General features: G+C 42.0%; 49 protein-coding genes and 2 pseudogenes (1 of these 51 running past the window's edge). 25 read left to right on the top strand and 26 right to left on the bottom strand.

From position 1 onward, the window contains the following. From ICL16_RS28275 to ICL16_RS28265, 4 genes and pseudogenes are all read right to left on the bottom strand, one after another. Positions 1-1,434, bottom strand: the 5' portion of a protein-coding gene (locus ICL16_RS28275; RefSeq protein WP_238361010.1) for a WD40 repeat domain-containing protein. The gene continues 585 nt to the left of window position 1, outside the view; 1,434 of the gene's 2,019 nt are visible here — the first part of the coding sequence; the start codon lies at positions 1,432-1,434; its stop codon lies beyond the left edge, outside the window. A 288-nt stretch (positions 1,435-1,722) separates the two neighbouring features. Beyond that, a pseudogene (locus tag ICL16_RS46090) lies at positions 1,723-1,941 on the bottom strand (DUF4277 domain-containing protein); the annotation flags it as partial. 194 nt (positions 1,942-2,135) lie between these two features. Beyond that, positions 2,136-2,297, bottom strand: a complete 162-nt coding sequence (locus ICL16_RS28270) for a hypothetical protein (RefSeq protein WP_190834825.1) — start codon at positions 2,295-2,297, stop codon at positions 2,136-2,138. Between the two features lie 236 nt (positions 2,298-2,533). After that, positions 2,534-3,166, bottom strand: a complete 633-nt coding sequence (locus ICL16_RS28265) for a type I restriction endonuclease (RefSeq protein ID WP_190834823.1) — start codon at positions 3,164-3,166, stop codon at positions 2,534-2,536. Positions 3,167-3,380: 214 nt separating this feature from the next. On the opposite strand from ICL16_RS28265, the gene ICL16_RS28260 reads away from it, so the two are divergent. Then, positions 3,381-4,505, top strand: coding sequence for an alpha/beta fold hydrolase (locus tag ICL16_RS28260; protein WP_202895760.1), 1,125 nt, complete (start codon positions 3,381-3,383; stop codon positions 4,503-4,505). A 2-nt stretch (positions 4,506-4,507) separates the two neighbouring features. Here the strand turns inward: ICL16_RS28260 and ICL16_RS28255 are convergent, their stop codons facing one another. The 13 genes from ICL16_RS28255 to ICL16_RS28195 form a co-directional block, all read right to left on the bottom strand. Further along, positions 4,508-4,765, bottom strand: coding sequence for a hypothetical protein (locus ICL16_RS28255; RefSeq protein ID WP_190834821.1), 258 nt, complete (start codon positions 4,763-4,765; stop codon positions 4,508-4,510). A gap of 159 nt (positions 4,766-4,924) precedes the next feature. After that, positions 4,925-6,532: a phosphodiester glycosidase family protein gene (locus tag ICL16_RS28250; RefSeq protein WP_190834818.1), complete on the bottom strand. Its 1,608-nt coding sequence runs from the start codon at positions 6,530-6,532 to the stop codon at positions 4,925-4,927. 277 nt (positions 6,533-6,809) lie between these two features. Then, positions 6,810-7,505, bottom strand: a complete 696-nt coding sequence (locus ICL16_RS28245; protein ID WP_190834816.1) for a pentapeptide repeat-containing protein — start codon at positions 7,503-7,505, stop codon at positions 6,810-6,812. 13 nt (positions 7,506-7,518) lie between these two features. Continuing rightward, complete coding sequence (locus tag ICL16_RS28240) at positions 7,519-8,160, bottom strand: beta-carboxysome protein CcmP (RefSeq protein ID WP_190834814.1); 642 nt, start codon at positions 8,158-8,160, stop codon at positions 7,519-7,521. A gap of 78 nt (positions 8,161-8,238) precedes the next feature. Further along, a complete protein-coding gene (locus tag ICL16_RS28235) occupies positions 8,239-8,538 on the bottom strand; it encodes a PIN domain-containing protein (RefSeq protein ID WP_238360988.1) in 300 nt (99 codons plus the stop codon). An 8-nt stretch (positions 8,539-8,546) separates the two neighbouring features. Next, positions 8,547-8,807: a hypothetical protein gene (locus ICL16_RS28230; protein ID WP_190834812.1), complete on the bottom strand. Its 261-nt coding sequence runs from the start codon at positions 8,805-8,807 to the stop codon at positions 8,547-8,549. A gap of 46 nt (positions 8,808-8,853) precedes the next feature. Further along, positions 8,854-9,621 carry a hypothetical protein gene (locus tag ICL16_RS28225; protein WP_190834810.1) on the bottom strand — a complete coding sequence of 256 codons (768 nt, stop codon included), beginning with the start codon at positions 9,619-9,621 and terminating at the stop codon, positions 8,854-8,856. A gap of 113 nt (positions 9,622-9,734) precedes the next feature. Then, positions 9,735-10,151, bottom strand: coding sequence for a response regulator (locus tag ICL16_RS28220; RefSeq protein ID WP_238360987.1), 417 nt, complete (start codon positions 10,149-10,151; stop codon positions 9,735-9,737). Between the two features lie 155 nt (positions 10,152-10,306). Continuing rightward, a complete protein-coding gene (locus ICL16_RS28215) occupies positions 10,307-10,942 on the bottom strand; it encodes a response regulator (RefSeq protein WP_190834806.1) in 636 nt (211 codons plus the stop codon). Further along, positions 10,939-12,576: a sensor histidine kinase gene (locus ICL16_RS28210; protein ID WP_190834804.1), complete on the bottom strand. Its 1,638-nt coding sequence runs from the start codon at positions 12,574-12,576 to the stop codon at positions 10,939-10,941. Before ICL16_RS28210 ends, ICL16_RS28215 begins: the two co-directional genes overlap by 4 nt. An 800-nt stretch (positions 12,577-13,376) precedes the next feature. Beyond that, positions 13,377-13,613 carry a hypothetical protein gene (locus ICL16_RS28205; RefSeq protein WP_190834803.1) on the bottom strand — a complete coding sequence of 79 codons (237 nt, stop codon included), beginning with the start codon at positions 13,611-13,613 and terminating at the stop codon, positions 13,377-13,379. Between the two features lie 247 nt (positions 13,614-13,860). Continuing rightward, the gene (locus tag ICL16_RS28200; RefSeq protein ID WP_190834801.1) at positions 13,861-14,055 is read right to left on the bottom strand and encodes a DUF2795 domain-containing protein; all 195 of its coding nucleotides are present in this window, start codon (positions 14,053-14,055) and stop codon (positions 13,861-13,863) included. Between the two features lie 190 nt (positions 14,056-14,245). Further along, positions 14,246-14,854, bottom strand: a complete 609-nt coding sequence (locus ICL16_RS28195) for a hypothetical protein (protein WP_190834799.1) — start codon at positions 14,852-14,854, stop codon at positions 14,246-14,248. Positions 14,855-15,008: 154 nt separating this feature from the next. Between ICL16_RS28195 and ICL16_RS28190 the strand changes: the two genes are divergently transcribed. After that, the gene (locus ICL16_RS28190) at positions 15,009-16,595 is read left to right on the top strand and encodes an alkaline phosphatase D family protein (RefSeq protein ID WP_190834797.1); all 1,587 of its coding nucleotides are present in this window, start codon (positions 15,009-15,011) and stop codon (positions 16,593-16,595) included. A gap of 78 nt (positions 16,596-16,673) precedes the next feature. Beyond that, on the top strand, positions 16,674-17,459 hold the full coding sequence (locus ICL16_RS28185; protein ID WP_190834795.1) for a PhnD/SsuA/transferrin family substrate-binding protein: 786 nt from the start codon (positions 16,674-16,676) through the stop codon (positions 17,457-17,459). 25 nt (positions 17,460-17,484) lie between these two features. On the opposite strand, the gene ICL16_RS28180 is transcribed toward ICL16_RS28185, so the two are convergent. The 4 genes from ICL16_RS28180 to ICL16_RS46080 form a co-directional block, all read right to left on the bottom strand. Then, positions 17,485-19,029 carry a sensor histidine kinase gene (locus tag ICL16_RS28180; protein ID WP_190834792.1) on the bottom strand — a complete coding sequence of 515 codons (1,545 nt, stop codon included), beginning with the start codon at positions 19,027-19,029 and terminating at the stop codon, positions 17,485-17,487. 108 nt (positions 19,030-19,137) lie between these two features. Further along, positions 19,138-21,132, bottom strand: a complete 1,995-nt coding sequence (locus tag ICL16_RS28175; RefSeq protein WP_190834790.1) for an ATP-binding protein — start codon at positions 21,130-21,132, stop codon at positions 19,138-19,140. A gap of 41 nt (positions 21,133-21,173) precedes the next feature. After that, positions 21,174-21,983: a sensor histidine kinase gene (locus ICL16_RS46085; RefSeq protein ID WP_337907136.1), complete on the bottom strand. Its 810-nt coding sequence runs from the start codon at positions 21,981-21,983 to the stop codon at positions 21,174-21,176. Between the two features lie 81 nt (positions 21,984-22,064). Further along, positions 22,065-23,150 carry a PAS domain-containing protein gene (locus ICL16_RS46080; protein ID WP_337907135.1) on the bottom strand — a complete coding sequence of 362 codons (1,086 nt, stop codon included), beginning with the start codon at positions 23,148-23,150 and terminating at the stop codon, positions 22,065-22,067. Positions 23,151-23,546: 396 nt separating this feature from the next. On the opposite strand from ICL16_RS46080, the gene ICL16_RS28165 reads away from it, so the two are divergent. Further along, on the top strand, positions 23,547-23,774 hold the full coding sequence (locus ICL16_RS28165; protein ID WP_190834788.1) for a hypothetical protein: 228 nt from the start codon (positions 23,547-23,549) through the stop codon (positions 23,772-23,774). Here ICL16_RS28165 and ICL16_RS28160 read toward each other — a convergent pair. Further along, a complete protein-coding gene (locus ICL16_RS28160; RefSeq protein WP_190834786.1) occupies positions 23,771-24,016 on the bottom strand; it encodes a DUF7219 family protein in 246 nt (81 codons plus the stop codon). The genes ICL16_RS28165 and ICL16_RS28160 overlap by 4 nt on opposite strands. Positions 24,017-24,240: 224 nt before the next feature. On the opposite strand from ICL16_RS28160, the gene ICL16_RS28155 reads away from it, so the two are divergent. After that, on the top strand, positions 24,241-25,653 hold the full coding sequence (locus ICL16_RS28155; protein WP_190834784.1) for a glycoside hydrolase 100 family protein: 1,413 nt from the start codon (positions 24,241-24,243) through the stop codon (positions 25,651-25,653). Here ICL16_RS28155 and ICL16_RS28150 read toward each other — a convergent pair. Both ICL16_RS28150 and ICL16_RS28145 read right to left on the bottom strand, forming a co-directional pair. Further along, entirely contained in the window at positions 25,638-26,882 is a 1,245-nt protein-coding gene (locus ICL16_RS28150; protein WP_190834782.1) for a tetratricopeptide repeat protein, read from the bottom strand. The genes ICL16_RS28155 and ICL16_RS28150 overlap by 16 nt on opposite strands. A gap of 165 nt (positions 26,883-27,047) precedes the next feature. After that, the gene (locus ICL16_RS28145; protein WP_202895759.1) at positions 27,048-28,757 is read right to left on the bottom strand and encodes a hypothetical protein; all 1,710 of its coding nucleotides are present in this window, start codon (positions 28,755-28,757) and stop codon (positions 27,048-27,050) included. A gap of 292 nt (positions 28,758-29,049) precedes the next feature. Between ICL16_RS28145 and ICL16_RS28140 the strand changes: the two genes are divergently transcribed. The 14 genes from ICL16_RS28140 (at position 29,050) to ICL16_RS28075 (ending at position 45,036) form a co-directional block, all read left to right on the top strand. Beyond that, entirely contained in the window at positions 29,050-30,582 is a 1,533-nt protein-coding gene (locus ICL16_RS28140; RefSeq protein ID WP_190834780.1) for a flavin monoamine oxidase family protein, read from the top strand. 147 nt (positions 30,583-30,729) lie between these two features. Then, positions 30,730-32,265, top strand: coding sequence for a flavin monoamine oxidase family protein (locus tag ICL16_RS28135; protein ID WP_190834777.1), 1,536 nt, complete (start codon positions 30,730-30,732; stop codon positions 32,263-32,265). Positions 32,266-32,711: 446 nt separating this feature from the next. After that, entirely contained in the window at positions 32,712-36,035 is a 3,324-nt protein-coding gene (locus ICL16_RS28130) for a ferritin-like domain-containing protein (protein ID WP_190834775.1), read from the top strand. Positions 36,036-36,134: 99 nt separating this feature from the next. After that, positions 36,135-36,803, top strand: a complete 669-nt coding sequence (locus ICL16_RS28125) for a glutathione S-transferase family protein (RefSeq protein WP_190834773.1) — start codon at positions 36,135-36,137, stop codon at positions 36,801-36,803. A gap of 52 nt (positions 36,804-36,855) precedes the next feature. Continuing rightward, positions 36,856-38,103, top strand: coding sequence for a cytochrome P450 (locus tag ICL16_RS28120; protein WP_190834771.1), 1,248 nt, complete (start codon positions 36,856-36,858; stop codon positions 38,101-38,103). Between the two features lie 100 nt (positions 38,104-38,203). Beyond that, complete coding sequence (locus ICL16_RS28115; RefSeq protein WP_190834769.1) at positions 38,204-38,578, top strand: VOC family protein; 375 nt, start codon at positions 38,204-38,206, stop codon at positions 38,576-38,578. Between the two features lie 33 nt (positions 38,579-38,611). After that, positions 38,612-39,856, top strand: a complete 1,245-nt coding sequence (locus tag ICL16_RS28110; RefSeq protein WP_190834767.1) for a cytochrome P450 — start codon at positions 38,612-38,614, stop codon at positions 39,854-39,856. 140 nt (positions 39,857-39,996) lie between these two features. Beyond that, positions 39,997-40,215, top strand: coding sequence for a peptidoglycan-binding domain-containing protein (locus tag ICL16_RS28105; RefSeq protein ID WP_190834765.1), 219 nt, complete (start codon positions 39,997-39,999; stop codon positions 40,213-40,215). 140 nt (positions 40,216-40,355) lie between these two features. Continuing rightward, positions 40,356-40,580, top strand: coding sequence for a peptidoglycan-binding domain-containing protein (locus ICL16_RS28100; RefSeq protein ID WP_190834763.1), 225 nt, complete (start codon positions 40,356-40,358; stop codon positions 40,578-40,580). Positions 40,581-40,724: 144 nt separating this feature from the next. Continuing rightward, a complete protein-coding gene (locus tag ICL16_RS28095; RefSeq protein ID WP_190834761.1) occupies positions 40,725-40,955 on the top strand; it encodes a peptidoglycan-binding domain-containing protein in 231 nt (76 codons plus the stop codon). Between the two features lie 287 nt (positions 40,956-41,242). Beyond that, positions 41,243-41,764, top strand: a complete 522-nt coding sequence (locus tag ICL16_RS28090; RefSeq protein WP_190834758.1) for a hypothetical protein — start codon at positions 41,243-41,245, stop codon at positions 41,762-41,764. A gap of 210 nt (positions 41,765-41,974) precedes the next feature. Continuing rightward, on the top strand, positions 41,975-42,373 hold the full coding sequence (locus ICL16_RS28085; protein ID WP_190834756.1) for a RidA family protein: 399 nt from the start codon (positions 41,975-41,977) through the stop codon (positions 42,371-42,373). A 53-nt stretch (positions 42,374-42,426) separates the two neighbouring features. After that, the gene (locus tag ICL16_RS28080) at positions 42,427-44,103 is read left to right on the top strand and encodes an MFS transporter (RefSeq protein ID WP_190834753.1); all 1,677 of its coding nucleotides are present in this window, start codon (positions 42,427-42,429) and stop codon (positions 44,101-44,103) included. A 42-nt stretch (positions 44,104-44,145) separates the two neighbouring features. Next, entirely contained in the window at positions 44,146-45,036 is an 891-nt protein-coding gene (locus ICL16_RS28075) for a c-type heme family protein (protein ID WP_190834751.1), read from the top strand. 22 nt (positions 45,037-45,058) lie between these two features. On the opposite strand, the gene ICL16_RS28070 is transcribed toward ICL16_RS28075, so the two are convergent. After that, positions 45,059-45,877 (bottom strand): phosphate/phosphite/phosphonate ABC transporter substrate-binding protein, encoded by an 819-nt coding sequence (locus ICL16_RS28070; protein ID WP_238360986.1) that lies wholly within the window; start codon positions 45,875-45,877, stop codon positions 45,059-45,061. 222 nt (positions 45,878-46,099) lie between these two features. Here ICL16_RS28070 and ICL16_RS28065 point away from each other — a divergent pair, with 222 nt between their 5' ends. Continuing rightward, complete coding sequence (locus tag ICL16_RS28065; protein ID WP_190834747.1) at positions 46,100-46,990, top strand: c-type heme family protein; 891 nt, start codon at positions 46,100-46,102, stop codon at positions 46,988-46,990. A gap of 76 nt (positions 46,991-47,066) precedes the next feature. Here the strand turns inward: ICL16_RS28065 and ICL16_RS28060 are convergent, their stop codons facing one another. After that, positions 47,067-49,286 (bottom strand): caspase family protein, encoded by a 2,220-nt coding sequence (locus ICL16_RS28060; protein ID WP_190834744.1) that lies wholly within the window; start codon positions 49,284-49,286, stop codon positions 47,067-47,069. 345 nt (positions 49,287-49,631) lie between these two features. On the opposite strand from ICL16_RS28060, the gene ICL16_RS28055 reads away from it, so the two are divergent. From ICL16_RS28055 to ICL16_RS28035, 5 genes and pseudogenes are all read left to right on the top strand, one after another. Further along, positions 49,632-50,813: a sigma-70 family RNA polymerase sigma factor gene (locus tag ICL16_RS28055; protein WP_190834735.1), complete on the top strand. Its 1,182-nt coding sequence runs from the start codon at positions 49,632-49,634 to the stop codon at positions 50,811-50,813. A gap of 155 nt (positions 50,814-50,968) precedes the next feature. After that, positions 50,969-52,138, top strand: coding sequence for a DUF1822 family protein (locus tag ICL16_RS28050; RefSeq protein WP_190834733.1), 1,170 nt, complete (start codon positions 50,969-50,971; stop codon positions 52,136-52,138). 165 nt (positions 52,139-52,303) lie between these two features. After that, entirely contained in the window at positions 52,304-53,815 is a 1,512-nt protein-coding gene (locus ICL16_RS28045; protein WP_190834731.1) for a serine/threonine-protein kinase, read from the top strand. 138 nt (positions 53,816-53,953) lie between these two features. Next, on the top strand, positions 53,954-56,875 hold the full coding sequence (locus tag ICL16_RS28040) for a two-partner secretion domain-containing protein (protein WP_190834729.1): 2,922 nt from the start codon (positions 53,954-53,956) through the stop codon (positions 56,873-56,875). A gap of 254 nt (positions 56,876-57,129) precedes the next feature. Continuing rightward, positions 57,130-57,671: pseudogene (locus ICL16_RS28035) on the top strand (3-deoxy-7-phosphoheptulonate synthase); the annotation flags it as partial.

Below are 57,671 nucleotides of genomic sequence, written 5' to 3'. Positions count from 1 at the left end.
AGCGTTGTGTCCAATCAGAGTCCTAATCAACTTACCATCACTAACGCGCCAAATTTTAACTGTTTTGTCCTTACTTGCAGAAGCGATAATTTTTCCACCATTGGGATTGAAAATCACACCATTTACCCCACCAGTATGCTCTTCAAAAGTTCTGATGAGTTTTCGATCGCCATAATTCCAAAGTTTGATGGTTTTGTCTTCACTGGCAGAAATGAAGGTGTTTCCATCAGGACTAAAATCAACATCAGTAACACCAGCAGTATGCCCCTTGATGGTATCAATCAAGCTACCATCACGTTTCCAAACCTTAATAGTTTTATCTTCACTAGCAGAAACAATATTCTGTCCTTCCTTGCTAAAACTAAGATCCCAAACAGGAGCTTTATGCCCTATGCTGTATTTCAGCATCCAAAGTTTAACAGTTTTGTCGGCACTGACAGAAGCAAGCAACCCCCCTTGTCTCCCCTTATTAAGGGAGGTTGGGGGGTTAGGACTAAAACTAACTTGCAAAACTTCATTGCCATGTCCAGTAAGAGTACTCATCAAACTACCATCCCGTCGCCAGAGTTTAATAGTATTGTCACCACTAGCTGTGGCGATTGTTTGTCTATCGGGGCTGAAACTAACGCTATGAACTTTATACCTGTGTCCGATTAGGTTGGCGATTAATTTGCCGTTTCGATCCCAAAGTTTAACAGTATTATCTTCGCTAGCAGAAGCGATCGCTTGTCCATCGCCGCTGAAACTAACAGCATACACCCGATCTCCATGCCCCGTAAGGGTAGTAATCAAACTACCATTACGCCGCCAAAGTTTAACAGTTTTGTCAGCACTTGCCGAAGCGATTGTTTGTCCATCTGGACTAAAGCTGACAGATTGAACCTCATCACCATGTCCAGAAAAAGTAGCAATTAATCTACCATCTAACTGCCAAAGTTTAACAGTTTTGTCGGCACTGGCAGAAGCAATTATTTGTCCATCAGGGCTAAAACTGATACTATTTACTTTATCTTGATGTCCGGTGATTGTAGTAATTAAACTGCCATCTAAGCGCCAGAGTTTGATAGTTTTGTCAGCACCTGCAGAAGCGATTAACCCCCCAGGCGAAGGGGGGTTTGGGCTAAAGCTGACAGCTTGAACTTCATCAGTATGACCCTTAATGGTGGTAATTAAGCTACCGTTGAGATGCCAAAGTTTGACAGTTTTATCAGCACTGGCAGTCGCAATTTTCTGCCCATCTGGACTAAAACTAACGCTATTAACTTTATCGCCATGCCCATGCAAGCGATTTTTCTCTTTTTCTCTGTCAACCACCTGTTGTAATGCTTTTAACACCTGTATGCTAGTGTCACCTTCTGCTTTGCCTGAGTGTTGCAATTTTTCTAGTTCTTTACCTACCCCCAAGCTTTTTATCAACCCATCAAGTTCCAACATCTCGCTAGCAGTCTTACTATCTGCAATCAGTTTGAAATTTTCTGACTGCTGTTGGGCTTTATTCCACTGAATAAAAGCAAAAATAGCTGCAGCACTTACAAGTGCGATCGCAACATAGCCGAACAAATTCATAATTTGGGCTATTTTGCGTGCTTTGGCTTGTTCTTCAGCACGATATTCGGCAAGTTGACGTGCCTTTTCTTCAGCTCTACGTCTTGCTTCTGACTCTTGTGCAAGTTGGCGTGCGGCTTCTAGTTCTCGCTTTCGGCGGTTTTCCTCTTCAAGGCGCAGATGCTCCGTTGCTTTACCTCTAAAGAACTGATGAAATAAATACAATGGCGCTGTTAAAAATCCCATACAATTGAGAATCATCGCTTTGACAACCTGACCCGCACTCACGTGTTCTAGCGGATGGATGCCGATTAAGTTATCAATTTTTTCCACAATGCCAATTTCATCCACTATCCCCGCAACAATGCCTAGATGGTCAATATCTTGGGTTTGAATTTCTGGTAGTTCCACAGCGAGTTAGTCCATAATGGTGCGGCGTTGTGTTACAAGAACACAGATTCTAGACGGAATGGCTCACTACCAACGAAGGGTGAAAGCCTCTCATCGTTAACGATCGCTCTTTGAAAAAATCGCCCGTGTTCTTTACATCCATCAGGGGTGTTCGCCCGTGAACAGCTTTCAAAGAGTCGTCAATTTATTATCCCGCACGGTGCAGAATCTGAAAATACCATTACTCGACCTGCCAACCTGCGGAATGTCGGTTCAATCGAATACTGCTGAACTTCCAGAACAATCTCTAACAGTTGTTGATCGATCGCATCCATATGGTGTTCGTTTTTTCGTAACGTCATCGCTAATCGCGCATGTAGTTGCGTACAAGAGCGCAACTACAAACCCACCTGACGAATCAAACCCAACAATTATCTACCCATAATTTAACCCCCTGTGTTTCTAGCCTTCTAAAAGGAAGATCTCTACACAAGGGGGCATCTTATGCAAAACTTTATAATTATTTACATTTCTGTAGAGACGCGAAATTTCGCGTCTCTACAAAGTTCATATGTATCGCTATTAACATGAAATTGTATTACTTGCTAATTATCAATTGCCCTAAACGCTTTAACACACTTAAAACCCCATATAAATCATTCCCAGGATTGAAAATATCGAACATTTTCGACATTGCGTATTGGGGAAACTGATTTTTTACTAATTTGAAAAATCGGAAATTTGCGCCATTCGTTAGTAGCCCAAAAGCAGGTTTATCTGGGTGAGGATTTGCCAGCATATAAGCTAGTAACTGCGCTCTTCCTGCATCTAAAGAGAAAGATGCCTGCTTGCATTCAATCACTGCTACCCAGAGTTGTTCAGATACAACCAAAACATCTATATCTCCTTTGACTATGACTCCTTCATCTTCAGCAGAAATTTCCACCGACTTTTCTGATTTGATATGAAAGGGAGGTAGATAAAAGTTGGCTAACTCTAATAACTGAGATAGTACCACCATTTTGACAGTATTTTCGAGCAAGGGAGGGTACTCAAGTAAATTAGAATAACTTGCCTTAGCTCGGTCAAGTCGCTGCTTTTCTAAATCATTAATTTCTGGCAAGTTATCCTGCCACTCTCGGAAAAATTGCTTATCTTCAACTAGCTGGAGTCCAAATTTTGTTTTTAAGTCATGCAGGGTGACGTTTCTCGCTTGGATTGTTTGAACCATGATGTACTTTCCAGTTAACGTAAATCAAAGTAGGATGCGCTATTGCACAAGTATATGTATTAATTATAACAAAAAAACTAAATGCAGCCCCTACGCACCATCATGCTAGCAGTGCTAATAAACGATAATGTGCTTTAACGTTTTAAATTAGCTCTAATACCAATATGATTTTAGAAGACAACGCACAAAACATCCTATCGTCAGGTTTAAGCTTATGTTCATGCCTTTTAATTTCCTGCTTTTATGGCTAGTTAAATTGCTATCCATCGGCATACTTGGTACAGGAATATACATTCTCTACAAGTGGTATGAAGGGGAACTTGTGGGAATGTCCTACTTTGTGATTGGAGCAGCGATGGTTGTGTGGTCTTTTGGCGGTCGTTTTATCAGTCTACCACTGCTGCGTCGTCCGGGAATTGACGAACCCAAGTTTACCCGTACTGGAACTATGCAGCGTTTGCCAAGACCTGACGGTAGTGTACTGCAAGTAGAGTTTTATGGACCAGAGGATGGTCAACCTATTATCATGTCACACGGTTGGGGACCGAACAGTACTGTGTGGTACTATGCTAAGAAGCAACTGAGTGATCGCTTCCGAATCATTGTTTGGGATTTACCAGGGCTAGGAAAATCTTCTCGACCAAAAAACAATGATTACTCTTTAGAAAAGTATGCTCGTGACTTGGAATCTGTTATTGCCATAGCTGGGGATAAACCTGTAATCTTGTTGGGACACAGCATCGGCGGCATGATTTCACTAACATTCTGTCGGTTATTTCCGCAACATTTGGGTAGTCGAGTCGCTAGCTTAATCCTTGTGGATACCACTTACACCAATCCAGTAAATACGTGTATCTTTAGTAATTTGGTCCGCGCTTTACAAAAGCCACTGCTCCAACCCTTATTATACCTAACTATCCTGCTATCACCTATCTTGTGGCTAGCGACATGGCTTTCTTATTTTAATGGTTTACTATACATTAATGTAGAACTATCGGGATTTACGGGTAATGAAACACGAGGTCAACTAGATTTCGCAGCTTTATTATCAGCTTTTGGTTCCCCTGGTGTTCTCGCTCGTGGCGCACTGGCAATGTTTAAATATGAGGAAACTAAAACACTTGCAAAGATTAACGTTCCGGTGTTGGTTGTCTGCGGTAATTCAGATATTGCGACTATTCCCCCAGCAAGCGATCGCATGAAAGCAGAATTACCAGAGTCTCAACTCGTGACTATAAAGCCAGGTGGACATATGGCGTTGATGGAGCAGAATCAGCAGTTTGCCCAAGCTGTTAGCACGTTTTGTCTACTTGCACGATCTGGAGGTAGCAAAAGTTAAAATTACTTTTCATTTGCTTCCAACCATTGTTGGATTAATAGCCTATAAATTGCTACTAGCTGTATGTATTTATTTATAGCATCCATGTGTGCCTCTAAAGCCTGTTCGTGCAATAGAGCTTTTTTGTCAGTATTTCTCCCCCCCCCCCAGTTAGTTTTATTTATTACATCTATTTTTTCTGCTGCCTCTGTATAGTGCTGTATAAATATATCGTATTGTTGAATGAAGCGCCTATAGTCGTGTGTAAAGTTTTTATCCATTGCTCCTGACCCATCAGTTAGTTACTCCATAAGATAATCATCTCCTGTTTTTCCCGTCGCCTGTCGAAAGAATTAGTCAAATGTTAACTTGAACTGTGATTATGGCTACTTTGCAACAAAACCGTAGAGACGCGAAATTTCGCGTCTCTACGTTAGCAACTAAGGCCGGATAATAATAGCATCGGCAATTGGACGCTCTCCGGTGGCATCCGAGGGACGATTAACTAACTGCTGGTTAATAGTTATGGTTGTGGAACCACCACCATCAAGGTTGACAGCATCCGTTGCTCCTAGCGATCGCATAATCTGAGCGCTTTCTGCAAAAGTTGCACCCACACTCCATCCTGGTTGACGCCCATCAACTGTTACCAAAAGTAGCTTTCCTCTAGCTGTAACTCCAGCAAGTGTACGAGGGTTGCGCCGCACGCCAAATCTGTAGTAAAACTCCGGATTCTCCTGCCATTGAAATCCTTCAGCAAAGGCAGTAATATCTATTTCTCGGTTACGCAGCAGACGAGGACCACCATTGATTACTCCCAAAGTCTGTTCTAATGGGAGTTCTTCGCCATTAGCTAAAACACGAGTATCTATGTCAATTTTTGCTCCTGGTTGTGCGTAAGTTTGTAGCCACTCAACAGCATCGCCTGTAGCGGATAACACTGAGCCATTTTCGGGTATTTGTCCTCCCCTAGCTTGTCGAAATTCAATTACATAACCTGATGCATCAAGTACAACTTCCGCTCCCTCTCCTGCTTCAGTAGTCTCCCCGAAATCTCTTGTAAACTGGATCAACTCGCTACTATCTGTACAAGTAAAGTCATGCTTAGGGTTTTCCGTAGGCAAATCACCACCTACACCACCACAACCACGAATTAATCCTGGTTTGCGATTCAATCCATCAATCTCCCGTGTTACCCCATCGCCTGTCTTTGCCGTAACAACGGATGTAAGCGCAGCTATACGAGCATTTCTACCAGATTTTGAAGGGAGGATTAAGCTTGTCCTACCATTCACTGCTTCGCTCACTAGTCTTTCATTAATGATAGAGATACCCGCGAGATCCCCTGGAGTGCCATCGGTAGCTCCAATCACAAAATATCCACCGTTGATTGCTGCTATTGCCTTGACTCGCGCTGCAAGTTGTGTTAATCGTTCATTACCAGGAATAATCTCAGTAGCTAAAGCAGAACTAAGTGTTCCTTGAAACTGTTCTGGATCTATTTCTAGTACATTTACTACCCACGGACCAGTTGTTTTTCCTCCATCCTCTCCTGTGTACACAACACGTATTCCGGTGTATCCAATAGCTGCAAGTTCGTTGCGTAAATCAGTAGCAAGAGCTTCTGTAGAAAAAGCGCCGACACGAACTAAATATCCCAGTGCACCCGATTCTGGATCATCCTGTGCGCGTTGCAAGATTGGCTGCACGCGAGGCTCGTATCCTTGAGATCTTAATGATTCAGCAACAGTTTCTGCTGCTGCTTGATTAGCTTGGAATGAGACATCAACAGTATAAACCTCACGCTCTGTTTGTCTACCCCTGACAATTACTGTATGAGTAACACCCCGTGCTATTTGATTTGATACTCGCGATTCAGTTAAATTAGATGAACCAAGAGGAAGTGAACGTGTGGGGCGATAGCTCGTCTGCTTTGTGTGTGAGTTAGCACTACCAACTAGCGGTTCGACTAGTGTTAACATGAAGGTAGAGGGAACAGCCAAGCACAAAGCTGTTATTTGAACCAAAAGATGGGCTTTCCAATTCATCACTTCCCCTGGTAATTAGATGAGAGGTAAAGTTTATTTCCAGCAGTAGAAACTATCAAAATCTATTGCTAAAAACATGCGTTAGCATCCTTAAGGTTAAGGGTTGATGTTTAATTACAAGTTATATGTGATTAAATATTTTGTTAAATTGCGCTTGTATCAAGCATAATAAATATCTCGCGGAAACTAATTAATGTGTCAATGATATATGCAATCGGTGTAGAGACGTTCCGCCGGAACGTCTCTACATTGTGTTTTGGAAATGTCTAACAGTATTCTAAAGGTTGACACCTTTGCGGTTAGCACCGTTAAAATTAGCACCTCCAAGGTTAGCTCCTGCCAAATTCGCTCCAGTGAGGTTAGCCCATCTCAAATCAGCAAAACTCAAGTCAGCTTCCTTCAGATTAGCTCGTAATAAGTACGCACCACTAAGGTGAGCTTTAGTTAAATTAGCTTTGTACAAATCAGTAATGTGAAGGTAAGCCCCCATTAATTCTGCCTCGTACAAGTTGGCGTTACTCAAATCAGCCCCAATTAAGTTCGCGGCAATGAGATTAGCAAAACTCATGTTGGCACGATGAAGCATTGCTTTACCTAAATCAGCATCTCTCAAATTAGCTGCTGTCAGGTTAGTACCAATTAAGTTAGTATCAGCGATCGCTGCTTCTTTGAGATTAGCCTCGCTCAAATCAGAGCCAATCAGATTAGCATGACATAAATTTGCTTGTGTAAGTGTAGCACCGCTCAAATTAGCAACACTGAAATTAGCACCGCTCAAATTAGCTTCAATCAAGTTTGCTCTACTAAGATTAGCACCACTGAAGTCAGCACTGCTAAGGTTAAAGCCTTTGAGGTTATAACCTTCCAGGTCGGCTGTGCTAAAATCTGGTTCAATGTGGGGATTTTTGTTTCTCCACTCCAGCCATGTAGCTGCACCTGCTTTAAGTAAAGCCAGATGTTCAAGATTTGCCATTATATTTCCTTTACTATTCCTTTTTTACACTCAAAGGATTTACACGCCCAGCTACACTTTCTATTGCTGTTAACGCTCCTTTTGCACCAGCAAGAATATCTCGTTCTTGCCCACCTAAGTAAAGTCGTCCAAAACTACCTACAGCTTGAACCTCAAGAATATTAATCAAAGCAGCTTTTTCCGCTTCATTAGCAGCCAAGGCAGCATAAGCGGCGGGTTCAATTTCTAATACATATAGGGTTTGCCCAGCTAGTAGTAGCTGCCCCTTACGTGTACGATTAATCAATTGTGTTTGGTAAGCATCAATATTACGTATAATCTGGCTAGAAACAACACGCGGTTTGAGGCATTGATCTTTTTCTACTCCTAAAGCTGCCAAAATTGCCTCACCTGCCGAGCGCGTTTCGCCCTGGGAGCTAGAATGTACTTCTAATAAACCGTACAGTCGTTCTACTACCTGTACTCCTGGGCGCACAGAAGCAGCTTTGAGAGCCACATCGGTAATTCGATTAATTTCTATACCCGGAGAAATTTCTATCCACAGCGATGTATCCCCTGGTAATGGTAAGAAACCTTGGGCTACCGCTCCCATGTATGCCGCATGTTGAGGTTGCAAGTTGTCGAGAAATACGTAACTGCGTAGTTCTATTCCCAAGGTAAGGCTCTCCTGTAATAAGGGGAAAATTCTATTGCAATAATATTATGCAATCTTACCTTGTCGCTCTACTAACTTCTAAGATCGCCAATTATCGAGCTTTAAGCTGTAACCCAATGCTTGAATTCGTTGATAGTGTGATAAATTACCACTAACTAATGTCAAATTTTGTTGAATGGCAATCGCCGCAATCATCGCATCAGCTAGTCCAATCGGTTGCCCAATGCGTTGTAAATCCGCATATATACGTCCTGCTAACTCGGCGTCACTGAGTTCCAAAGTTAACACTTGTGCATCTGAAATTTCAGCAAGTCGAAGCTCTAGCTGCAACAAGTTGATTAATGCCCTTAAGAATCTCAGAAAAAATAACCGTATCAAGTAATGCTCTATCCAAAACGTTGATTTAATGGGTGTGCTGCTCTATCTTTCATTACTTCTTCTAGCATTTGATCCACTGATTTAGGATCATCAGCAAATAGTCCTAGTAAACGATCTTTTGGCGGTTCTGTCAGTGCCAGTGGTTGTGTCGCTGCTAGTTGATCAATAGCATACGTAATCAATTGCGATAAGTCACTATGGTGGGATTTTGCCAACCATCTTGCTTTCTCTAAGGTTTTATCATCAAGTTGCAGTTCTATTTTTTCCATTAGGAGTAAATATTATAGCAATTTTGGGTTTCTATAATTATAATATTCATCCAGGAAAAAATTCTTGCAAAAGCGGATAGAGTCTAAATGCAATATTCTCAAACTCTTGTCTATATACTAATTGAGTATTCATGTCAGGCGATCGCAGCGTACTCCAATGTAAGTCGCCTTGTGACAGGTAAACTAGTAGGTATTGTTCTCCACACCATCTTGTGTGGATAGCTAAGCACTTGGCTCTAGAGCGAAAATCTACATTGAAAAAGATTGATTCTTGTTGAGCAAATATTTCTGTTTCTCTTTCTAAGTTTTTTTCGCCACAGTAATTAAGGCAAAGAGAGTTTTCTCGATTTTTTCTGTAATTTAAACTGAAATTAAACTGAGTAAAAATCTGCTCTGCTACTGCGGTTGCCGCATTTTCAAACTCATGATATGTAGAGAATTCAAAAACTTCACCTTGATAAAATTCCGGTAAAATTACCGAGAAGTTTCTTGCTAACAATTCAAGTTTTTCTCCAATATCAGTCGGTTTTGGGATCGCCAATCCACTTTGGTCGTACCAAGCATAATTACTTTTATTTATATAGTTTAAATGTACTATTACGGTATGTGAGTGTCCAGAAATAATTAGATTTCTTGTTCTAATATTAAATTTAATTCTAAAATTATTTGCAAAATGAGTAGAACTTTTAAAAGTAATAGTTATGTTGCCATTACCCATTTCTTTAAAAAGTACTTGAAACTGAGTTTTTGGGAAAACTTGTGCTGTAATTTCACTAGCAACTGATTTAAAATCGCTAATTAGTAATAGGTTCATATTTTTTTCTTAAATAAAATCAATATTTTCTTTTTCTGAGCTTAAATTTTTCTCGTACTGGGTAAATTTTACATTACAAGTTAAAAAAGATGGGAATATATTTTATTATCTTTTCAAAATTTGTGATTATGATTTGAATAGATGTTCAGTAATAAAGGCTTTAACATAATAGCTATTTCCGATTTGGGGATAAAGCTATCTGCACCGACAGCGACAGATGTAGCATGGTATTCGCGGCTATCATTTGAAGATAAAATGACGATATATGGTGGTTTGGGCTGTGCCTTAATCAGGCGTGTTGCTTCCCAACCATTCATTATCGGCATAGCTATATCCATGAGTACCACATCGGGATGCGATCGCTGCACTTCCTCTACCGCATCTTCGCCAGAAAGAACACACCCAACAATCGAAAGTCGCTCATCCATAGATAAAAAGCGGCTAACAGACAAGAGAAATACGGGGCTGTCATCCACTAAAAGAATGCTCAGAGGAGACATAGACTTATTAGTAGATGCTAAGCAACGCATTTGATTGCCTCCCGACAAATCAAATTTGTATTCATAGCTGATTGTGAGAATTAGCAGTGGGATTAACCTTATTTATAGATTATGCTAACTCCCGATGAAAATTCAATCAGGAAAACCCTGAGTTTTGAGGACAAAAGTAGTGGCTTGCGTATTCTTCAATCATTGAGAATCACCAACCCCATGCGAATGGCATAGCGCACTAAACCTGGTACATCATAAATATTTAGTCGTTTCATAAGTTGCATTCGATGAGTTTCAACAGTTTTCACACTAATAAAAAGCAACTGGGCAATCTCTTTTGTTGTTCGTCCTTGAGCAATCAACTGCAAAATTTCACGCTGGCGTGATGTTAATTGTACCTCTGTTTGCAAATCGCTCCTACAATGAGAAACTGCTGGACTGAGATAAGTTTCACCTTGAAAGCTAGATCTAATTGCCAGTTCAAGTTCACTTACATCTGCATCCTTAAGGACATAACTAATTGCACCATTGCGTAATGCCAGCGCAACATATTCCTCGTTAGCGTGCATAGAAAGCATAATCACCCGCACATGAGGAAATTCCTTCACTACACACTCTGTTGCCTCCAAGCCATTCATATCTGGCATCGCAATATCCATCAGTACCACATCGGGCTGATCATCTGCAATCAATTGTAAAGCCTCACGCCCATCACCAGCTTCTGCAACCACTTGTATACCCTGAATATTTTTTAAAATAGCACGCAGTCCAGCACGAAGGAGGGTATGATTGTCGGCTAGTAAAACGCGAATTAAAGGGGTTGTTGTCATTTTGTCACCGCATCTAGACTAGCTGTTTCCATAGGAAACCACGCATGAATCTTAGTACCGTGTTGCTGCCTAGATTCAATGTTAATATTACCACAAGCCAGCAAAACACGCTCTTCCATTCCCAACAAACCTAAACTTCCACCTCGTGTAGCTCTTTCTCGTGCCGCATCTACATCAAACCCAACGCCATCATCTCGGATCTCTAGATGTAATAGAGTCTCACTCTGCCACAATTCAATAGTTACTCGTTGTGCTTTAGCATGTCGCACTACATTTGTCAATGCTTCTTGAACAACGCGAAAGCAGGTGGTTTGCAAATTTGGCAATAGCTTAGTATCTATTTGCTCGGCTACAAATTCTCCAATGATTCCAGCGCGTTGAGTTTGACGATCTACATACCAACGCAGCGCAGGGATTAGTCCCAAGTCATCTAGTAGTGAGGGGCGCAAATCGAGTGAGAGGCTGCGTACTTGCTGGAGAGCAATTTCCACAATGCCAATACTTTCCTGTAATAATGATGGCAGATTACTGGAAGTAGATAAATAGGGTAAGGTTTGCAAATTGATTTTCACTGCCGTCAATGCTTGACCAATTTCATCATGTAATTCACGGGCAAGCTGACGCCGCTCAGCCTCCTGCGCTTCAATTAACTTGCTAGAAAGGGTTTGCAGTCGTTGTTGTAACTTTTGCTGTACTTTCTCTGCTTGCTTGCGCCAAGAGATCTCTTCCATAAATCCAATAAAATACTTTGGTTCGCCATTTGACTCACTCACAAGCGATACGGTAAGATTAATCCAGATTAAAGAACCATTTTTGTGGATGTATCGCTTCTCCATGGAGTAAGTTGGAATTTGACCTGCCAATAGTTGGCGAAAGTACTCTAAATCTGCATCAAGGTCATCGGGGTAGGTAATACTTTGAAAAGTTAGCGACTGTAATTCAGAAAGCGTATAACCAACAATTTCACAAAGCTTTTGGTTTACTAGTAGCCATCTGCCATCTGTATTCACATGCGCAATACCGATCGCTATAGAATTGAATGTGGCTCTAAATCGCTCCTCGCTCACCTTCAGTTCTGATGCCACTCGAGAGCGTTCGGCAATTTCTGTTTTCAATTCCTCATTAATGCGTGCTAGTTCTAAAGTCCGGTTTTTTACCCTTGTTTCCAACTGTTCATTAGCTAATTGCAGCGCCGACTCAGCGATTTTGCGCTGCGTAATTTGATACTGCAATTCTTGGTTTGCTTTCTCCAACTGTGCCGGACTAGGAAGCGCTAGTGCTTGAGGTACTAATGGTATTAGATTTAAGCTTGTATAAACAGAGACAATAGCTGTGACGGCTTTAAGCAACCCTGAAAGCCAATACGTTGGATGCCAAAGCGTCCAAATCTCCATTATATGGGTAGTACCACAGGCAACAATGAAGGAGCTAAACAGCAAAAATATCCAGTTAAAAGGCAAATCATGCCGCTGACGGACAAAATATACTAGCGTGATTGGGATTGAGTAATAAGCAAGCGCAATCAGTGAGTCAGATATGATATGTAGCCATACCAACTCTGATTGCCAAAGGTAGCAATGTCCGTGAGGGATAAACTGTTTACTGGTAAACAGGTTTGACCAGAATTCTAACATTTCAACTTGGATAATTTAACTACTGATTTCGGCGTTGCTGAATCAAGATATGAATTTCAAAATTCCCATTGATGTAGAGACGTTGCCTGCAAAGTCTCTACAGGGATTTTCAGGAAATCGAACCTCGTACTACAACCATAATTCATGTCAAATTTAGCAACGCCCTGATTTCCGTGTTACTGAATTAAATAATGAATTACGTTTAATCACAAATTTGTAATTTTCCCGAAAACTTCTACAGACACGATATGTCACGTCTTGATTTTCACAATCCATATATCAATTCAGCAAAACCCATTTTTAGACTTGCTTCCGAACTTTGTGAGTAACTAAATAGTATTTTTGCATAACTGGCTATAGACTGGTTATTTTTTGGGGATAAACAATAAAAAATATCTCTAAAGATAGACGATAGTTTTAATTAATTTCATTTTGTAAATTATATATATAGGTGCTGTCAAAATGAACTTATGCACAATTTTTTTGATTTTTTCGGTAGTCCCTCCAAGCTGTAGAGGGCGCAGCGACTCGCGACATTTTTAACCGACGATCTAGTACTTACCGCACGCGGATAGTTATCCTCTACGCGGAAGTGCCAAAGCCCTTGATTTACCATACCTTCACTTGTTCGGAAGGACTACTCGCCAGTTGGTTATTTTGTGGATAGCCAACGGACACCAGCGCCGCCCATGATTTGACTTGGAGCGAAGCGAGTTACTTATTATCCAACTTTTTGCTCCTAGTCATAATAGTAAGGGCGAACGACCGTTCGCCCTTACATAGCGCACCCTGTTGAAACTTTAAGCAATTACTTCGATGATTTGAGGACTGTTAACGCCGTTTACTCTAGCAATTTCCACTGCAGAAAATTGTGTGCCACTACCATCTGCGTCAAAGGACAAAATAGAACTATTGGGATCAAATGCAAAACGCTGGTTAGTATTAGTAAAGCTGCTGCCTAGTACGAATTGAGACTGTTGTAGAAGCCCAAGTCTACTACCTACACAACGATAAAGAGTCTTTTTTGAGACTATCACAGGTTCATGCAGCCAAAGAATTTAATGCATAATATCTTCCTGCTGTCAAGTTTTAGATGTAAGCCAACTTAAACACCTGCACCTGTAACTCATGCCAACGGCAAACTCCCGCGATAATCGTAAAGCAATTATCGCGCTTTTCATCTTAGTGAGGTACACTACCCCACCCAGCCCTCCCCGAGGATCGGGGAGGGTTCGGGTGGGGTGCCATTAACTTGCAATTTGCTGTATCGCGGTGAGTACTCAATTATTGAACATTGCCGACAGCTTCGCTCACAGCCGCTGACGTTTCATACTGTTGTGAAGGTATCTGTTTCAAAGTTCTTAGAACCCGCTCATCAACACCTTTTTGTTCAGCATACTTAATCAAGTCTTTTTTGCTGATTGGGTAGTTAACTTCGTTCAAGTTTTTCTGTAGCTGCACCGAGATCGCTCTAGCCATAATTACCCTCCTAAAGGTGTAATTTTGTGTACCACTAAGGGGAGTAGAAAACCAGTTAAGTAACAAAAAAGAATGTAGCTTTGTTGTCACGTATACTTTCTACCCACTTATGATGTCTATTTACATCATACTAATGGTAGATATTTTTTGGTCAAGTTGCGAGTATAAGTTCAAAAAAAGCCTTTTTCGTTTACGAGCGAATCCAAAGTGCTAGTCCACCACCACGCCCACGGGCTGCAATCAAGTCTTCTGTGACCAAAAAAAATGCAAAAAAGGGTTGTTTGGCGATCGCTTGATCATAAAAATCTTGAGCTTTCGCTTCACCTCCGCGTACCTGACCTTTGTATATTATACGACCAAAAAGACCAACTTGTATTTGGGTGAAGTCAAAAGCCAGTAAATTTTTCTTACCTAAGTATTGACACGGTCCGGTTAGTTTCAACAACATTCCTGCCAATTCCACCTGATTGCCAATTTCTCCTTTACCTGAAGCTTGTTTCAACTTTGCATCAAAGGAAATATAAATCTTTACCAACTTGGGTACATAAAAACCTTTACCCAAAATAATTCCCCCTCTTTCTCTCACTTTCTTTGTCCCAGTAGCAAAGCATAGCTGCCATTTACCGAGTAAAGATGCAAAGGGATATACCAACTTTTGTTGTTTAGCAGCTTTTTCTGCTTGTAGCAACGCATTCACTACCTCTGAAGCGAATGGGCGAGCGCTCATCTGTCCTTGAAACGTAGACGCAGCTTGTGTTAGTACATCAACAAATTCTGCCGTAGGTGTGGCTGGTGTCATATAGCACACTTGATTTAGGATTTGCTTTCTTATTCATGATTGTAACTTTTACCAAGACTTAACTTTAACTTTCCCTTAATGCCTATTTGGTGATGAATTGGTAAGTTCTTCTTGCACAAACGCAAACTATGTTCAAATCAAGGTACGAGTCAGTATGGAACGCAAGCATTTAGAGCGATTACTATCACGACGGAACTTTTTGCAAGGTGCTGGATTTTTAACTGGGTTAGCGATCGCTCAAACCGCACAAATAGCCAATGCCAGGACGAGAAAAATCAATCCTGCCCCAAGTTTTTCTGCTTATCCATTCAGTCTAGGTGTAGCCTCCGGAGATCCACTGCCAGATGGCGTTGTATTATGGACTAGACTGGCTCCCGATCCACTTAACGCAGGTGGGATGCCACAAGAAAATATTCTTGTCGAATGGCAGGTAGCTCTGGATGAAAACATGAGAAGAGTTGTACGCCGGGGGAAAGCGATCGCAACTCCAGAATTTGCCCACTCAGTACACGTTGATGTACGTGGACTACAGCCTAACCGCTGGTACTGGTATCAATTTAAAGTAGGTAGTGAAGTTAGCCCTATCGGGAGGACTCGTACAGCTTTTGGATTCAATACCTCCAGCCAACAACTAAACTTTGCTTTCGCCAACTGTCAAGACTGGCAAAACGGTTACTACACAGCTTATAAGCATTTAGCTGACGAAGAACTCGACCTCGTAGTTCACCTTGGTGATTATATTTACGAGTACGGACCAGAACCAGGTGGACCACGCCAACATAATAGTCCAGAAATTGTTACTTTAGAAGACTACCGTAACCGCCACGCTTTGTACAAAACCGACACGAATCTACAAGCAGCTCATGCAGCCTTCCCTTGGATAGTTACTTGGGACGATCATGAAGTTGAAAATAACTACGCCGGCTTAATTCCCGAAGAGAACCAAAGCCAAGAGGAGTTTGTAATTCGTAGAGCCAATGCTTACCAAGCTTACTACGAACACATGCCTCTGCGCCAATCTTCGCTACCCAACGGACCGAACTTACTACTTTATCGACGGTTCACTTTTGGTAACTTAGTTGAATTTAACGTACTAGATACTCGCCAGTACCGTACCGATCAACCATGCGATGATGGACTCAAGCCGCGCTGCGCTGAAGCCTTCGATCCAAATGCTACTTTGACTGGTTCCGAGCAGGAGCAGTGGCTATTACAGGGATTAGACAAATCATCTGCCCGTTGGAACGTAATTGCTCAACAGGTGATGTTTGCTGAATACGACTTTGATGCCACCCCAGAAACAGAAGTATTCAACATGGATCAGTGGGACGGGTACGTAGCGGCACGTAATCGAATCATAAACTTTTTAGACCAACGCAAACCATCTAACCCTGTGGTAATTACTGGCGACATTCATTCCAGTTGGGTACACGATTTAAAGGTTGACTTCAGTAACCCGAACTCAGCTACTGTCGGTACGGAGTTTGTCGGAACTTCAATTAGCTCTGACTTCCCTGCACAATTCATTCCCCCAGTTCAAGCAGCTTTGCGCGACAATCCCCACACTAAATTCTTCGACGGTGCATTCCGTGGCTACGTCCGCTGTAATATTAATAATGAGCGTTGGCAAAGTGACTACCGCGTTGTCTCAACCATCCGTGAGCCAAATGCCTCAATCAGCACCTTAGCTTCGTTTGTTGTGCAAAATGGGCAACCAGGCGCTCAACGTTTAAGCGATTAATTATCAACCACATTGTAGAGACAGTACTGTACGGTCTCTACATGAAAATCGCTAATCCTCGCTAATATATTAAGAATTATGTTAATTGGTTCAAAAAAATTGCAAGTTGTGTATTACCTAGCCCCTAATTGGTTTGGCTTTTACGAAGCAGTTTTGGCTTATCTAAATCGTGCATTAGGGATAGAAACACAGCTTCATTCGTGTGAATGTGATTCGTTAGAAGATCCCTTGCTATTACAAGATAAGTTAGACTTAGCATTCCTTTGTGGATTACCGCTGATTCGTTATTGTCAAGTTGTACCAAATCAATTGCAGACATTGGTTGCCCCGGTGATGGTTTCTCCACGCTATCAAAACCGTCCCATTTACTTTTCAGATGTAATTGTTAATGCAGCCAGCGATCTAAAAGTTTTTGCGGATTTGAAGGGTAAAACTTTTTGCTACAATGATTTAGGTTCAAATAGTGGCTATAATTTGCTGCGCGATCGCCTACTCCAATACGAACATCCGCAAAACTTTTTCAGCAAGGCGATCCAATCAGGAGCGCACCAACATTCAATTGACTGGGTTATGGATGGTTTAGCTGATTGTGCCGCAATTGATAGTGTTGTATTAGAACAAGAACTGCGCGACTTTCCTGAACTAGCTCAACATTTACGAGTAGTAGAAGTACTTGGTCCTTCACCTATGCCACCCATGGTTGCCGCCCAGCATCTCGGTACATCCTTGATTCACCAGCTTCAGTTGGCACTACTTCAGCCAGATGCAGAACTAAAAGCGGCAATGACACAAGTGGGAGTTCAACGTTTTGCCGCAGTAGAGTTGGAAGAGTACAAACCACTGCTGGAAATGTATGTCCGCTAAGGTAGGTAGCTTTGTGCTACCCATTTTAACCATAACTGGATTGTTTTGGTTCAACCAAGAGCGGCAGCTTGACTGTGAAAGTTGCTCCGCACCCAATTCCAGGGCTTTCGACCTCGACAGTTCCGCCATGTAGTTCTACCAACTGTCGCACAATCGCCAGTCCCAGTCCCAAACCGCTATGAGACTTGGTTGTAGAGCTATCTGCCTGACGGAAGCGGTCAAACACGTAGGGTAAAAAGTCAGCACTAATACCAATACCTGTGTCACTTACCTTAATAATCACAGATGAATCAACACGCTCTAGCTGAACTTCGATCAGTCCTTTTTCTGGGGTGAATTTAACCGCATTGGAGAGCAGATTCCATATCACTTGTTGCAAACGGTTTGGATCGCAGGGAAACATTTTGACTGATGCATTGAGCCTAGCTTCAAGTCGAATTGCTTTTGCTTGTGCTGCTGGGCGCATTGATTCAATTGCAGCCGCAGTAATTTCGATTAAGTTGTTTGGGTAAATGTTCAACCGCAGCTTGCCTTGTATAATCCGTGACATATCCAAAATGTCTTCAATCAGCTGCGTCTGATTTCTAGCATTGCGCTCAATGGTTTCCAGGGCACGACTAGCGGTGGCTGGATCAACCGTTCTGGAGCGGAGAACCCGCGCCCACCCCAAAATAGAATTAAGAGGAGTGCGTAGCTCATGGGAGAGGTTTGCCAAAAACTCATCTTTGAGACGGTTTGCTTCTGCTAGCTCCTGTGCCTGCTTTCGTAGCGCTTCTTCTGAGCGTTTATGCTCGGTGATGTCTCGTGCTGCGCCATAAATTCGTGTGACACGCCCTTGTGTTTCATCCCAAAGCGGATAAGCAAAGTTTTGCAGCCAACGTACTTCTCCACTTTTGGTGATGATGCGAAATTCACTTACATCAGTTTGACCGCAAAGCAGTTGCTTTTGGCGTTGCAACACGTCTGCCCTGTCATCTGGATTAATTATGCTTAGCTTGCCGTCAATATAATCTACTTCTTCAATGGTATACCCTGTAATGCGAGAAAAAGCTTCTGTGATCCACTCCCTGATCAGTGTGCCGTCAGCTTCAAGGCGGTAGGCGTAAGCAAGATCCGAAGTAAGTTCCGAAATGATGCGATACCGTTCCTCAGATATGCGTAATGCAAAAACAGCATCCGAATACTGCTTCTTGAGTTTGGCTTTCTCCAGACTTTCCTGAACTACAATAGGTAAGCGAGACAGTCGCCGTCCTTTGAGAATGTAATCGCTCAGCCCCATTTTCATCCCCTCGACTGCAATTTCCTCATTACCGCTACTGGTAAACATAATTACAGGACACGCAGGGAACCGGGACAATACCGCTCGTAGAACTTCTAAACCATTGCTCCAGTGGAGTTGGTAATCAGTAATGACTAGATCAAAATTTCCTGCCTCTAGCACCTGAGTCAACTGGCTGGCTTCGCCAACTTCCTGAATATGTAAATCAGAGAATACCTTTTGTAACTCATGGATAACGAGAAGGCGATCGTCCGAATTGTCATCGACCAGTAAAATGCGGATCATCTGCATCTATTAAACTCAAACATTTGCGTGTAATCCGCAATTACTTTCAGATTAACTGTTCAAATGTAAATCCTATAAAATATATCATAAGATGGCATTTTGAATATCTATTACTTAAGAATTATTTCCAGCTATTAGCTCGAACCAAAATCTACTTCCCCGTCCAACGCCTGATTCCACGCCCACTTGTCCACCCATGCGTTCAATGGCTCGACGCACGATCGCCAGTCCAATTCCTGTACCAGGGTAGGTTTCCTCGCCGTGCAGACGCTCAAAGGGATTGAAGATACGCTTGTGATACTGAGGAGCAATGCCAATGCCATTGTCTTCCACCCACAACCGTACCCAGCCTTCGCGCTGCTGTGTCCAAATGCGTATTTGGGGCTGAGTACCGGGAGGAACGAATTTAATTGCGTTTGAGATCAGGTTGGCTATAATTTGTACGACGCTTTGGTAGTGTCCGGTGGCAAAGAGCAAGGGTTCTTCTATTGTCAAGAGTACCTGATGTTCCTGGATTTTTAACTCTAGTTGAGCGAGGGCATCGGCAACTGCTAAACTGAGATTAAGCGATCGCACTGGTAAATTCAGGCGATTGAGGCGGTTGTAGACCAGCAGGTCACCTAAGAGTGTATCCATCCGTTCAGCCGCTTTCAGGATACGGTTGAGGTAATGCTGTGCAACAGAGTTGAGATTTTCTGCATACCCGTCCATGAGGATTTGGGCAAATCCCTGCATTGCCCGTAAAGGTTCGCGCAAGTCGTGGGAAATTGAATAAGCGTAAGTCTCCAAATCCTCGTTAGCTTCTTGCAGTTGTTGCGTCCGTTCGCTGATAATTTGTTCGAGTTCTGTGGTATAGCGGTGCAGTTCCTCTCGCAAGCGGGCTTGTTCAATGGCAATGGCAAGTTGATTGGCGAGTTCATGAACAATCACCATGTCCTCATTGGAAAGCGTTCCGGGCTGAGTTGTTCCCACGTTGATGATACCAAACAGCCGTCCTTCTGCATGAATCGGCGCATTTGTCCAGGCGCGGATGCCTTGGTCAAACAGACGTTGCAGGACAGCAGTAGACCTAGAATACTCTGCCAAGTTTTCGATGACAACTGCCTGATTCTGTTGTAAGGTTTCAATATTACTAAAATCCTGAAGAGGAAAAGTTTCGCCCACGCTGAAGCCGTAGCGCTTATTATTGCCATTGGAGCGAACTGCCAGCACCGTTGCCTGTTGGCGCTCCAAGTCAAACAGCGTGACATCCAAAAGTTGGCATTGTATCAATTCATACTCTGAATTTACGGCAGCTTGAGCAATTTCACTAATGGAGGTTGCTCGTAGGATGGAGCGGTCTAGCTCTTGGAGGTTCTCTAATCGCTGAGCATAGCGTTTCAAGAAAGCTTCTGAACGCTTTAGACCTGTCATGTCTTCGACTACACCCTCAATTACAGTTTGTCCGTTGATGGTGTTCAAAGTCTGGCTGATGCTAAGCCAGAGGTCTTCTCCCAAAGTATTGCGAAACTGGATTTGTCGCTCTCGCGGCTGACCGGGAACAAGCCCACCTGTGCGCGAAAACTGTCCATTAAACTGACGGGCATCCACCCCTGCTAAGGATTCTACCCCTAATAAGCGTAGAAATGCTGGGTTGCCTTCGATCAGTTGTCCATCGGGGATGGCGCGAAACACCCCAACATTGAGTTGGTTGAGCAGGGATTCTAGACGCAATTGGGTTAGGGCTGCTTGCTGTCGCTCTTGGGCGCGTTCCAAGGCTAATCTTACCGCCGTCCGCAGCCGGGGGTAATACTTGGGGGATTTGATGATGTAATCTTCAAGCCCCTCCTTCATTGCCTCCACTGCTATCTCTTGCGTCCCGGTGTTGGTAAACATAATCACCGGACGTTCCGGGTAGCGCGTTTTGAGCGAGCGCAGAATTTCCAAACCATTAGTCCAGAACAGTTGGTAATCGGTAACTGTTAAATCAAACCTACCTGCTGCCAACGCTTGGTCGAAACTAGCAGCATCAATGATTTGCTCAAGCTCAACTCCTGGAAACTCTCGCTCCAGTTCTCGTGCAATTAGGAGGCGAGCGTCTAAATTATCATCGATAATAAGTACATACATTAAACAAATATTATAAACTGTTTTTATAAAATTGGTAAATTTTAGCTCAATGGTTGCCTAGCCACTATCTTTAACTCTATCCAAAATCGGCTCCCTTTACCTTGATGTGACTCTACACCCACTCTTCCTCCCATGCGTTCGATGCCTTTACGAACAATTGCCAGTCCAATTCCTGTGCCTGGGTAGGTGTCCGCTCCGTGCAGTCGCTCAAAGACTTGAAAGATCCGTTCTTGGTGTTCTGGGGCAATGCCGATGCCATTATCTTCAACCCAAAGTCTGACCGAGTCCTCGCCAGACTCAGCGTAGATTCGCACACAGGGATGGCGATCGCTTGGTACAAACTTTACTGCATTAGCGAGCAAATTTGTGAGGACTTGAACCAAAATCGTGTAATTAGCCAAGACAATGGGGAAGGGAGGTTCAACCGTAACCGTTACCTGTCGCTGCTTTTGGTCACATTGCTGTTGATTGACCACTTCATTGACAATAGCAGCTAAATTTACGGGTTTGAGCTTAATGTCCACACGAGCCAATCGAGAGTATTTCAGCAAATCATTGATGAGAGTTTCCATCCTTTGAGCCGAACTGACGATGCGATGAGCAAACATCTGTCCTTGGGAATCTAGCTGACTGGCATAATCTTCTAGGAGGGCTTGAGCGAGTCCCTCCATCGCTCGCAATGGGGCTAGCAAGTCATGAGATGCTGAATAGGCAAAGGTTTCTAGACTTTCGTTCGCGGATTGTAGGGCTGCGGTGCGATCGGCAACTCGCTGTTCTAAATCATCAGCATAGCTTTGCAGTTGTTCCCGTAGTCGGGCTTGCTGGAGCGCAACAGCAATCTGGTTTGCCACCTCAGAAGCGATCGCCCGGTTTTCTGCATCAAAAGCTGAAGGAAGGCTGGCAAATAAGTTGATGTCGCCAATGTATGTGCCTTATACTACCAGTGCCATGCTGAGAAAACTTCGCATTCCTTCGGCAAACGCACGCTCTAGAAGCGGTGTGCGCTGAAGCATAGTGCCGATGTCTTCAATATAACAGAAATGCTCCCCGTGTTGTAGTTCAGGTAACGCCAAGTCAGTAATAGGCACTACTGAGCCAGGAACTTTGCCATCCACCCGTCCTGCCAAAACCTGAGCTAAATTAGTTTCAAAGTTAAACAGCACCACCATTGCCTCTTGGCAGTTTACTACCCGCCCCATCCTGGAGAGAGCAACTCGGGCTATTTCCTCCGCCGAGTCTGCTCTCAAAATGGCGCGATCAATTTCTTGCAGCGTTGTCAATCGCTGATTGGAACGGGACAATGCTTCTTCAAATTGCTTGCGCTCCGTGATATCCCGCGCTATGCCAATCAAACCAATTACATTGCCTTGAGCATCTCGATAGGGATCTTTTGTAGACAGATAGGTGCGAATGCTGCCAGCCATTGGCACCTTCTCTTCCAAGATTTGTGTTCTTCCCGTTGTGATAACTAAGCGATCAATCTCTTGAATAGTTTTTACTACTTCCGATGGAAGCAACTCGCTATCGTTTTTGCCGATGATTTCCTCTCTAGTTCTGCCGAAAATCCGAGCCGTCGTAGCGTTAATCAATTGATAGCGCCCTTGAAGATCTTTGACAAAAACTGCATCGGTTGTTTCTTCAATTACGGCAGACAAAAGATTGTCGCTTTCCTGTATTGCTCGCTCTACCCTTTTGACAGAGGTATTGAGTCCGCTCACTAGCAAAGACACTCCTACAAATAAGCTTAGTTGCACAATGCCATTTAAAGTAGCAACAGCTAGAGAATAGGTTGGAACCAAAAAGAAGTAGGCACTTGCCAAGCTACACAGAAGCGTAGTCAGTAATCCCGCTGCGTAACTGCCATACCAAGAGCTTACTACCACAGCACAGAACAACAGTGCCGAAGTACTGGGTGCAGTAAATCTTGACAAAAGTAGCTCTAGCAGCACAGCTAAAGCACTGGTGAACACAGCAACAAACAAGTCCCATAGCAGGTTCTCGCGTTTAGTTCGCTGCACCTTAACACCTCCACCAGTATAACAGCTCTACCCCTGTACTCCCCTCACCTGCTTGTGTATATCCTATCTTAATTGTGCTTCAATTACAGTCTCTAGCTCATGAACCACTGATTTTTTACCGCGAACGAAGTGCACCTGTGCTTTATGCTGACCTTCAATTCACAAATCGAATAGGATTAGTAATCAAAATATCATATTTAACAACTATCTTGAGTTAGTTGTTATTACTAGTAATTTTGTGTCAAAAGATAGATAGAGACTGTTCTAACTTTTGACAGATAAGTTGCATTTAACATGGTTTCTCCTTTGCAAAATCCACTCCCGCAGTATGAGTACACAACGAACCGAGTAGTTGTCTACTTCTGGTGCAGCAGCTTATGCTTATGGATTCCAATTATGTTTTTAGATTTAAAAGAGGCGATCGCGCTTTACCGTCAAGGACTCCTCTACGGGATAGAATATTTTATTTTTCCTGCTAATTGGAACCCGGTAATTTCAGTAGAAGCTATTAATGAAACCACTTGGAATGAATCTAATTTTTTCCAGCCCGTCTACATTCCTTACCAAAAACTAGAAGAAAATTTTTCTGCTAGCACTCGCTCTTTAAAGCCAATTCCTACCTAATTTTCTGTGTTTTTCTCTATATGCAAAGCATGATAGCTACGTTGTAATTCTTCCCAGAGAGTCTTAATTTGTTGGTAAGACTCTTCTTGTGAAAGTTTACCTAAAGTCTGTAAATTGCAAATGTAGCTAGTTCGTGTGGCAAATTCTTGTAGGTTGGCATTAAATACCAAAGCTTGCGGTGTAAATTCACCAGAATAGCGTCGTCTTTGATAGAGAAAGCTATGTAAATCTACTTCTTTCATCACAGTTTACCGATAATTTTTTACAGTTACTTGGGTTAGTCTTGTATCCTAATTAATTTCAATGTAAATCTTTGTCGTCATAAAAGCAAATATTTATTCTTGTCATTTTGATAAAGAAAATTGATGCAAACAGATGGTTAAGCAATCTAGTTTTAACCAGAAGACAATGCGGCTGTGAGATATTGAGTTAAGACAGAGGTAGGACATTTCATCGAAAACCCCTAATGAGTATAAAAACTGATCCCACTCAAGAAGCTCCAGAACTAGAAGCTTGGAAGCTACTGGAAAACTCGGTTATTTACTATGGCGATCGCCCAATTGGAACCTTAGCAGCTCAAGATCTTGAGCGGGAAGCCCTCAACTACGATCAATGCTTTGTCCGTGACTTCGTTGCTTCAGGTTTAGTTTTTCTCATGCGTGGCAAATCTGAGGTTGTGCGTAATTTTTTAATAGAAACTTTAGCTTTGCAAAGTCACGAAAACCAGATAGATTTTTTTAAACCCGGTCCGGGATTGATGCCAGCCAGCTTCAAAGTAGAGAATCAGGATGGAGATGAAGCTTTGACGGCTGATTTTGGCGAACATGCCATTGGCAGAGTTCCACCCGTTGATTCTTGCTTGTGGTGGATGATCTTGCTCCGAGCTTATGTAAAAGCGACGGGAGATATATCCTTGGCACATCAAGAAGACTTCCAGCAAGGTATCAAGCTAGTTTTACAGCTTTGTTTGGTGCATCGGTTTGCTATGTACCCAACAATGTTAGTTCCAGACGGCGCTTTCATGATTGACCGGAGGATGGGAGTCTATGGACATCCGTTGGAAATTCAAGTTTTATTCTATGGAGCTTTACGAGCAGCAAGTGAACTACTTTTACCAGAGAATGGCGGCGAGCAATATTTAAATTCAGTTGCCAAACGTTTAGCAGCTCTTCAGTATCATGTCAGAGAATATTATTGGATAGACATTAAGCGCTTAAATGAAATTTATCGTTACAAGGGCGAAGAATTTGGCAAAGAAGTTGCGAATAAATTTAATATTTATCCTGACTCAATCCCAGATTGGTTAACCGAATGGCTGCCAGAAACTGGGGGATATTTAGGTGGAAACTTGGGACCATCACAATTAGACTTTCGATTCTTTACGTTAGGAAATTTAATGGCGATTCTCACTGCAATGGCTGAGCAGCAGGAATCCCAGAAGATTATGGATCTCATTGAACATCGGTGGCATGACTTAGTAGGCATTATGCCGATGAAAATTTGTTTTCCGGCTGTAGATGGTTTAGAGTGGAAGCTAGTGACTGGTTCAGACCCTAAAAATAAACCGTGGTCTTACCATAATGGTGGTCATTGGCCTGTTTTACTCTGGTTATTGGTGGCGGCAGCGATAAAAACTGGTCGAGTTAACCTTGCTCACAAAGCTATCGATCTAGCTCAAAGCCGCCTTAGCTACGATGAATGGCCAGAATACTACGATGGCAGTAATGGTAGATTGATTGGCAGAGAAGCGCGGAAATTTCAAACTTGGACGATCGCCGGGTTTTTAGTAGCAAAAGAATTAGTAGCTAACCCCGATCATTTAGCCTTAATTAATTTTGAAGAAAACACCTGTTGTGAATCTACTCAAGCAACGCAATGAATCTGGCTGCGACTTTCTATTTGACACATAGCATCCAAGTAAATCTGATCGAATAAAGCTCGTTGCGCATGGCTACCACCAATCTCGTGTAAACGTAACATAACAGGTTGTAGTTGTAAAAGAGCTGTATGAAAGTCCCCATACGCATGGGCTACCATGCCACGAGCGGCGGGAATTGCCACTTCCACCCAATTTTTCCGCAAGTAAGAGTTGACAGAAAAAGCGTATTTTTGCATACTCAGCAACATTCTCGTTACTAAGTTGGTGTGTCCTGCTCTAGCCAGTGCGTAGACGTAATGCAAGTCTTGAAAAGCTAATGAATGTTCGTGTAAATTAGGGTATATATAATCACTCAAATCTTGCCACCTACTGCCCACATCAACTCCGCGTAATTCCAGTCGTAACAACAGTGCGATCGCCCCGACTTGATCTTTGGGAGATTCTTTGCTAGCGCGACCCCAAACACGAGTATCATAAAGTGCCAAAACCTTTTTTTTGTCGCCTCGCTCTAGGTAATACAAGGCTACATGCCACCAATTGTGTGTGTACAGCATGGTGTTGCAATTTTCCCAAGTATCAGCAAAACTCTCCATCCAAGTGATGCCTTCATCTACTCGTTGGAGAGTTTCCATCACATGCGCTACAGCATGATGCGCCCAAGGATTGTGGGGATTCATCGCAGTTGCCTTTCGACCCATTTTTTCTGCCTCATCTAGTCGATGGCACTGTTCTAAACCAAAGGCTACCATACCGTACAAGTAATGATTGTCTGGATTTGCACTCAAACAAGAGTCGGCAATTTTCCATAATCTCTGTTTGTCGCCTAAATAAAAGTAGTGATACTGTCCTTGCTGCACTGAGATCAAATCACGGGGAAACTTGGCGGCAATTTGATCGTGTAATAAAATTGCTTTGTCTATTTCTGTTGCCGCCCAAGCAGAAATTGCCTGTACATACAACCTTTCTCTTTCCGTAATCTCTGCTAGATACTTGTGCGCTGTTTGTAGATGGGGTATAGCTTGTTTCCTCGTCCCACTTTCCATTGAGAGGAAATAAGCTGCAGCATAGGCATGAATTAATGCACAGTTTGGGTCTGCTGTCAACCCTTTAACTATCGCCGCTTCAATGTCCTTACCGTAAGCCAGTGCTTGATCGCAAAAAAGGTTAATGGCGGCGATCGCTTCTGTCGAATTTGTTGTCACTTCCAGTCCCTGAGCGTCTTCTAGCATTTTTCATTCCTCACTTTTACTTAAATATCATTATTCCTATCAATTTACCGTATTTAGATTTAAGTATGTCATACTCCTAAGCAAAATGGCAAGAGCAAAGTACTATAAATTGATAGACAAAAAGTATTTTTTTGGCTAAAAAATCTGTGTCTATTGATAATCTCCCTACACCGTAGTTTTAATCACACATTCTGCCTGAAGTACAATCAATGTGTCAGTTTCTACTACAGAACAACGTTTGAGTGTGCTGACTAGAGCCGGGGTAATTCCCTGCTCTAGTGTAGTTAAAATATCTTTTGCTATCATCTGCCACTGTTGAAACCAAGGATTAGTGTTGATATATTCAGGTGTAAATGCTGTGCGATCTAGCATGATAAAATCTACATTATACGTCTGAATAAAATTTTGAACTTCTGCCAAATTTGGAGTGTACTGAGCGCGAATTAGATCCGTAGCGCGTTGGTTAATTTGACGCCCATAGCTGACATGGTAAGGAACTGCATATTCCCAGCCTACCAAGATTGAGCGCTGGGAAAAAGTTGGAAGATTATCTGTCTCTGGCGACAGTCCGGCAATGAGAATATCTTTTGGTTGCTGCCGAAAAAACTCATACACTGCTGGTGCTTCACCTACAACGTAATTACTGTTTGGGAACTGTGGCAGTGACAGGGGATAAAAAACGAGTACAGTTACGAATAGGAAAGTTAATCCCAAGGCAAAAAACTGTCGTCGGAGAAATTGAGGCTGTTGGCAAGTGCGAAAAACTGCATCTAGTATTACAGCGATCGCTATTCCGGCAGCCACAATCATGACAAACTTGAGTGTATACCGCGTATAACGTGCGGGAGCGAAGAGCTTGTAAAGCGTAAAATGGGCGGCAAAAAACATCCCTAAAGATACTAGTGCAATCTTCCGTAAAAGTACGATATTAGTAACTTTTTTAACCAAAGGAAAGCGTTCGGGATAGCGTAGCAGTATCGGGAATAAAAACCCCATTGAGGATAGTGGGTGTTCTAATATATTTGGCAGAATACCACTATGCTGTCCTAATAGCCAAAACTGGAAGGGATTATCATCAAAAAAAGGTATTCGTCCTGTTTCAGAAAATTCTGGTAATGCTTTAACTGCATTTGGTGTGACTACAGAGCCATACTCAGTAGAACTCAAAGCATAAGGCAGCATCACAATCAAAGCAAGTACCAGCCCAGTAACGCTAAATACATAATCTCGGCGATTCTGAGATAAACGGGGGAGCTTTTCTTGCCAGTGCCATAGTCTCAAGATTAAGATACCGACTATGATAAACAACAACGGTGGGTAAAACAATCCAGTCAGGGCGATCGCGATGAGACATGGAAGTACGTTTTGTCGTAGCAAATAGTACACAAACGCTAGAAACAGGAGATAAATAAAAGCCCTGGGCGTAGCAGAAACTAAATCATCTCTCATTAACAGATTTTGATTGAACAGCAGCGTAGTAATAAATCCGCATACTGGGACTGGCAATATCTGCATACAGACAGCAAAACAGTAACCATTTGTCAGTAAAAGCAACAAGATTGGTAAGAATTTGCTAAAGTAAAGTGGATCGATACCCACAGATGCTATTACTTGATAGAGAGCAGCATATCCAAATGGTGTTACTGATTTAAAATAGTCGCTAATCAAATCATTTGGCAGCAAGTCTGGCTCTAAAAATCTTTGCATCCAAGATACATAAACTCGTGCATCATCTTGTACTACGTAAGCGCTCCCGAACGCCTGCTTTAGCTCTAAAAGACTATAAATAATTGCAAAAGTCAGACTTAAACCGAACCAAAATCTCTTCTGAGATTTCCACATTTTGATAGTTAAAAAAGTTTGCTCTCGGGTCATGAAAATACGTACAGTGAGAAAATACTAGTTATTTATTTACTGCTGTTCTTATCTAAAATATTCCTTAACTATTCGCTTCATCAGACTTAATTTTAATAGAGATCGACCGAATTTAATTGTGCATTGTCTACAACCCATGTAGAGACGCGAAATTTCGCGTCTCTACATTATTTTTCACTTTTTACCCAAAAGTTGAGTGGGCGTGCATAAACAAAAATTCCCCTCCGGTATGAAAGTGATGAAGCGGTGGAACACCGAACACAAAACAAACAACGGTAAGAGGAATAGAAAAATGGATACTACAACAATGCTCGATATGTGCAAACTAGCTAACTTTGAAAAAGGAAAGCGCATCACCATTTTGGGTGCGGGAATTGCTGGTTTGGTTGCTGCCTACGAGTTGTCCAAGCTAGGTCATGAAGTAGATATAATGGAAGGTAGCCCACGCATTGGTGGTCGAGTTTTAACACATCGTTTTGGTAATGAACCAGATGCACCATATGCAGAACTTGGCGCAATGCGGATTCCTAAATCACACCAGCATACACTGCACTATGTCTCGGAAATGGGGTTGGATGACAAACTTTGTAAATTTGTCACCGTTTTTGAAGAACAAAACGCTTTCATGAATGTTGAAGGTAAAATTTTCCGGATGAAAGACGCACCCCGCATTTTCCGCGAACGTTATCAAGGCATCTTTACAGATTCCCGCTACAGCGAGAAAACTCAACTGTTTGCCGCATGGCTGAAAACTATTGTTGATACAATCTCTCCTGGTAATTTACGTGAAAGTTTGGAGCAAGATCTCAAATCACACTTGATGGATGAATTGGAAAGACTGGATTTAGATCCTTATTTTAGTGTAGATGGCGAAAAAATTGACTTACAAGCATTTATTCAGGATCATCCAGGTTTCCGCGCTCGTTGCAGCAAAGCATTAGATATGTTTCTTTCTGATATTTTAGTGGAAACTAGTCACGATTTGTTACAACTTAAAGGTGGAATGGATCAATTAATCCAACGTCTGGTAAGTTCGATCAAAGCTCCGATTAAGTGCAACCAAAAAATCGTGGCAATGCACGTTGAGAGCGATCGCGTGGAATTAGATTACATAGAAAACGGACAGTTACACACCCGCGAATGCGACTATGTATTATGCACAATACCCTTTTCCATCGTGCGGAAGATGGAGTTGAGCGGATTTGACGAGCGAAAACTCGACTCCATCCACAATACTATATATTGTCCAGCGACCAAAGTTGCTTTCCATACCCAACAAGCTTTTTGGGAACAACAAGGGATCAACGGTGGTGCATCCTTTAGTGGTGATGGTGTTCGCCAAACATACTATCCTTCGGTGAAATTCAACCCCAATAGTGGTAGTACAATGCTGGCTAGTTACACCATTGGCGATGATGCTATCCGGATGGGGATGATGGATGAATCTTCTCGTCACGCTTACGTTCAGAATATTGTGGGCAAAGTTCACCCAGAACTTCAAACTCCGGGGATGATTAAAGATGTCGCTTCCATTGCTTGGGGTAACTACGAGTGGAGTGCGGGTGGATGCACTGTTCACTGGAGTGACGATATGAGCGATGAATCTAACCATACAATTTCCTACTTGGAAGCAGCAAGACCACAAAATACTCTATTCTTCGCTGGTGAACATTGTTCTAAATATCCCGCTTGGCTACAGGGTTCGATTGAGTCTGCATTGGAAGCTGTCTACGATCTTGTTGCTTACACTACTGCAAAACCTGTTACTCTCAAAGCTGTCACTACATTACAACATCAACCTCAAGTGACATCTCTGGCTGCTTAATCATCTTAAGTGCGATCGCTACTTCGTCACTTTTTTCCCAGAAATTGAGAACAAGTGCATAAACTCAAAAACCTCCCCGGTATGAAACTTTTGTAGAGGTTCAAACCAAGAAAAACAAACCGCATCATTTACTGGAGGCAGTCAAAAATGGATACTACAACAATGCTTTATCTGTGCAAACTAGCTAACTTTCAACCAGGAAAGCGTATCACCATCTTGGGTGCAGGAATTGCCGGTTTAGTTGCCGCCTACGAGTTAGAAAAGTTAGGTCACCAAGTAGATATAATGGAAGGCAGCCCGCGCATCGGTGGTCGAGTTTTAACACATCGTTTCGGTAATGAATCAGACGCACCCTATGCAGAACTCGGCGCAATGCGGATTCCCAAATCACATGAGCATACACTGCACTATGTCTCGGAAATGGGGTTGGATGACAAACTTTGTAAATTTGTTACCGTTTTTGAAGAACAAAACGCTTTCATGAACGTCAATGGTAAAATATTTCAGATCAAAGACGCTCCTCGCATCTTCCGCGATCGCTATCAAGGCATCTTTACAGACTCCCGCTACAGCGAGAAAACCCAACTGTTTGCCGCATGGCTGAAAACCATCGTTGATACCATCTCTCCTGGTAATCTGCGTGCAAGTTTAGAGCAGGATCTCAAATCACATTTAATGGATGAATTGGAACGGTTAGATTTAGAACCTTACTTTAGTGAAGATGGCGAAAAAATCGACCTACAGGCATTTATCCAAGATAATCCAGGTTTCCGCGCTCGTTGCAGCAAAGCATTAGATATGTTCCTTTCTGACATTTTAGTGGAAACCAGCCACGATTTGTTACAACTTAAAGGCGGAATGGATCAACTAATCCAACGTCTTGCGGCTTCAATTTCTGCGCCAATTAAGTGTAATCAAAAAATTGTGGCAATACGGGTACTAGATGACTGTGTTGAATTGGATTATGTAGAAAACGGACAATTACATACCCGGATTTGTGACTATGTACTCTGCACAATTCCCTTCTCAGTCATGCGCAAAATGGAGTTGGGCGGATTTGACGCTCGTAAACTCGACTCAATCCACAATACTATATATTGTCCGGCGACCAAAGTTGCCTTCCACACTGCACAACCTTTTTGGGAACAACAGGGGATTAACGGTGGTGCATCCTTCAGTGGTGATGGTGTTCGCCAAACATACTATCCTTCGGTGAAATTCAAACCCAATAGTGGTAGTACAATGTTAGCAAGTTATACCATCGGTGATGATGCCACACGTTTGGGGATGATGGATGAATCTTCTCGTCACGGTTACGTTAAAAACGTTGTTAGTCAAGTTCACCCAGAACTTCAAACTCCGGGGATGATTAAAGATGTCGCTTCCATTGCTTGGGGTAACTACGAGTGGAGTGCGGGTGGATGCACTGTTCACTGGAGTGACGATATGAGTGATGAATCTAATCATACAATTTCTTACTTGGAAGCAGCTAGACCACAAAACAAACTGTTCTTCGCTGGTGAACATTGTTCTAAATATCCGGCTTGGCTACAGGGTTCAATTGAGTCAGCACTGGAATCTGTCTACGATCTTGTTGCTCACAAACACAATCACAAACTTGTTACCATCAAGCCGAATGTTATTACACCACAACACCAGCCTCAACCAGCTATTGCTGCTTAATCATCAACTCGCCTTGAGTATACCCAGACAATGGGGGGCGCATTTTTTTCCTATGTTTTCTAAGGATACATCACATCCAGACCCCCCTCACGTTTATTACTGCATAAGTTCAATTGGGTGAAATCTACATACTAATTGTGACTTTATGAGTATCAACCTTTGCTAAATTATCTTGTGCTATTTATAAAGAAAAACCGAAGAAAACAAGAAATAACATTTGTGACAAACACAATGTATTTGGGAGCCAACTAAAAATGTCTTGTAAAATACATAAAAGTCAAGATTACAGTAATTATCAGGTAAAAATTAAGTAACAAAACATCACTTTATTACGTAATATCCGTAAATAATCAACCATATTACTGCAAATCATGTGTTTTTTTTGACGTAATCAGTGATTCAACAAGTCCGTTTTTTACCCAAAGCAATGAAGGTGGTTTTTTACTATGAGTATTTTAGATTTTCCCCGCCTACACTTCCAGGGTTTCGCTCGTATCCACGCTCCTACAGGACATAAAAACGGCAGCGTGGATTTTAGTACCAACACTTGCTATATGAATGGCAAACCTGTTGACCATAATTTTCCCGCATCTGAGTACCACAAATATCTCTACAATTTGGGACCCAGATATAATGCTCAAGGGGAATTGGATGAAAATGGTCCTTTTAGTATGGCAATGGGATGGGACTTTGGTGGTAATGGTCACTTCTCGATTGAAGCAAAAATTGTCAGTACGCAACGCGAGTTTGGACAAGTTGACGATCGCGATCCAGTAGTCGGACGCAATGTTGATTTATGGGGTCATTATAACGAATACGTTAAAACAACTTTCAATCGCGCCCGCTTCTTTGAATGCGATCCTGCTTCTAACTGGACTAACACCATTATGTTGGGGCAGTTGAACTTTGGACGGCTGGGTGCTTCTAATGAAGTGCCATACATGCTTTCCGCACCGATCTCCGGAATGCAGTTAGCTCGTTGGCAAGACTTCAACCATATCCGCGAATTGCCCGAACATTGCCTCAACGATGAGTTTAAACGAGCGGCTGTTTATCAGTTTACTATTCCTAAAGATGCCGAAGATTGGCTGTGGGGCGAAGACGCCGTCCAGTCGCCAACTGTCTCTATGTTGCGAGCAGCAATGAATCGTGAGGAAGTGTTGGGACTGGTAATGCAATTTAGCATTAGTAATATGTCCGCCCCAGAACAACCAGACTCACCAACTTTTTGGGAATTGCACGGAACTATCGGATTATGGTGTAAAGATGAACTAAGTACCTACCCTCATGGTCGGCTGCTAACTCCTCGTCATGTAAACAATCAAGCAGAATCTACGCTATCAAACCTCACCCTGCAAGTTACTCCTCAAGGTGTAAGTTTAAACATGGTCACGGCAGTACCGTGTGTGGGACGCGCAGCGAAGCCAGGACCTGGACCTACTCATACTATTGGTGAAAAGCTAGAACTGGGTGACTTGTTTGTTTGTACACACAGTCAAAAGTTAATAGCTTCCATACCCAAACAAGCGTATCAACGGGAAGCGCATCAACTGACAAGTGGAATTATAGATGTACCGCTAGCGTCCAAGTTTGAAAACATCTGTGATGAAATTGAACAGCAGGGTTTGTGCATCATCGGCACGCCGCCAGACGGAGAAAGACGAGTTCTAGTGCAAGAAGAAGAAATCAATCTTCAGGTAGATGACGCTTGTCTGTTTATAGAGTTTCCTAATCTACAGCGCGGTGAAGATCATGCTGTAGAGTTAGAGGTGCGGTCTTTTGTGCGCGGACGTCCGGCAGCGGTTGAGTCTGTCTATCTGCAACAATTCTACAATCCTAGAGCTTTTCCTCAACTGCTTGATGATGAAGGTAAGACTCACTTCCCTCGCAGTAGTGAAATGGAAATTATTCACTTTAAACCAGGAAGAGAGTCTAAGGGAGACTTTGCCCCCACATGCGTAATTTCTACAGATTCTTTGGGAAGAGGTTGGGTAACACTAAGGGGTGCTAACTCAGGAACTGCAAAAGTGTTACTTTCCACTCGCTCTGATGAGTTAAATTGTGATACAAATCACCAAGATGAAGCGGTTATTGCTTACGATAATGATAACAAACTAGGTTTCTGGTCTGGTGCGGGCTTCTTTGCTGTTCGGGTAATGAGTAATGATTGGCACTTGGAAAGTATTCCAGATGAAGCTGTAGATTTTAACCTCATCTACGAACACGTCTTAGCTTTCTACGAGTTGGCTTTCTCGTTTATGAAAGCGGATGTCTTCAGTCTTGCTGATAAATGTAAGGTAGAGACTTACTCCCGTTTGATGTGGCAAATGTCCGATCCGAAGAATAAATACAAAACATACTATATGCCGCCATCGCGGGATATGTCCCAACCCAAGGCAACACTCCTGCGGAAGTTCCTCAAAAATCAGCAGCGAGTCGGTTACGTTCCTTTAGCACAACCAGAGCCAAAGCCTCTCCAGCGCACGATTCAAACACGCCAAGAGTTGGTTGTCGCCTTGAAACAAGCGGCTGAGGTGGAAGTGGCGGTGATGCTGCAATATATTTATGCGGGATACTCGATCCCCAACTACGCCACTGGTGAAGAATATGTGCGACGAGGTTTGTGGACTACTGAACAGTTGCATTTAGCCTGTGGAGATGGTAAGGAAGTCCATAATTATGGTATGCGGGGTGTGTTGATTGAAGTGTCTCGCGAGGAAATGATTCACTTCTTGTTGGTTAACAATATATTGATGGCGATTGGAGAACCGTTTTATCCTGCCTGCCCTGATTTTAATGAATTAAATCGACGCTTCCCAATTGATGTAGACTTAGCCTTAGAACCATTTAATGCTACTACAATCCAGCGTTTTGTTCGCTTGGAGATGCCCGACTTTTTGGAGGAAAAACTTGCCCATGAAGTTCCATCGAGCAATCCTACAGTTGAACGCCTGCACGGTTATAGTGCATTGAGCGAACTGTATTGTCAGATTCGTGAGGCACTTGTGAATATTCCCGATTTATTTATGGTGAAAAAAGGTAGTACTGGCGGCGAACATCGTTTGTTTATGCGCGATGATTTAAACAAGGCTCACCCAGACTACCAGATGCAAGTTGACGATCTGAAGACGGCGCTATTTGCGATTGATATGATTGTCGAACAGGGCGAAGGTTGTCACGCAGAGTCGCCAAAATTTGCGCGATCACACTACCAACAATTCCGTCGTGTGGCAGATGCGCTAACACAAGAGCAGATGCATGACGCCGAGACGGGAAGAAAAGTACCGTGGAATCCTTCTTACCCAGCTTTGCGCAATCCTTCTGTGCATCATCGCGATTACAACACCAATGTTGTCACTGTTCCGCAAACCAGGGCGGTGATGGAAATATTCAACGAAACTTACTTTATAATGATGCAGTTGATGGTGCAACACTTCGGCTTAATGCCCACTGGTAGTTTGCGTCGCTCCAAGCTGATGAATGCGGGCATTGACGTGATGACAGGAATGATGCGTCCTCTTGGGGAATTGTTGATGAGTATGCCCTCAGGTAAATATGGTAAAACAGCCGGTCCATCTTTTGAGATTGAAACCCCCATTTATATCCCTAACCCAGAATTGGCGATGAGTGCGATCGCTCGAAGATTTGAGCAACTTGGGCATCAGGCACGCGCTACTCAAGTTATCCACAGCAGCGTCTACGAGATGTTTGATTTCTACGCCAGATTCTTTGAAGACTTGGCTAATCATCCCCAGTCTTTGTTTCATTAAAATTTGTTCTCAGTTATCAGTCCCCAAATCCCAAAAAAATGCATATATCCATTTTGTTCTCCCCTATGGATAAAACATCAACCGATAACTGAGAATATTATGAAACTTTACTACGCCCCAGCATCATCCTATTCCCAACGAGTCCTCATCGCTATGTACGAGAAAGGAGTTAACTTTACACCAATTTCTGTAAATCTGTTTGACCCCGATTTTAGGGAAAAGTACATGCAAATTAACCTTTTTAGCAAGATACCCACCCTAATGACAGAAAAAAATAATGTCATATTTGAGGCAAACATAATTATAGAATATTTAGAGCAAAACTTTCCTAATACATCCCGCCTCATTCCTCTTGATTCAGAAAGAGCAATAGAAGTGCGGATGCTCGAACGAATTATTGATGTATACATCAACAGTGGGCGAGAGGCTTTGTTTGCCGATACCCAACGTCCACTTGAAGAACGAGGCAAAAAAGAGGTGCTCAAAGCAAAACGGTTATTGGAAACAGCGCTCGAACTGCTTGATGAAAAACTGGCAGAGCGTACTTGGCTCGGAGGTTCCGAGTTTACAATCGCCGACTGTGCCGCCGCTCCCACCCTTGCCTACCTACGTATGGTCTATAACTACAAACACCTAGAAAACTTGACAAATTATGTCAGACGACTGGAGAAAAGACCATCTGTAGCAGTAGTTTTCAACGCCGGACGTGAACAAATGACACAAATGCTGTCTACCCTGCGGTATCCATTGCAACTTGTGTCCTTGTAAAAACGCGCTACCCAAGCGTCTCAACTCAAAACTTTTTCTTGGAGGTTAAACAATGTCTACTTCAACAATAGAAAGATTAAACCCATTTATCCCTGAAGTCATCCAAGACCCCTACACTGTCTATCGTCGCTATAGAGAAGAAGATCCCGTACATTGGGGAGTATCGGCGAATCCCCAATTGCCTGGTGCTTGGTACATCTTCCGTTATGAAGATGCGATGAAGGTGATGGAAGACCGCAGATTTGGTCGCGAGACTTTAAACGAAAGAGAGGACGTTGAAACCACACCAGTGCCAACAGCATATAATGCGTTCCTGTCTTTAGTAAGTAACTGGATAGTCTTCCGGGAACCGCCCAATCACACACGGCTAAAATCCCTGGCTAGCAAGGCATTCAGTGCCAAAATTGTCGAAAACATCCGTCCTGCCATCTTCCAAATCGCCGACAATCTGCTCGATCAAGTCCAGAACCGTGGAGAATTAGACTTAGTTGAAGACTTCGCTTTCCCTCTGCCCACCAAGGTAGTTGCGATTATGCTCGGTGCTAATCCAGACGACTTACCGTTGTTTCGTGAATGGGCGCTTGCCATGCAGCAAGCCAGCGCCTCCCGTTTGAAACCACCACCAGAAGTCTACGAGCGGGCAAATCAAGCAGCTCAATCATTTATTGACTATTTCACACCTCTAATTACAGAGCGACGTGCGCATCCACGTGAAGATTTAATCTCAGCACTAGTCAAGGCGGCTGATGAAGCAGACAAACTGACCGACTTTGAAATCGTTGCTACTTGTACCCACCTGTTGACTGCAGGACACGAAACCACAATTAACTTGATCGCCAAGGGGACTTTGGCATTGCTGCAAAACCCAAAAGTACTTAACCTGTTGCGATCGCATCCCGAATTGATCCCCCCTGCAGTTGAAGAACTTATCCGCTACGATACCCCGATTCAGATGGTGACACGCTGGGCATACGAAGACGTTGAAGTGGGCAACAAGTTAATCAAGCGCGGGGACAGTATAGGGCTAATGCTTGGTTCCGCCAACCGAGATCCAGCCCGCTTCAAAAACCCCGAAGTCTTAGATATACAGCGTGAGGAAAACAAACACAGCGGCTTTGGCGGTGGTATACACTTCTGCCTTGGTGCAGGGCTAGCCCGTGCTGAGGGTCAGATCGCCTTAAATGTTCTGCTCAACCGCTTACCAGAAATGCGTCTGCTAGACGAAAAGATTGATTGGGCAAACAACATCGTGTTTCATGGTCCCAACCACCTGCACGTTGCCTTCAAAAAACCTGCTTAAAGCTAATTGCTAATGGTTAGTTGCTAATTGCTTTACTACTATTAACTATTAGCAATTAGCACCCTTAAAAACATTTTTTCGTAAACAAGGTGCAATTCACATGAGTGTTATACAAGGTTTGACAAAAGCTATCCTCTACGTCAAAGATATAGACACACAAACCGACTTTTACCAGAACAAGTTGGGTTTAGCAATCAAATCTCGGCAAAGTATAGAAGGACGCATTGATAAGCAATGGGTGGAGTTTACTACAGGCGAATGTACTTTCGTGTTGCACGGCAATGTAGATAAGGAATTTGCTACCAATAAACCCTCATTATTAGCGTTTCATGTTGATGATATTGAAACCGCTTATAAAGAACTGACTGAACGCGGTGTCAAACTTGGTGAAATTCGTTCTCCTTCGCCAGGATTAAAAATTGCCGAAGGAGTTGATCCAGAAGGTAATTCATTCAGTATTGATTGTCAGAAATAAAAACCAAAACAAAGTAGAGAAACATGTAAACTTATGATGGGACAATCTGAAAATAAAACTTGCCCCCATCTTGGGGAGAAGTACCAACCATTTGTCAACCCACAGCTAGAAGATCCATATTCCTTTTATAAATTGGCAAGACAACAGGAGCCGCTATTTTATAGCCCATTGTTGAAAGGTTATGTTCTTACTAGCTATGATGAAATCTTGAAAGTACTTAAAGATCCAGCAAGATTTTCTTCAGGGGATACTCTCGCTCCTGTGATTGAATTTACACCTGAAACCCGTGAAGCCCTCAAGCAAGGTGTTCCGCGAGTTCGTGATTTGGTCAATAGCGACGGTGAAGAACACAAACGCTTGCGTGCTCCTTTTATGAAAGTGTTTGCACCGGAGCGGCTGGAGGCAATGGAAGGACCAATTAAGACGATTGCTAACAGGTTGGTAGATAGTTTTGTCAATGATGGTCACGCTGACATCGTATCGCAATTTTCTTACCCACTGCCCCTTGAAGCCATCCTCACTATGTATGGTATCGCCTCAGACAGAATGGCAGATATCAAAAAGTGGTGCTATGACATGGATGAATTGCTCTCCACGCCCATGACGCCAGAACGTCAGCTAGAATGCGCTCGCAGTTTTGTGGCGATGCAGCACTACGTTGCCAGTCTCATTGAGGAGCGACGCAAAGCACCTCAAGACGATTTAATCAGCAATGTACTTTCTTCTGACTTAACTATGGTAGAGTTAGTCAGTATTTTATGTGGGTTAATACAAGCAGGACATAAGACTAGTTCCCATATGATTGGCAATGCTCTAAAACACTTGCTAGAGCGTCCTCAATTATGGCAAACTATTTGTGACAATCCGTCACTCATTCCTACGGCTATTGAAGAGATAGTTAGGTATGATGCTCCTGTCACATCAATGACTCGCACAACTACACAAGAAGTTGAGCTAGCAGGAATGACGCTACCCCAGGGTAGTAGAATTTATTTAATCTATGGCTCCGCTAATCGGGATGAAACTAAGTACAGCAATGCCGATAGTCTTGAGATAGAACGCTTTAAAGATATCACTCCCAACCATCTTGCATTTGGTCATGGAGTTCATCGCTGTATTGGTTCCAACTTCGCCCGTCGGGAAGCAAGAATTGCGCTGGAGATCTTATCGCGGCGGCTACCAAATCTACGACTCAGCCCAAACCAAGAACTTATCCACTCTCCAAATATGATATTTCGTGGTTACTCCCACCTAAAGGTGGAGTGGGATGTGGCGTGAATTGACAAGATCTGCTCTCCATCACAAGCTTTGGTAACGTAGCGTGCTTACAGTACCTGCGTGCCATTGAATTGAAGTCATCCTGAGCAAAATTGGCTTCAGAATTTTCCAACATATCTAATTCAAGGAGAAACAAAACAATGAATATGCCTCCAACTTTAAAACTAGGTTCCACCGGTCCTGATGTAGAACGCCTGCAACGTGACTTATCTGGACGGGGATATACAGTCGCAGTTGACGGTAACTTTGGTGAAAACACTGAAAATGCAGTGAAAAAATTCCAGCAAGATAACGGTATCACAGCAGATGGTGTTGTTGGACCCCAAACTGGTCAAAAATTAGGTGGTCCTCCTGCATAAAACTCAGAAGTCTGACGGTAGATAGAAGTATGAAGGTTGAAGAATCACAAGTTTATATTTTTCCCACTTCATACCTCTTGCTTTTTCAAATTTCCATTTCGCACATTAGTTGATTTTATTCATTCAGGAGAAACAGAACAATGAATATGCCTCCAACTTTAAAACTAGGTTCCACAGGTCCAATGGTAGAAGGACTGCAACGCGATCTGTCGGCAAAGGGATATCTTGATGCAGGTGCAGTTAACGGCAGTTTTGATGCAACAACCGAAAATGCCGTGAAAAAATTCCAACAGGACAACGGCTTAACAGCAGATGGTGTTGTCGGACCCCAAACTGGTCAAAAATTAGGTGGTCCTCCTGCATAAAACTTAGAAGTCTGACGGTAGATAAAAAGAAGTAAGAAGGTTGAAGAATCACAAGTTTATATTTTTCCCACTTCATACTTCTTGCTTTTTCAAATTTCCATTTCGCACATTAGTTGATTTTATTCATTTAGGAGAAACAGAACAATGAGTGGTAACGTACCTCCAACTTTAAAACTAGGTTCCACAGGTCCAATTGTCGAGGGACTACAACGCGATCTATCAGCAAAGGGATATCTTGACGCAGGTGCAGTTAACGGCAGTTTTGATGCAACAACCGAAAATGCTGTGAAAAAATTCCAACAGGACAACGGCTTAACAGCAGATGGTGTTGTTGGACCTCAAACTGGTCAAAAATTAGGTGGTCCTCCTGCGTAATTTTTAAGCGATCGCCACACGGGTTGATAGCCCAAGCCACGATGCTTCAATCTTATAGATTTGATCCTCCCAACCCCTCTTAATCGGGGAGGTATCAAATCCCCCTTTTTCAGGGGAGCAGAGGAGATCTTTGCCGATGAATACGGTTGCTGAAATGCCTTATTTGTAGTATTGTATTATCGGTAAACAAGTACCTCAAACAAAAAAATTTTTGTTCACCTTAAGTTAGAAGTAACCACCTAGTAGCAAACTTAGATAGCTTTTTACTTCACATGAATGGAGGAAAAATGAGTACCCTTGAGACACCTTCTCAATCTAATTTATTAGGAACGCCATCTAATGTGATGGATAGCATTCAGAGTGAAGATTTTAGACGTGGACTTCTTTGGCATGGTATTTTTATTAGTTTATTAGGATTTGTTGCCGGTCTATTCTTACCCTTGTATGCTAATCCACGTGCAGGACTAGCTACCCATTTGCTCGGAATTACACAAGGAGTTTTCTTAGCTGTTATCGGTCTAAGCTACCCACACCTCAAGTTACCACTTTGGGTTGCTAGAGTAAATTTTTGGATGCTTCTCATCAGTGCTTATGTTGGTATGATTGCCGAGTTTTTGGGTGCAGCATTTGGTTTAAGCAGGATGTTTATTATTACGGCGATGGGATTACCTGAAGGTATTCCTTGGCTGGAAACTAGCACCGAAATCGCGATCAAAGGCATCAGTAACTTTATCTTCTTAAGCTGTTTGATTGTTCTCTTTGGCTTAAGGAAAACTAAAAGTGATTCCAGCTTAGTAGAAAAATCTTAAGCTGTTGCTTCTAGCGGATTAGTTTAATTGTTAATTGTTAATTGTTAATAGTTAATTGAACACAACAATTAACAGTTAACAATTTTTAATATGCTGCGGAAACTGAAATGAAGTTTACATCTTTTTTTATCACTGTCATTTTTTTGAGTACTACTTTATCTTATAGTGTAAAAGCTAGACAGTAAAACAATCAGCAAAAATCAGCAAAAAATGTCAGATAATACAGTAGAATATCTCACCTCTGTTGAGACAACTTCTATAAATCTTCCCTTTTCAGAAGCAGTACGTGTGGGTAATATGCTTTACCTCTCAGGAGTAATCGGCAACATTCCCGGAAAGAAACAACTTGTCAGTGGAGGAATCAAAGCTGAGACAAAACAAACGATGGAGAATATTAAACGTATTCTGGAACGGCATGGTTCATCTATTGATCGGCTAATTCAATGCAAGATCATGCTTGCGGATATAAAAGAGTGGGGCGCAATGAACGAGATTTATCTTGCTTATTTCTCGCCTTCAAGATTACCTGCAAGAAGTGCGTTAGGAGCAAGCGGTTTAGCTTTAAATGCACGAGTGGAAATCGAATGTATAGCGTTCAACCCTCTGTAAATAATTAAATTACCAGAATTATCAAGTAAACTATTAGTCACTAAATAAAAATTATGAATCAGCCAACTACAGCAAGCCAACCAAAAAGCTCAACCAACATCTTTCGAGATAAGAATTTTTTAATTGTAAATTTTGTAACATTGATCGGAATTTTAGGGGGAACTCTTTATAATCCGGCATTGCCAACCATACAAGAATTTTTTAAAGTTACAGAAGCTGAAGCTTCATGGATATCAACACTTTTTCAAGTGCCTGGTGCGATTATTACTCCAATATTTGGCATTTTAGCTGACATTTTAGGCAGAAAACAAGTCCTGATTCCTTCGTTGCTAGTGTTTGCCTTAGGTGCTGGGTTAAGTGGCTTTTCATCTATTTTCACGACTCATTTAGGCGGAAGATTTCTACAAGGTATTGGTGCTGCTAGCTTGGAACCCTTACAACTGACCGTAATCGGCGATCTTTATCGCGGGAGAACGTTAGGCATGGCGATGGCAGTTAATGCCGGGATTATTGGTATGAGTGGGGCAATTTTTCCTCTAGTTGGTGGGATATTAGGGGAGTTTAACTGGCGGTATACATTTTTACTGGGATTACTGGCGATTCCCCTGACATTTGTGGTTTTGGTAGGACTAAGATTACCAAGGCGAGCGCCAAACACAGAGAAATTTCAACTCAAATCTTATCTCCAAACTACCTGGAGCAGCATAAACAATCGTCACGTACTAGGGCTGTTGTTTGCGGTAATGTCTCTGTTCTTGCTGCAAACTTTATGTTTAACCTATATCCCATTCTTGGCAGCAAATAAGTTCCGGACAACAGATGCGGTAAATGGCTTGCTGCTAACAAGTATGTCGATTGCGCTGGCGCTCTTTGCTGCTCAATTGGGGCGTTTGACTGAAAAAATCTCGGAAATCAAACTGATCAAACTCTCTTTTATTCTGTTTGCAGTCGCCCTGTTACTTCTCCCTCTGATGCCTAACTTTTGGTTGCTATTCATCCCACTGTTTTTACTAGGGGCTGCTCAAGGGATTGCGCTTCCATCCTCCCAAGCACTGTTAGCAGGACTTTCTGTACAAGAATCTCGGGCGGGATTTATGGCGGTAAATACCTCAATTATGTCATGGGGACAGACACTTGGTCCGTTTCTGGGCAGCTTAGCAATCTTTGCTTGGGGAATACAAGCAGTATTTTTTGCCAGCAGTGTTATTGCCCTGATTTCATTTGCGATTTTTAATTACGCGCTCACTACGAAAATATTTGATTTCACTGCCAAAACTCTACAGCTACCAATACCAAATCGTGGTGAGGAACCAACGGAAATTCCACAAATCCCTACATCTTTTCGCCCTACAACGGAGACTACACAAAGCTTTACATCTTTTCTTCCTGCAACGCCAACAATTCCGCATGCACAGCTATTACATGTTGAAACTAATCGGTTAATTGAATTGCCGGAACATTTTCAGGTAATTAATATCGGTAAGTCGAGCGCTATGATTGTCCCTGAAGTTGATCTTACAGATTTCCCCAATTCTGGAGTTATTTCACGAGTTCACGCTCAGATTCGTTATGATGGTGATGATTACTATATCCAAGATGTGAACAGTGCTAACGGCACTTTTATTAACAATTATCCAGTAATACCGGGTGTTTGGTACAAGTTAAAACCGGGTATTCGTATTGGTTTCGGTCGCAAAGATACGATGACATTCATGTTCGCGATCGACTAATGAACTTTTTGATTTATTTTAGATTCAGTCAAAATAATCACCATGAAAATAGGAACTAAGGTTAATCTAATTTTAATCATAGTTTTTCTCGGCGGTATTTTAATTAGTGCGATCGCTCTTTCAAATGTACTACAAACAAAAGCCGAGAATGAGGTTACCTCTAAAGCCGAGACTCTGATGCAAATTGCCAACTCATTTAGATACTATACCAACCAGCGCGTACATCCCTTGTTAGCACAGAAAGAAGAGACTCAAGAACAGTTCATCCCAGACTCAATACCATCATTTGCCACTAGAGAGGTATTTGAACTTTTACGAAAAAACCAAGAGTATGCGAATTTTATCCATAAAGATGCCGTACTGAATCCAACAAATTTGCGAGATAAAGCTAACGAATTTGAAACGAAGATTGTGGAAGAATTTCGGCAAAATCCAGGTTTAAAAACCAAATATGGTTTCCAAAATGTATCTGGAGAAAAACTGTTTTATAGCGCCCAACCTTTTGTAATTCACGAGCAAAGTTGTCTGCGTTGTCATACTACTCCCGAACAGGCTCCAAAAAGTCAAATTGTCACTTACGGAAAAGACAATGGTTTTGGGTGGAAGCTCAATGAAATTCTGGGAACTCAAATTATTTATGTTCCGGCTGAACAGATTTTCAGAAGTGCGAATCAGGCATTAATTCTCATACTCGGAGTACTCGCAATTATTTTTACCGCCATTCTTATCGTCATGAATCAATTGTTGAAAAAAACTGTGCTAAAGCCGATTAAAAGAATTGCTCTTGTGGCAGAACAAGTTAGCGTAGGCGATATGAATGCCAATTTCGATCAACAATCTAAAGATGAAATCGGTAATTTAGCTGAAGCGTTTAATCGAATGAAGTATAGTTTAGAAATTGCTCTCAATATGTTAAATAAAAATCAGAAGTAGGAAAATTTGGTGAAAACGATCATCAAAATAGGCGAACAGGTTTGGCATTAAGACGATCAGCAATAGATGTTACCCGTTTGACGATAGAAATCATATCTTGATAATTGGGTGCGTCTGCGTTTGGTAAATATCCAACGTCTGCAACCAAATTAGGAGGAGCATTTTTCATATAACTGCGAATTCTCTCTTGACGATTTCTTTCAACATTTGGTCCAATCAAAACAGCACCTGGTGGAACGTTTTGAGAACTTGAGAATAATATGCGAAACTCTGCTGCACCTAATTGTGTCTTATACAAATTAAATTCCTCCAAGGAAATAGTACCAGCCGCTGCCTTTCCTTGTGCTACCCATTCAAGCACTGTTTTCGGTGTAGGAGAAAATAAGATAGATGCTAATGTGAAACCATAAAGATGGTACAATGGATAATAATATCCAGCGGCGGAACCGGGTTGACCGAGAGCTACTACTTTACCTTGTAAATCTTTCAATTGTCGCAAATGACTATCTTTACGAACAACAAAGATCGAACGTGACGCGCCCTCTATCTGGAGAGGGAAAATTGGTAAATATTGATAATTAGCGCTGGCAATTGCTGCCAAACCCGCAGGAGCAAAAACTAATGACCAATCACGGTTCTGAATACGCTCAAGCGCTAAATTTTGACTAAAAGCTGGTTCTAATTGAATTATTGCTCTGAGTTTTTCACCCAAGTAATTGCGAAAGCGAGCAAATCTTTCTAGTGTTTGTTTTCCTTCTTCATAGCTAATCACGCCAAGCACTAACTCTAGTTGTTGATTTGATGTTTCCTCTTCTGCACAGGCAGTTATAAGCAGAAGCATCTGTAGAATAAATAAACGGCGGGAAAGTAGGGACGACATCAACAGTTTTTAGCTAATATTTGTCTGACATGACACCTTGTTATTATCTAACAATGTCAATCATTATCTTACAATAAAATGTATATAGCAATCCTAAATCATTCGTAAACAACAAGATCCCCGACAACTTTTACGAAGTCGGGGATCTTAGCCTCCTAGTTATTTTTAGTAAAAAAAAGAATCATGAAAATAGGAACTAAAGTTAATTTAAGTTTAATTATAGTTTTTTTGTGCGGTATTTTAATTAGTGGTATCGCTTTGTCAAATGTACTCCAAAAACAAGCAGAGAATGCAGTAAACTCTAAAGCTTTGCTTCTGATGCAAGTTGCCAACTCGGTAAGAGTCTACACCAATAATCGCCTACAACCTTTGTTGTTACCCCAATTAGACACTCAAAAGCAGTTCATCTCAGAAGCCATACCAACATTTGCCACTAGAGAGACATTTGAACTTTTCCGTAAAAACAAAGAATATGCGCATTTTGCCTACAAAGACGCGGCACCGAATCCAACAAATCCGCGAGATAAAGCTGACGAATTTGAAACGAAGATTGTGGAAGAATTTCAGCTAAATACCAGTTTAAAAACAAAATCCGGCTACCGAAATTTAGGCGGAGAAAAACTGTTTTACAGCGCCAGACCTTTTATAATAGAACAGCAAAGTTGCTTGCGCTGTCATACCACTTATCGAGAAGCACCAAAAAGTCAAATAGCGACTTACGGAAAAGATAATGGTATGGGGTGGAAGCTGAACCAAATTGTTGCAGCTCAAATTATTTATGTTCCGGCTCAAGATATTTTTACACAAGCAAATCAGGCATTGGTTTTGATCGTAGGAGTAATTGGGCTGATTTTTACAGCCCTCGTGATTATTATGAATCAGTTGTTGAAAACGACTGTGCTGCAGCGGATTAAAAGAATTGCTACTGTAGCGGAACAAGTTAGTGTAGGTGATATGAATGCCAATTTTGGTAAACAGTCTAAAGATGAAATTGGCAATTTAGCAGAAGCATTTAATCGGATGAGGTATAGTTTAGAAATTGCTCTCAATATGTTAAATAAAAATCATCCGTAAAAAACAAGCTCAGAGACGTTCTATGGAACGTCTCTACAATAATTATCGACAACAAACAATTAAATTCGGTCGATTTCTATTGATCTAAAATGCGTCGCTCAAACTCCAGAGCTTGTTTTGGTTCGGGAATTTCCTTAGCTAACTTATTGACAAATTCTGTGAGGGAAATTTGCGGGTGAGATTGTAAAACTTCTGTAATGAGAAAATTAGCGATCGGACCAATTAAATAAGCCAACTCACGCTCACATTTACTGATAAAGTTGGCATCAATTACTTGATATTGCCCTTTTGACGATTGAGATAATGGATTGTGAACTGAAACTATAGCTGTTGCCCGTTTTGAAAATTCTTTTTGTTGCTGAGGCACTAAGTAGGTAGCTAAATTTTCCACTAATTCTTGGCAATTTGCTGCCTGCATCACAGCTTTTTGTAAAATTTTCGGCGCAATCGGGCCTATTGTTTGCTTCAGTAACTGTTCCAAGTTGGCATATTGTTCTGAGCTTAGTAATGAATTTTGAGGTTGTTTGGTTACTGAGACATTAACATCTAACTGAGTAGGAGACGGCTTTTGTGAGGGACGTGAAGATAAGTTAGTAGAAAAAGATAGAACATTCTGAAACAAGTTTTTCTTGCCTTCTTGTTTGTTGCTTTCTTGTTTGTTTTCTTGAACTTTAGGTTCTTTTAGCTCACGAAAATTTTGAACAATCGTGCTAATATTACCAGGTAAAATATCAATTACTGCTTGCGCACCTGAGAGCCAGGTATGTAAGTTAATTCCTTTAGCTTGTGAAAGCGTTTGTAATTGAGTAATCCATTTAGCAACTGGTAATCCAGTTTGCGGATTTACTGCAACAAGTGTTTGTAAAATTATTTGGGAAAATAATTCTGGCTCATCAGATCTTGTTGCCGCGACTATTAAACATTGTCCACGGTCTGGGTCACTTTGCAAATCTTCTATCCAATTCTCTATAGAAGCAGCAGAAGAATCTGAGATAATTAAATCCAAAATAATTATTTGTTGAGTTTTTGCGCGGCGTAGCTCTTGTCTTAACCAAGAACGACTCAGACGCATATCATCACCTAAAATTAACCAGGCTTCTCCATCTTCAATTTCTTCGATTTGCCCACGTATATATAATAAGGACGTATGTTTATTTTTTATTGTCCCAAGCGTTGCGGGTTTTGTTTCTGCTTCACCCTGGCAACGAGTAAATCCTTGGATTGTTGAGCGTAGATCTGAATTTTGGTCTTTTTGCGGAAAATATTCCACCTCAAAACCACCAGAGCCACCTAATAATAGACTCAAGTTAATCGTAGTTTTCTTGTTTGAAAGTCCATCAATAATCAGCGCACGCCGCTGCTCGTGAGCTTCAGCTTCTGCCGACTTAAATCCAACTATTAACTCTCCTACGCCTTCTACAATTCGTTTCGGTGTTTGTAGAGGATATTCTGGAAGGAGATTACTATCGCCACGGTTGAGCTTTTGCTCGTTAACTATACGCAGTTGCTGATTTAATTTATTAATATACTGTAATGTCTGGCGGTAAACATATTTGTAAAGTCCGTCGGCTTCAATCATTCCATGTGCATCAGCCGCTCCACCCAATAGTCCCTGCATTAAATAGTAAGTGAAGACTCCATGTCCTAATTCTGGAAACTCCCAAGACTGTTGTCCTTGATCGCAGGATAGCAAAGCGCAAAATCCCTTACTTTGAGCAGCACGTTGTCTCAAAACTTCCATCATTTGTGTTGTGGGATTGGGCATCTCGGCGACTGCATCTCTAGCCACTCCACGTCCCCGCAACAATCTCATGTCACCACTATGACAGGTGTCTAAACAAACTAACTGTTGGTAGGCAGGACTAGCCCCTAATATTCGCACCAGTTCTTGCATCCCTAACCCTGTAGCTACCAAGTCATCTTGGTGGGTATCTGCTAGACATAGTACAGCCTGCTGAGTATTCGGATCTAACATTCCATGCCCAGAGAAGTATAACAAGATTGAGTCTTGGGATTGAGATTGTGATACGATCCTGTGCAAGCTGCCACGAACCATTTGCAAGGTAGGAGGTTGTGCCGCTAAATCGTTATGAACAATCACTTCTTTATTAGGAAACGCTTGAGTGGCAATATTGAGCGCTTCTCCTAAGCCTTGGCAATCTAACGCTGGGTAGCGCAAAGAACGCAAGCTGGGATCAAGATATTCGTTAACACCTACCAGTAAAATCCACAGCTTGGCTTCTCCTGTTGTTAATGTATTAGTTGAGTAACTTGAACCAACGCCGAGAGGAGACATACTTCATAATCCTAAAAATAACTTCGATAATTCACTTTGAATCTGTTTAGTCAAATCAACTAGGGCGGCAATCAGCAGTTTTAAACACCTTCACTCTTACTTATAAGACATATTTATTTTAGTAAATTACTGAAAAGGTTACAAAATGTAATAATCTTATTCAGGAAAACTCGTTTAGTTTTGATTGTGTACCACCCAAATTCATCAAAATCAAAATCTACCTAAATCAGGTTTGACAAATTATCTAAAATAGAGTACCAAAGGGCATATAAATATTGTAGCACCCTCATTTAAGCTATAAGTGTATCTATGATATAGATATGCGTTTATGAAGTTGTTTAGTTTATGCGCTCTCGACAAGGAATCACTGAGCTATTTACGACTTTCTTACAATTCGACGCTGAAAGGGTAATCGGTTGGGCTATCGATGCTAAACTGCGTCGAAATATACTTAACCATGAGGCGCGTCTATCACAACCAGAAAATTCGGAAAAATTTTGGGTAACTTACTGGTATAAATCGTGGCAAAATCAAACAGAAAGTCTAGCAAGAGGACATTTGTCAGCTTATTTACAAGAAGTGTGCTATTGGGCGGCGAACAAAACAGTTACTAGTTTCTCGTCTCAACAATACACTTTATCTGACTGCTTTCAAATGGTGATTACAAAGACCGATAAGGTTTTGAAAGGGTTTAAACCAGATATGGGTTTTAATCTCAAGAATTACGCCAGTGCGGTTTTTAGCAGTGAACTTAAGGAAATGCTACGCGAGCAGCACGAAGTAGATATTTGCAGCAATTGGCGATTGTTGCGGCGGCTGACGCAAAAGCGGTTGGTAGAGTCTTTACAAAATGCTGGACTGAGTGCGGATACGATAGAACGTTATGTATTAGCTTGGAAATGCTATCAAGCCCAGTATGCTCCAAAGCAAATAACTGGAACTCGCAAACTGGAAAGACCCGATGACGCTGTATGGCACGCGATCGCTCAGCTTTACAATTTACAAAGACACACTCAACTTTCACCAGCAGGGGCAGAGTGCAATGGAGAAACAATCGAAAAATGGCTAGTGGCTTGTGCGAAAGCAGCCCGCGCTTATTTTTACCCCAATGTTAGTTCCCTGAATGCGCCGAGAGGGGATGATGATTCTGGAGAATTTCAAGATATTTTGCCGCAACTGCGGCAGGAATCATTACTAACGGAAATAGTTGCTCAAGAAGAACTGCAAGAGAGAAAGTCGCAGCAATCTCAAATTAGTAATGTGTTAGTCTCCGCTTTAAACGAACTTGATGAAGAATCGCAAGATATCATAAAACTTTACTACAGTCAAGGTTTAACTCAACAGCAGATTGCAAAAGAATTAGGAGTGAAACAGTACACGGTTTCTCGTCGGCTGAGCAAGTCTAAAGACACATTACTAGTCAAGCTAGCCAGCTGGACTAAAGAATCGCAGCATATTTCTCTAAACTCGCCGGTACTAAGCTATATCAGCACTATTTTAGAGGAATGGTTAAAAGCTTACTATTAGGATTTGTCAAGTCGTAGCGCCAGAAAGTCTTCATAGCTGTCGGCAATGCACGTTAGCTTAGTGCCTAAGTTGGTTGTATTGAAACCCATTAATTATATAGAGCGATAGTTCATGGCGTCAGTATTTAGTTCATCACCGCAAAGGGAGTAAAAATTATGTCATCAAATTTAAATACAGCTACATTAATAAATCCTATACATCTGTGCTTAGAAATTTCTGAAGCTGAGCAAACAAAAGTTTGGCAGCAAAGTCAAGCTTTTTCATCAGACAATCGCCGTTGGACTGCATTTCTTAACCGTTTGAGCTTAAACGCTTTTCTACCCTGGATACAGGCAGAATACGTCGAGAATGCTAGTGCTTTTCCTGATGTGAAGGCTTTACCTAGTATTTGGGAAGTAGTTGATGGTACAGGTATTTCTTGCGGTCAGTCAAAAATGGTATTAATTCCTACTGAGGCGCTAGATGTGAGCGAACTACGTGTTCCTCAAGAATGGGTGGATATTCCCAATTGGGCAGCAGATTATTATCTGGCAGTGCAAGTCAATCTGGAAGAAGGCTACATTCGGATTTGGGGATATGCTACTCACGCGCAACTTAAGCATCGGGGAACATACGATGCAATTGATCGCGCTTATTGTCTAGATGGCGAAAACTTGATTTCTAATCTAAATATCATGTGGATAGCGCCGCAAATCTGTCCAGAGGAAGTTACTCGTCTGGAAACTGCACCCTTACCAGAATTAGCGATCGCCCAAAAAGACAGTTTACTTCAGCGTTTAGGAAATCCGAAAGTAATTCTACCACGACTGTCCGTACCATTTGAAATTTGGGGAGCGCTCCTCGAACATGGAGGCTGGAGACAACGTTTATACGAACAACGTCAAGGAGTACAACAACAATGGTCAATTCGTCAATGGGCGCAAGCTGGTGTGTCAGAATTTGCCCAAAAATTTGGTTGGGGAAGAGTAGACTTACAGCCAAGTCTTGAAGGCGCGAAGGGTGCTGTAGGAACAACACTACCACACTTTGTGCGCAGATTAACCATTGACGGACAAAAATACGAACTGCGATTGCAACCCAAAAGTAAGATTGAAGATAGTGTATGGCGCTTTGAACTACGCAGTGAAGGAGGCGAACTGATTCCTAGTGGATTTAAATTGCAAATCTTGACAGAAGATTTACAGCCATTCGATGGTAACCAAGCAAAAGCCACAACTTCTGTAAATAGACTTTACGTTGAAGTAGCTTTGGGCGCTGGGGAAGGGTTAGTGTGGCAGATAGAGCCAACTCCAGAAGACTATGCCTGCGAAATCTTGTATTTTTAACTACATTAAAACATTACTGCCAACTAAATAATTTTCTTGATTCACCCAGGCTGTAACGTTGACATGAATGACGGCAATACACAGCCAGATTGCAGTGCATAATTTTGGATCGCTTACTTCTATAACATAAAAGACAGTATGATCTAGTTAAACAGAAGTTTAAAAATGTTTGCAGAAATTAATCCAGGGACTTTAATCAACAATCGTTACCTGATTGAAAAAATTATTGGTCAAGGGGGGTTTGGACGAACTTACTTAGCTTCTGATACTCACCGCTTTAATGAAGCTTGTGTGATCAAAGAGTTTGTACCTACAACCACAAAAGAAGATATTATTCGTAAATCTAGGGATCTATTTGAGAGAGAAGCGAAAGTTTTATACCAAATTCAGCATCCTCAAATTCCCAAATTTATGGCTTGTTTGACGGAGAACCAGCGACTATTTATTGTCCAAGAATATATTGATGGCAAAAATTATGCACAAATTTTATCTGAACGTGTTTCTCACAAAGGTAGACCATTTTCCGAAACCGAAGTAAAAGAATGGCTACTAAATATGTTGCCTGTTTTGGAATATATCCACGATCGCAACATTATTCACCGGGATATTTCACTGGATAATGTTATGCTTCCCCATAACCAATCCAAACCTGTGCTGATTGATTTTGGGGTAGTTAAAGAGAAATTTACCCAAATATTATCAACCCCATCTTCATTGCCGCAGTCAGTTCAGGGTTCAGTAGTTGGTAAAATAGGCTACTCTCCTCCAGAGCAGTTGCGGTTTGGAAATTCCTACCCATCTAGCGATATTTACGCACTGGCTGTTTGTGCCGTTGTCCTTTTGACTGCGAGAATGCCATATATGTTGATCGATGACTCTTTAAACTGGCAATGGCGCTCTTATGTCAGAATCAATAACTTTTTCGCTTGCATACTGGAAAAAATGCTGGCAGAAGTACCAACAGAGCGGTATCAGTCAGCACAAGAAATTATCATTGAACTTAATAATAACAATAATAATTCCCTATTTTCATTTGGTCGTATATCGAGCCTGTTACCGAAAAAACCGCAAAATAACACGAGCATTCCCCCAGCGCAAACGGGGCAAAAATTAGATCGTAATAGAGATTCAGAAGATTTACGAGTTTTAAAAGATCTTGAACAAAAACTTAGTCAAGTCGGTGAAATAGACACTGAATCGCCTGTCTCTCTCAACCCAAAACTTTTAGACTTTATCGGGCAAGAATTGACTAGTTTTGTTGGTCCTTTCGGTAGTGTTTTAGTGAAACATACTTTAGAACAAAGCCCACAGATAGCACAACAAGAATTCATTGACAAACTAGTGAAAGCAATTCCTGATGCACAAAAAGCGCAAGAGTTTAGAAATCGCATTCAAGTTTCTCTTCAACCTAAGTACCGAAAGATTCACAATTCTATTAACTCACAGCAACCTCTAGGAAATGCTCCGGCAATTAGCAATCCAGAGTTTTTAGAACATTGTCTGCGTGAACTGACTAGTTTTGTTGGACCATTTGCTTCTATAATTCTCGAAGATACTTTAGATCAACATCCCAATCTAACTCCTAAGCAACTTGTCGAAACTTTGGTGGCAGAAATTCCTAACCAGCAAAGAGCAGAACAATTTAAAGAAAGTATCAATAAACTAAATATTAGTTAACAGAAATGATTAATAAATTTATGTAAATAAAATTAAGGATTTACAAATAAATTATGCTACGGAAACGTAAATGGTGATTTACTCATTAATATATTGTATCACTAGTGTTTCAGTTACAGCAACACTTAGGAGAAAGCAATGTTCGATACAGGAACTCACTGGGGCTGGTTTATCGGTGTTGCGCTTGGGAGTGCTCTTGCCCAAAATGCAAATTGCGCTCTTGCCCAAATTACCTCCGATGGGACTTTAGGTGCTGAAGGTTCCGTTGTCACTCCTAATTTAGTCATTAATGGTATTTCAAGCGATCGCATTGATGGTGGTGCGATGCACGGAAATAATCTCTTCCACAGTTTTCAGCAATTCAATATTGATTCCAACCGAGGAGCTTATTTCTCAAATCCTGCGGGAATCGAGAACATTGTGAGTAGGGTGATAGGAAGTAATCCCTCAAACATTCTCGGAACACTTGGAGTTTTAGGCAACGCTAATCTATTCTTCATCAATCCTAACGGAATTATCTTTGGACCAAATGCCCGTCTAGATGTAAATGGTTCATTCTTCGCCAGTACAGCTGATAGTTTGATCTTCAACAACGGATTTAAATTTAGCTCCACTAATCCGCAAGCACCACCACTGTTAACTATTAACGTTCCGATGAGATTGCAATTTGGCGCAAATCCTGGAAAGATTCAGGTACAGGGCAATGGTCAAGGGATCAGGATAACATCTGAATTAATTGATACTACAACTGGGCTAAGAGTACAACCCAATCAAACCTTAGCATTGGTGGGTGGTGATATCAGCTTAGAAGGGGCGACGCTCAAAACTGCTGGGGGACGGATAGAATTAGGCAGCGTAGCTTCTGAAGGTTTAGTTAACTTAACTCCCATCGAAAAAGGCTTTTCTTTGGGTTATGCTGAAGTGCAAAATTTTGGCAATATTCAAATGACACAACAAGCATCAGTTGATGCTAGTGGAGAAGGTGCTGGTGATATACAAGTTTGGGGTAAAAGAATCAGCCTCACAGATGGTTCTATTATTGAGGCTAGTACTTTGCGATCAAAGCAAGGAGGAAGCTTAGTTATAAATGCTCAAGAACTCCTAGAGATAGCTGATATTACTGCGGATGAAATTCCTGGTGGCTTGTATGCTTGGGTTTATAGTGGTGCGACAGGTAGTGGCGGCAATGTGAATATTCAAGCTGGCTCAGTTGCGATTAGGAATGGTGGGACAATTAGTGCCAGTACCTTCGGTGAAGGAAATGCTGGGAGAATAGAAATTAATGTCCGCGACACTGTTTCTTTATCAGGGCAAGGTAGAAGCAGCATTGAAAATGATATTGGTTCTAGGGGAGTTGGTGATAGTGGTGGTATAAGCATCAACACCGGTTCACTATTTCTTAGTGATAAAGCGTTAATTACCTCAAATATTAATGGACGCGGAAATTCTGGAGGAGTAAATATCGTTGCTCGTGATCTAGTTTCACTAGATGACTCAGATGATATTACCCGCTCTGGAACTTTGATTTTGAGCCGAGTTAATGACCTTGCAGAAGGTAATGGTGGCGATATTACGATCAAAACAGGTTCTTTGCGTGCGTCTAATTCTCAAATAACCACCAGTACATCAAGTAAAGGCAATTCAGGTAGAGTCATTATAGAAGCACGGGAACAAGTAGCTTTATTGCGCTCCACTGATATTTTCACGGAAGTGACTTGCGCTTGCGAAACCAGAAGTGGTAGAGGCGGAGATGGTAATGGAGGAGATATCAAGATTACAACTGGTTCGCTGTTCCTTGATGGTGGTTCTAACTTACGTTCTGATACTGAAGCACGTGGTAATGCAGGTAACATTTTTATTGCAGCACAAGATAGTGTTATATTCAGTGGCAGTTCCGATCTATTTACCAGTGGAGCGTTCAGTCAGGTAGAGCGTGAAGCAGTGGGAAGAGGTGGGAATATCAACATTACCACAGGTATTTTATCGCTATCTGGGGAGCAACAGATTAACACCAGAACTCAAGGGCAAGGAGATGCAGGAAATATTTTTATCCAAGCGAACTCTATTTCTCTGGCAAATCCTCAAGCTCGTATTATCAGCGATGCAGCTCAACAAGATCGGCTTCCAGGAACTTCAGGTAATGGCGGAGACATCAACATTACCACTAATTCTTTATCCATTACTGATAGAGCGCGGGTATCAGCTAACACAGAAATTAGAGGATCTGCGGGCGATATTACCATCAATGCTAACCAACTTACCCTAGAAAACCGAGGTATCATCAACTCTGAATCTGTTGCTGATCAAGATGGGGGCAACATCACCCTCAATATCCGTGACCTTATGCTCATCCGTGGCAACAGCAGCATTTCTACCAACGCAGGCACAGCTCTTGCTGGGGGCAATGGCGGCAACATTACGATCAATGCCAAATCGGGCTTAATCGTTGGTGTTCCACGAGAAAATAGCGACATCACCGCTAATGCTTTTAGTGGCAGTGGCGGGAGAGTCGCAATTAATGCTACTGGTATTTTTGGTATTACGCCACTCAGCCTGCAAGACCTTCAAAGATTGCGTCCACTAGATTTAGATCCGCGTCAACTTGTGACAAATGATATCACAGCAATTTCTCAGCAAAATCCTTCTTTAAGCGGTCAGGTAACTATTAACACACCAGATGTAGACCCTAGCCGGGGGTTCGTGCAACTACCTACAGATGTAGTAAATACCCCAAAGTTAATTGCTTCTAACTGTGCTGCCTTTGGTGATGGTTCCGAGGAAAGTACCTTCACCGTTACCGGACGTGGTGGTTTGCCCCCTAACCCTAACGAACCACTGAGTACTGATGTAGTATGGTCAGATACTCGCCTATCAGCTACGACAACACAGCACGATAGGAGAGAGACACCTGCTGCTACACCACGCAAACCTAAATCAGAAACTGTAGCAATTTTACCCGCTACTGGTTGGGTGTTCAATAATAAAGGGGAGGTAACTCTCATCTCCACAGCTTCTCATGCTGGTGTGGAGACTACTCCTGCTACCTGCCCTAGACCGTAAAGACTAAATAGAGAAGAAGTTTAGCGAACTTTTTTGACAAGAGTGTCATAAGTATAGCCATACTTTCGGATATCCACAGTGTCAACTCATTCTTCCAGAAAAAACTTTCAAATTTTTTCGACAAATTTCCTGGCGGAAAAGCATAAACGATCAATCCCTACCGCTATAGAAAATCAGAACACAACAAGACAATGTAGAGACTTCTTCCAAAGCATCTTTACTCAAAACCAAAAATAATTGAAAGGGAAAAGAAAATGATCGTCGTACTCAAATCCCAAACCCCCGCAATGGAAATTGAACGCATCATGGAGGAATTGGGACGTTACCCAGTTACAGCAGAAAAAATTGTTGGTGAATATAAAGTCGTGATTGGCTTGGTGGGTGAGACAAATGCGATGGCACCAGAACACATCCAACAAATTAGCCCATTTATTGAGCAAGTCACCAGAGTTAAACAGCCATTTAAGCGGGTTTCCAAGGAATTTCGTTACGGTGAACCATCGAATGTAATTGTACCCACTCCCAATGGACCAGTAACTTTTGGTCAAAATCATCCATTGGTTGTTGTCGCTGGACCTTGTGCAGTGGAAAATGAACAAATGATTGTCGAAACTGCACAAGTAGTCAAAGCTGCAGGCGCACAATTTATTCGTGGTGGTGCTTACAAACCCCGTACCTCACCTTATGCTTTTCAAGGACATGGAGAAAGTGCGCTGGCATTGTTAGCACTGGCGCGTGAAGCTACTGGTTTAGGAATTATTACCGAAGTGATGGATACGGCTGACTTGGAAAAAAT

The sequence above is a fragment of the Iningainema tapete BLCC-T55 genome (genome assembly GCF_014698965.1).
GTDB classification, from domain to species: domain Bacteria; phylum Cyanobacteriota; class Cyanobacteriia; order Cyanobacteriales; family Nostocaceae; genus Iningainema; species Iningainema tapete.
This window is presented reverse-complemented; position numbering and strand designations above follow the sequence as displayed.

What these genes read in the sequence shown, in the direction of transcription:
- ICL16_RS28210 (WP_190834804.1), bottom strand. Translation starts at nt 12,576, where the DNA reads ATGTTAGAATTCTGGTCAAACCTGTTTACCAGTAAACAGTTTATCCCT.
- ICL16_RS28090 (WP_190834758.1), top strand. Translation starts at nt 41,243, where the DNA reads ATGAGTACCCTTGAGACACCTTCTCAATCTAATTTATTAGGAACGCCA.
- ICL16_RS28215 (WP_190834806.1), bottom strand. Translation starts at nt 10,942, where the DNA reads ATGACAACAACCCCTTTAATTCGCGTTTTACTAGCCGACAATCATACC.
- ICL16_RS28055 (WP_190834735.1), top strand. Translation starts at nt 49,632, where the DNA reads ATGCGCTCTCGACAAGGAATCACTGAGCTATTTACGACTTTCTTACAA.
- ICL16_RS28245 (WP_190834816.1), bottom strand. Translation starts at nt 7,505, where the DNA reads ATGGCAAATCTTGAACATCTGGCTTTACTTAAAGCAGGTGCAGCTACA.
- ICL16_RS28100 (WP_190834763.1), top strand. Translation starts at nt 40,356, where the DNA reads ATGAATATGCCTCCAACTTTAAAACTAGGTTCCACAGGTCCAATGGTA.
- ICL16_RS28160 (WP_190834786.1), bottom strand. Translation starts at nt 24,016, where the DNA reads ATGAAAGAAGTAGATTTACATAGCTTTCTCTATCAAAGACGACGCTAT.
- ICL16_RS28180 (WP_190834792.1), bottom strand. Translation starts at nt 19,029, where the DNA reads ATGCAGATGATCCGCATTTTACTGGTCGATGACAATTCGGACGATCGC.
- ICL16_RS28270 (WP_190834825.1), bottom strand. Translation starts at nt 2,297, where the DNA reads ATGACGTTACGAAAAAACGAACACCATATGGATGCGATCGATCAACAA.
- ICL16_RS28050 (WP_190834733.1), top strand. Translation starts at nt 50,969, where the DNA reads ATGTCATCAAATTTAAATACAGCTACATTAATAAATCCTATACATCTG.
- ICL16_RS28060 (WP_190834744.1), bottom strand. Translation starts at nt 49,286, where the DNA reads ATGTCTCCTCTCGGCGTTGGTTCAAGTTACTCAACTAATACATTAACA.
- ICL16_RS28185 (WP_190834795.1), top strand. Translation starts at nt 16,674, where the DNA reads ATGTTAATTGGTTCAAAAAAATTGCAAGTTGTGTATTACCTAGCCCCT.
- ICL16_RS28260 (WP_202895760.1), top strand. Translation starts at nt 3,381, where the DNA reads ATGTTCATGCCTTTTAATTTCCTGCTTTTATGGCTAGTTAAATTGCTA.
- ICL16_RS28135 (WP_190834777.1), top strand. Translation starts at nt 30,730, where the DNA reads ATGGATACTACAACAATGCTTTATCTGTGCAAACTAGCTAACTTTCAA.
- ICL16_RS28045 (WP_190834731.1), top strand. Translation starts at nt 52,304, where the DNA reads ATGTTTGCAGAAATTAATCCAGGGACTTTAATCAACAATCGTTACCTG.
- ICL16_RS28150 (WP_190834782.1), bottom strand. Translation starts at nt 26,882, where the DNA reads ATGCTAGAAGACGCTCAGGGACTGGAAGTGACAACAAATTCGACAGAA.
- ICL16_RS28190 (WP_190834797.1), top strand. Translation starts at nt 15,009, where the DNA reads ATGGAACGCAAGCATTTAGAGCGATTACTATCACGACGGAACTTTTTG.
- ICL16_RS28115 (WP_190834769.1), top strand. Translation starts at nt 38,204, where the DNA reads ATGAGTGTTATACAAGGTTTGACAAAAGCTATCCTCTACGTCAAAGAT.
- ICL16_RS28250 (WP_190834818.1), bottom strand. Translation starts at nt 6,532, where the DNA reads ATGAATTGGAAAGCCCATCTTTTGGTTCAAATAACAGCTTTGTGCTTG.
- ICL16_RS28255 (WP_190834821.1), bottom strand. Translation starts at nt 4,765, where the DNA reads ATGGATAAAAACTTTACACACGACTATAGGCGCTTCATTCAACAATAC.
- ICL16_RS28165 (WP_190834788.1), top strand. Translation starts at nt 23,547, where the DNA reads ATGTTTTTAGATTTAAAAGAGGCGATCGCGCTTTACCGTCAAGGACTC.
- ICL16_RS28220 (WP_238360987.1), bottom strand. Translation starts at nt 10,151, where the DNA reads ATGCGTTGCTTAGCATCTACTAATAAGTCTATGTCTCCTCTGAGCATT.
- ICL16_RS28225 (WP_190834810.1), bottom strand. Translation starts at nt 9,621, where the DNA reads ATGAACCTATTACTAATTAGCGATTTTAAATCAGTTGCTAGTGAAATT.
- ICL16_RS28265 (WP_190834823.1), bottom strand. Translation starts at nt 3,166, where the DNA reads ATGGTTCAAACAATCCAAGCGAGAAACGTCACCCTGCATGACTTAAAA.
- ICL16_RS28120 (WP_190834771.1), top strand. Translation starts at nt 36,856, where the DNA reads ATGTCTACTTCAACAATAGAAAGATTAAACCCATTTATCCCTGAAGTC.
- ICL16_RS28145 (WP_202895759.1), bottom strand. Translation starts at nt 28,757, where the DNA reads ATGACCCGAGAGCAAACTTTTTTAACTATCAAAATGTGGAAATCTCAG.
- ICL16_RS28070 (WP_238360986.1), bottom strand. Translation starts at nt 45,877, where the DNA reads ATGCTTCTGCTTATAACTGCCTGTGCAGAAGAGGAAACATCAAATCAA.
- ICL16_RS28125 (WP_190834773.1), top strand. Translation starts at nt 36,135, where the DNA reads ATGAAACTTTACTACGCCCCAGCATCATCCTATTCCCAACGAGTCCTC.
- ICL16_RS28080 (WP_190834753.1), top strand. Translation starts at nt 42,427, where the DNA reads ATGAATCAGCCAACTACAGCAAGCCAACCAAAAAGCTCAACCAACATC.
- ICL16_RS28105 (WP_190834765.1), top strand. Translation starts at nt 39,997, where the DNA reads ATGAATATGCCTCCAACTTTAAAACTAGGTTCCACCGGTCCTGATGTA.
- ICL16_RS28095 (WP_190834761.1), top strand. Translation starts at nt 40,725, where the DNA reads ATGAGTGGTAACGTACCTCCAACTTTAAAACTAGGTTCCACAGGTCCA.
- ICL16_RS28065 (WP_190834747.1), top strand. Translation starts at nt 46,100, where the DNA reads ATGAAAATAGGAACTAAAGTTAATTTAAGTTTAATTATAGTTTTTTTG.
- ICL16_RS28140 (WP_190834780.1), top strand. Translation starts at nt 29,050, where the DNA reads ATGGATACTACAACAATGCTCGATATGTGCAAACTAGCTAACTTTGAA.
- ICL16_RS28195 (WP_190834799.1), bottom strand. Translation starts at nt 14,854, where the DNA reads ATGACACCAGCCACACCTACGGCAGAATTTGTTGATGTACTAACACAA.
- ICL16_RS28040 (WP_190834729.1), top strand. Translation starts at nt 53,954, where the DNA reads ATGTTCGATACAGGAACTCACTGGGGCTGGTTTATCGGTGTTGCGCTT.
- ICL16_RS28200 (WP_190834801.1), bottom strand. Translation starts at nt 14,055, where the DNA reads ATGGCTAGAGCGATCTCGGTGCAGCTACAGAAAAACTTGAACGAAGTT.
- ICL16_RS28085 (WP_190834756.1), top strand. Translation starts at nt 41,975, where the DNA reads ATGTCAGATAATACAGTAGAATATCTCACCTCTGTTGAGACAACTTCT.
- ICL16_RS28155 (WP_190834784.1), top strand. Translation starts at nt 24,241, where the DNA reads ATGAGTATAAAAACTGATCCCACTCAAGAAGCTCCAGAACTAGAAGCT.
- ICL16_RS28075 (WP_190834751.1), top strand. Translation starts at nt 44,146, where the DNA reads ATGAAAATAGGAACTAAGGTTAATCTAATTTTAATCATAGTTTTTCTC.
- ICL16_RS28230 (WP_190834812.1), bottom strand. Translation starts at nt 8,807, where the DNA reads ATGGAAAAAATAGAACTGCAACTTGATGATAAAACCTTAGAGAAAGCA.
- ICL16_RS28110 (WP_190834767.1), top strand. Translation starts at nt 38,612, where the DNA reads ATGATGGGACAATCTGAAAATAAAACTTGCCCCCATCTTGGGGAGAAG.
- ICL16_RS28130 (WP_190834775.1), top strand. Translation starts at nt 32,712, where the DNA reads ATGAGTATTTTAGATTTTCCCCGCCTACACTTCCAGGGTTTCGCTCGT.
- ICL16_RS28175 (WP_190834790.1), bottom strand. Translation starts at nt 21,132, where the DNA reads ATGTATGTACTTATTATCGATGATAATTTAGACGCTCGCCTCCTAATT.